Here is a 56,709-nt window from a genome sequence, read left to right as displayed (position 1 = left end):
CGCGAACACGTCGATGGTGCGGCCCGCGGCCGGACCCCAGCGCCTGCCGCCGATCAGGGGGGCGAAGGCCTCGCTGAAGCTGTTGCCGCGGCCCTTGCGGAACGTCGAGTACGCCAGCGCCAGACCGGACACCGCGTAGATCGCCCACGGGTGCAGTCCCCAGTGGAAGTAGCTGTAGACCATCGAGCCCCGCATCAGGTCGTCGTTGTAGAACGGCGAGGCGGGGTCGAGCTCCAGCGGCGGCGGCGCGTTGAGGTAGTGCGTCAGCGGCTCGGTCACTCCGTAGAACATGAGCCCGATGCCCATGCCGGCGGCGAACATCATCGCGATCCACGGCAGCGTCTTGAACTCGGGCTCCTCGTCCGAGCGGCCGAGCCGGATGCTGCCGAAGCGGCTGGCGGCGAGGTAGATCGCCAGCACGAGGAAGACGTTGGCGGCGATGACGAACAGCCATCCGAAGTGGTTGATCACCCAGTCCAGGGCCGTGGTCGAGGCCTCCTCGAACCCGTCGGGGAATATGGCGCCGACGGCGATGACGGCCAGGACGACCACGGCGCTGATGCCGAAGACGATCTTGTCGACCGGGCGCGTCGCCTCCCCGGATTCGGCCTCGGTCTCGGAGGCGCCCGGCATGGGCTGGCCTTCGGCGGCCTCATCGGAGGTGTCACCCGGGGGTGGTGCGGGTTCGGTCATCGTCGACTCCAATCCCTGTGCGAAGGCCTACGCCGATGCGATCACCCTAAGGGATATTTCAGGCATATGATGACGGAAACTCGCGCCGGTACACCATCAATACGATTTGCCCGATCGGACGCGCCTCCACCAGACGCAGCGGGCGCCGCGGCGACTGCGGGAACAGCGCCGGGCGGACGAACCGCGCCCCGCCCCGCTCGCCCAGCAGGAACGGCGCCACCGCCAGATGTGCCTCGTCGACCAGGTCCGAGGACAGGAACGCCGTGTGGACGAGCCCGCCGCCCTCCACCAGCAGCCGCCCCACGCCGCGCCCTGCCAGGTCGGCCAGCGCCCGCGGCAGGTCGACGGCGTCCTCGCCGACCGCCACCACCTCGGCGGCCAGATCGGCACCGCGGCGCGCGCCCGCCTCGCAGGTGTAGACGATCGGAACCGGCTCCCCGCTGTTGAACAGCCGCGCGGAGGGATCGAGCCGCCCCGAAGGGGAGAACACCACCCGCAGCGGCGAGGCCGGCCTCCCCGACGCCGCCCGCGCGGCCCGCCGCCCCTCAGAGCGCACCAGCAGCCGCGGGTCGTCGGCCCGGACGGTCCCGGCCCCCACCGCGATCGCGTCCACCCCGGCGCGCACCTCGTCGACCCGGTCGAGGTCGGCCGCGTTCGAGAGCGTCAGGCGCTTGTCGGAGTCGTCGTCGAGGAAGCCGTCGATGCTCATCGCGGCCGAAACGATCACATACGGACGATTCATGCCCGCAAGAATCCCATGATCCGCCCACATCCGGCCCCGGGTGGCGGGCCCGTCACCGAACAGGTCAGAATCGGTAGACGTGGAAGGCCGACAGACCAGCGAGGACGCCATAGCGGACCTCAAGTTCAACGCCGACGGGCTCGTGCCCGCCATCGCCCAGCAGCACGACACCGGCGAAGTCCTCATGCTCGCGTGGATGGACGCCGAGGCCCTGCGGCGCACCGTCGCCACCCGCAAGGCCACCTACTGGTCGCGCAGCCGCGGCGAGTACTGGGTGAAAGGCGAGACGTCCGGCCACCACCAGGCCGTCAAGTCGGTGTCGATCGACTGCGACGGCGACACCGTCCTGCTCCAAGTGGAGCAGACCGGTCCGGCCTGCCACACCGGCACCCGGACCTGCTTCACTGGAAGGCAGATCGCATGACGCCAGCATCGATGCGGGCCAGGACCGTCCTGGTCGGGCTCGCCGCCACCGGCGCCGCGGCGCTCGCCGTAACTCGCGAATGGGCCTCCAAGACCGTCGAGAACGCCATGGGCATGACCTCCACCGCCTCCGAGACCGGCGGCGACCTGGTCGCCTGGGCGCTGCCGTGCGCGCTGGCCGCGGGGGCGGCGTTCCTCGCGATGCTCGCCGTCGGGCGGCGCGCGCGCCGCGTCGTCGGCGCCCTCGCCGCGCTCGCCGGGCTCGCCGTCGCCCTCGGCGGCGCCCTGCACCTCGACAAGGGCATCGCCCCGATCGGGCTCGCGGCGGCCGGGCTCGTCATCGCCGCCGCCGGGGCCGCCGCGACGGCCTACGCCGGGCGCTGGCCCGCCGCATCGGAGGCGCGCTACGAGCAGCAGCCCGCCGCCCGCTACGATTCGAAGTCCGTCGATGGCGATGCCATAGCAGAGGATCCGGTCAAGCTGTGGAACGCCCTCGACTCCGGCCAGGACCCCTCGTCGCCTAATATCACCGCATCGGCGCAGGAGAAGGGACGATCTTAGGTGAACGTGCTGGAACAGATCATCACCGAAGTCCGCGCCGATCTCGATCGGCGGCAGCGCGAAGTCCCACTCGAGGCGATCCGCGAGGCGGCGGAGCGAGCGGAGGGACCGATCGACGGCTACGCGGCCCTCAACGGCGGCGGCGTGAGCGTCATCGCCGAGGTCAAGCGCGCCTCGCCCTCCAAGGGCGCGCTCGCCGACATCCCCGACCCGGCGGTGCTCGCCGCCGAATACGCCGCGGGCGGCGCCTCGGTCATCAGCGTGCTCACCGAGCCGAACTACTTCAAAGGCAGCCTCGACGACCTCGACGCCGTGCGCGACAAGGTCCAGGTCCCCGTGCTGCGCAAGGACTTCGTCGTCTCCCCCTACCAGGTGCACGAGGCGCGCGCCCACGGCGCCGACCTCGTGCTGCTCATCGTCGCCGCCCTCGACCAGGACACCCTCGTCTCGCTCCACGAGCGCGTCGAGGGGCTCGGCATGACCGCGCTGGTCGAGGTCCACACCGAGGCCGAGGCCGACCGGGCGCTCCAGGCCGGGGCGAAAGTCATTGGCGTCAACGCCCGCGACCTGTCTACGCTCCAAGTGGACCGTTCGGTGTTCGAACGGATCGCCCCCGGCCTGCCTCGCGACGTCGTCAAGGTCGCCGAGTCCGGCGTCCGGGGCACCCGCGACCTGATCCGCTACGCCTCGGCCGGCGCCGACGCCGTGCTCGTCGGCGAGGGCGTGGTCAAGCAGAAGAGCCCGCGCGAGGCCGTCGCCGAACTGGTGACCGCCGGGTCCCACCCGGCCACGCCGCGACCGATCTAGGAGGAGAGAACCGTGCCGCAACCGGATGTGTTCGGTCACTGGGGCGAGTTCGGCGGACGGTTCGTCCCCGAGGCGCTCATCGCCGCGCTTGAAGAGCTCGACATCGCCCACGCCAAGGCGCTGGAGGACCCCGGGTTCCAGGCCGAGTTCGACCGCCTGCTGCGCGAGTACGGGAACCTCCCTTCGCCGCTGTACCGCGCCGACCGGCTCTCCGAGGAGGCCGGCGTCGAGATCTGGCTCAAGCGCGAGGACCTCAACCACACCGGCGCGCACAAGATCCGCAACGTCCTCGGCCAGGCCCTGCTGACCAAGCGGATGGGCAAGACCAGGGTCATCGCCGAGACCGGCGCGGGCCAGCACGGCGTCGCCGCCGCCACCGCCGCGGCCTACTTCGGCTTCGACTGCACCGTCTACATGGGCGAGGAGGACACCCGCCGCCAGGCGCTCAACGTCGCCCGGATGCAGTTGCTCGGCGCCGAGGTCGTGCCCGTCACGACCGGCTCGCGCACCCTCAAGGACGCCATGAACGAGGCGCTGCGCGAATGGGTCGCCACCGTCGACAACACGCACTACCTCATCGGCTCGGTCGGCGGCCCGCACCCGTTCCCCCGGCTCGTGCGCGACTACTGCCGCGGCATCGGCGACGAGGCCCGCGCCCAGCTGCTCGAGCGGGCCGGGCGCCTCCCGGCCGCCGTCGCCGCCTGCGTCGGCGGCGGCTCGAACGCGATGGGCGCCTTCACCGCCTTCCTCGACGACGACGTCAAGCTCTACGGCTTCGAGGCCGGAGGCGAGGGCCTCGACACCGGCCGCACCGCCGCCGCCATCAACTCCGGCGGCATCGGCGTCCTCCACGGCGCCCGCACCTACGTCCTCCAGGACGAGGACGGCCAGACCAAGGAGTCGCACTCGATCTCGGCCGGGCTCGACTACCCGGCGGTCGGCCCCGAGCACGCCCACCTCGCCGCCACCGGCCGCGCCGTGTACGAGGCGGTCACCGACGCCGAGGCCATGGACGCGCTCGAGAAGCTCGCCCGCACCGAGGGCATCATCTGCGCCATCGAATCGGCCCACGCCGTCGCCGGGGCGCTCCGCATCGCGCCGAGCCTCGATCCCGGATCGATCGTCCTGGTCAACCTCTCGGGGCGCGGCGACAAGGACATGGGCACCGTCGTGGACTACTTCGGATTCGGCGATGCCGACAACAAGGGGGACCAGCAGTGAGAACGGCTGAGGCATTCGCCAAGACCAAGGCCGAGGGCCGCGCCGCGCTCGTCGGCTACCTTCCGGCGGGCTTCCCCACCCTGGCCGACTCCATCAAGGCCATCGACATCATGATCGACCACGGCGCCGACATCATCGAGGTCGGCCTGCCCTACTCCGACCCGGTCATGGACGGCCCCGCCATCCAGCGCGCCGCCGACCGGGCCCTGGCCGCCGGGTTCCGCACCAGGCAGGCCTTCGAGGTCGTCGAGGCCGTCGCCGGGCGCGTCCCGATCCTCATCATGACCTACTGGAACCTCGTGGAGCGCTACGGCGTCGACGTCTTCGCCCGGGACTTCGCCGCCGCCGGGGGCGCCGGGCTCATCACGCCCGACCTCATCCCCGACGAGGCCGAGGAGTGGCTGACCGCCTCCGACGCGCACGACCTCGACCGGATCTTCCTGGTCGCGCCCTCGTCCACCGAGGAGCGCATCGCCGCCACCGTCCGGGCCTGCCGCGGCTTCGTGTACGCGCAGTCGGTCATGGGCGTCACCGGCGCCCGCGCCGCCACCTCCACGGCCGCCCCGGCGCTCGTCGAGCGCACCCGCGCCCACACCGATCTGCCGATCGGCGTCGGCCTGGGCGTGCGCGACGGCGACCAGGCCGCCGAGGTCGCCTCCTACGGCGACGCCGTCATCGTCGGCTCGGCCATCGTCGGCTGCTACCTGGAGACCGACGACATCCCGTCGGGCCACCAGCGCCTCGCCGACCTCACCGCCGACCTGGCCGCCGGCGTGCGGCGCTGAGCACCGGCCTGCCGCAAGCCGCACTCGGCCAACCGATAGGTTTAACCGTCGTGGACCTCGCATTCATACCCAGTCCGAGCGAATCCGTCTGGCACCTCGGCCCGATCCCCATCCGCGCCTACGCGCTGGCCCTCATCGCGGGCATCGTCGCCGCCTGCTGGATCACCGAGGCGCGGATGCGCTCGCGCGGCGCCCCGAAGTGGGCCGTGCTCGACATCGCCGTGTGGGCGGTGCCGTTCGGCATCATCGGCGGCCGCCTCTACCACGTGTTCACCAGCCCCGAGGCGTACTTCGGCGCCGACGGCGACCCGTGGAAGATCGTCGCCGTCTGGGAGGGCGGCCTGGGCATCCCCGGCGCGATCGTGCTCGGCGGCGTCGGCGTGTGGCTCGCCAGCCGCCAGATGAAGCTGCCGTTCGCGATGATCGCCGACTCCCTCGCGCCCGGCCTGCCGGTCGCGCAGGCGATCGGGCGGCTCGGCAACTGGTTCAACCAAGAGCTCTACGGCAAGCCGATGGACGCGTTCTGGGCCGTCGAGATCGACCTGGAGAACCGCGTCAACGGCTACCGCGAGTACGCGACGTTCCACCCCACCTTCCTGTACGAGCTGCTGTGGAACCTCGGCGTCGCGCTCGTCGTGTGGGCCGCCGACCGCAAGTGGAAGTTCGGCGCCGGGAGGGCCTTCGCCCTCTACGTCGTCCTCTACGGCATCGGGCGGTTCTGGATCGAGGGGCTGCGCATCGACCCCGCCGAGGCCTTCGCCGGGCTGCGCCTGAACCAGTGGATGAGCGTCATCGTCATCGTCGGCGCGGTCGTCTACCTGCTGCGGGTCCGCGGCAGGAGGCAGGTCTTCGTGCTCGAGGGCGACCGGCCCGTCACCGTCGACTGGGACTCCGAGGAGGCCGAGGAGGCCGGGTACGTGCGCGGGGGACTCCCCAAGGGCACCGAGTCGCCCATTCCGGCGGCCGACGGCACCGGCAAGACCGACGGCGCCGAAGACAGCGCGGCCGAAGACGACGGCAGCGCTGACGACGGCAGTGCCGATGACGACAGTGCCGATGACGGCAGCGGCGCCGAAGCGACCTCAGAGGAATCCACCGAGGCGGGCTCCACCCGCGACGACCGCTGACCTCCACCGCTTCCCCCGGGCAGGTGCAATGTGCATAACCGTAGAGCCGTAGTCGTCGGCGCCGGCGTCGCCGGGCTGGCCAGCGCCATCGTCCTGTCGAAGCTCGGGTGGCGGGTGGCGCTGCTGGAGCGCCGCGAGCGGCTGCGGGGCGACAACCTCGGCATGATCCTGTGGGCCTCGGGCGTCAGGGCCCTGCGCGCCCTCGGCCTCGACGCGACCCTCGACGCCGGAGGCACGCCCGTCGACCGCTTCGAGATCCGCTCCGAGGAGCGCCTCGCCGGGTCCTTCTCCGCCGCCGTCCTCGGCGCCGACGACGGCTCCCCGTCGGTCATGGTCCACAACGCGGTGCTCTACGAGGCGCTCGTCAGCCACCTCGGCCGGGACGTCGAGGTCTACCCGGCCACGCAGGTCTCCCGGATCGACCTGGTCGACCTCGCCGCGGGCGACGCCACGCGCCGCTGGGACGCCGACCTGGTCGTCGCCGCCGACGGCATCGACTCGCCCACGCGGGAGGTCATCGCGAAAGGCGCGCCGACCGTCGACGCCGGCGTGGTGGCCTTCCGCGCCACGATCCCGGCCCACCGCGCGCCCGAGCGCGACTCCGACGCCGTCGAGATCTACGGCCCCGACCGGCGCCGCTTCGGCTACGGCGACCTCGGCCAGGCCGGGGCCTGCTGGTGGGCCACCGTCCCCGGCGGGATGCGGCCCGAGTCCCCGCAGATCCAGCACGAGCTCATCAACCGCTGGTTCGCCGACTGGCCGGCGCCCGTGGGCAAGTTCATCGCCGCCACCAGGCCCTCCGAGCTGACGCAGCAGCCCATCAGGTACGTGTGGCCGCTGCCGTCCAGGCTCCACTACGCCGAGGGCAACCACGGGGTCGTGCTCATGGGCGACGCGGCCCACGGCGTCGCCCCGATCCTCGCCCAAGGGGCGAGCCTCGCCTTGGAGGACGCGGTCACGCTCGGGTGGGCGCTGCGGCGCAGCCCCGAGTCGATCCCCGAGGCGCTCCACGCCTACGAGCGGGCCAGGGCGGCGCGCATCCGCCGCGTCGCGCGGGTGGCCAGGCGCGTCCACACGGTCGCCTCCGGCGGGCCCGGCGTCGCCCGCGGCATCCTGCGGGCCATCCCCGACTCGTGGCTGTCGAACCGGATCTCGTCGCTGTCCGACTGGCAGCCGCCGCGGTGACGGGGAGGCCCTCCCGCCGCCCACCACCGCCCGAACCACTCGCCGCCGCGCGGCAATCCGCCTACCGCGCCGATTCAGGCGGGAATCGAACGAATATGCTGGCAGGCATGCGGATTCGTGACGCCGAAGCGGACGACTGGCCCGCCATCTGGGCCTTCGCGCAGCCCATCATCGCAGCCGGGGCGACCTACCCGTGGCCCCGCGACACGCCCGAGGCGTGGACCAGGTCGTTCTGGATGGACAAGGAGCCGCCCGGCGCCACCCTCGTCGCCGAGATCGACGACCAAGTGGCCGGGACCGTCGAGATCCACCCCAACCACCCCGGCCAGGGCTCGCACGTCGCCAACGCCGGGTTCATGGTCGACCCGGCATTCCGCCGCCGCGGCGTCGGCCGCGCCCTCGGCGAGGCCGCGATCGCCCGCGCCGCCGCAGACGGCTTCCTCGCGATGCAGTTCAACGCCGTCGTCGAGACCAACACGCAGGCCGTGGGGCTCTGGCACTCCCTCGGGTTCACGACGCTCGCGATCGTCCCCGAAGGGTTCCGCCACCCCGTGCACGGCCTGGTCGGCATGCACATCATGCACAGAAAGCTGGGATCATGAGCGAACTGCGCGCCTCAACGGGCGCCCTCGGCATCGACGACGCCGAGGCCGCCATCAGCGTCCACGCCCTCCTCGGCTCCGACCCGGCCCTCCTCGCGCACGCCGGCGAGCTGCCGCGCGCCAGGGCCGACGTCCCCGCCTGGGTCAAGTCGACGTTCCTCAATGCCGACAACCCCCTGTTCGGGCTCTGCGAGCACGCCGTCGAGACCAGGCTGGGGGAGCGGCCCGACGAGCGGGTCGACAAGGTCCTCGCCAACCTCACCGTCCGCCCCCGCGTCCTCGACGACCTCCGCTCCAGGTCCGGCCTGGCCGCCGTCGACGCCGAGGCCGTCCTGGCCCGCCTCGCCGACGCCGGGCTCGTGCGCGCCGATGCGAACCCGCTCGCACCGGAAGACCCCTTCTGGAGCGTGGACGACCGGCTCGCCCGGTTCTACTACGCGATGATGGCCCCGCACCTGGAGCGGTGGCGGCGCGGCCGCATCACCGACAAGCTGTGGCGCATGAACCACGCCCGCTTCGACCGGTACGTCTGCCGCGCCGAATACGCCCGCCTCGCCCGCGAATGGGCCCTCGGCGACCCGGCCGCCGCCGAGGTCACCCGCGTCGTCGTCCCCGACCCGCGCCACCGGCAGCTGCGGACCGTCGAGGTCGCCGCCTGGGACGCCTCCGGGGGCCTCCTCGCCCTCGGCACCATCCGCTGGGCCTTCATCATGCGCTACCAGCAGCTCCAGCGGCTCAGGCACGTCAGGCGCCTGCTCGGCGACCCTCCGGCGCGCCTGTACTGCATCGCCCCGCGCGTCGATCCCGGCATCGCCGCCGACCCCGACCCCGGCCTGTTCAGGGTCGGACCGGCACATCTGCTCAAAGGTGACTGAGACCCCATTTCCCGACTGGTGGGCCCCGAAGTCGCCCGGGTAGGCTGAAGGCTCCCTGATTCCCGTACGAATGCATGAGGAGTGACGATGGCTGCAGGCGTGGACGCGGTAGTGGCGGGAGCCGGTGGGTTCATCGGCGGACATCTGGTGGCCGACCTCCTCGCCGAGGGCAAGACCGTGCGCGCCGTCGACGTCAAGCCGCTCGACGAGTGGTACCAGGTCCACCCCGAGGTCGAGAACCTCCAGCGGGACCTCGCCGACCTCGGCGCGTGCCGCGAGGCCGTCGGCGACGGCGCCGGAGAGGTCTACAACCTCGCCTGCAACATGGGCGGCATGGGCTTCATCGAGAACAACAAGGCCCTGTGCATGCTCTCGGTCCTGCCCTCCACCCACATGCTCATGGCCGCCAAGGACGCCGAGGTCGGGCGCTTCTTCTACTCCTCCTCGGCGTGCGTCTACGCCGGGTACAAGCAGACCGACGCCGACGTCACCGCCCTGAAGGAGGAGGACGCCTACCCCGCCGACGCCGAGGACGGCTACGGCTGGGAGAAGCTCTTCTCCGAGCGCATGACCCGCCACTTCCGCGAGGACTTCGGCCTCCAGACCCGCGTCGCCCGCTACCACAACATCTACGGCCCCGAAGGCACCTGGGACGGCGGCCGCGAGAAGGCCCCCGCCGCCACCTGCCGCAAGATCGCCGTCGCCGCCCTCACCGGCGAGACCGAGGTCGAGATCTGGGGCGACGGCGAGCAGACCCGCTCGTTCACCTACATCGACGACTGCGTCCACGGCACCAAGATGCTCACCCGCGGCGACGTCACCGAGCCGCTCAACCTCGGCTCCTCCGAGCTGACCACCATCAACGACCTCTATTACCTCGTCGCCGACATCGCGGGCATCGACATCAAGCTCAAGCACGTCGACGGGGCCCTGGGCGTGCGGGGCCGCAACTCCGACAACACGCTCATCCAGAAGCACTTCGGCTGGGAGCCCTCGGTCACCCTCCGCGAAGGCATGGCCAAGACCTACGCGTGGGTCTACGACCAGGTCAAGGCCAAGTACAACTTGTAGGACGGGCAACCCGTAATGGCCGACCCCAAGCTCCGCCGCGTCGACGTCCTCGGCGTCGGCGTCTCCACGATCAACCAGGCCATGGCGCTGGCCGAGATCACCCGCTGGATCGACGCCGCCGAACGCCACTACGTGTGCGTCACCGGCGTCCACGGCGTCATGGAGTCCCAGCGCGACCCCGAGCTCAAGGCCATCCACAACGCCTCCGGGCTCACCACGCCCGACGGCATGCCGATGGTGTGGGCCGGGCGCAAGGCCGGGGCCGAGTGGATGGACCGCGTCTACGGGCCCGACCTCATGCTCAACGTGCTCGGTCGCGCCGCCGAGCGCGGCTGGTCGTCCTTCCTGTACGGCGGCAAGGACGGTGTCCCCGAGCTCCTCGCCAGGAAGCTGGCCGAGCGGATCCCCGGCGTCAAGATCGCCGGGTCCTACTCGCCGCCGTTCCGGGCCTTGACCGAGACCGAGGACGCCGAGGTCGTCGCCCGCATCAACGACTCGGGCGCGCAGCTGGTGTGGGTCGGCCTGTCCACGCCGAAGCAGGAGCGCTGGATGGCCGCGCACCGCGAGCGGCTCACCGCCCCGGCCCTGTTCGGCGTCGGCGCCGCCTTCGACTTCCACGCCGGGCTCGTCCCGCAGGCCCCGCCGTGGATGCAGCGCAATGGTCTCGAATGGTGTTACCGGCTCGCCAAGGAGCCGAGGCGGCTGTGGCGCCGGTACCTGGTCAACAACCCGGCATATCTGCGCGCGATGCGGCGCAATCCGCCTTATCTTCGCGACTAGCAGAGGATAATGTGAGGGCCATGGTCGACATTCCCAAGGAGATCACCGAGACCACGCACCACCACCGGGTGGCCGTGGTGTGGTCGGTGCTGTCGGCCGAGATCGAGCGCTTCGCCTGCGGGACCGGCGCGCGCATGCGGATCGTCGACGTCGGCGGCGGCTCCGGCGGCTTCGCCGTCCCGCTCGCCGAGCTCGGGCACGAGGTCACCGTCGTCGAGCCGTCCGCGAACGCGCTCGCCTCGCTGCGGCAGCGCGCCGCCGACGCGGGCGTGACCGACCGGCTCACCGCCGTCCAGGCCGACGCCGACGAACTGCCCGACGTCGTCGAGCCCGGCACGGCCGACCTCGTGCTGTGCCACTCGGTGCTGGAGATGATCGACGAGCCCGAGGCCGCCCTCGACGCCCTTGCGGACGCGTGCGCGCAGGGCGGGGCGGTGAGCGTCCTGGTGGCCAACCGGATCGCCGCCGTCTTCGGCAAGGCCCTCACCGGGAACTTCTCGACCGCCCTCGACCTGCTGGTCGACGTCGACGGCATCCTCGACGGCAAGGACACCATGAAGCGGCGCTTCGAGACCGCGACCCTGACCGCCCTGATCGGCGCGTCGGGCCTGGTCACCGAGCAGGTCCACGGCGTCGGCGTCGTCGGCGACCTCATCTCCGCGTCCATCGCCGGAGCCGAGGCCGGCTCGGGGGAGGAGCTGCGCGAGTTCGAGCTCGCCACGGCCTCACGCATCCCGTTCAGGGACATGGCCGCGCAGATCCACCTGCTCGCGCGCAAGCCCATACGCTGAGGCGCGTACGCCCGCATACGGCTCCGGGCCGAGGGCACCGCCGCCCCGCGGCCGTAGTCTGGAGCCGTGACCACGCAGCGCAATGAGACACGGCCGACACGCCTGGCGATCCTGGGCGACGTCGGCATCGCCGTCGTCCTCGCCGTCCTCGTCTCCGCGGCGACGTTCGGCGCGGGTGGCGGGCACCACCCCGGCGGCGGCGCCCTGGGGCTGATCTGGCTGTGCGCGGCGACGCTGACGGTGCGCCGCGTCTGGCCCGAGGCGGCGCTGTTCGGCTCCATGCTCGCGCTGTGGTACTTCGTGGCCCTGGGCTACCCCGAGGGCCCGATCTACGTGCTGCCCGCGGTGGCGGTGTTCTCCTACGTCATGGCCAGGCCCCTGAAGACGAGCCTGATCCTGCTCGGCGTGCTCCTGGTGGCGTTCCCGGTCTTCTACGAACTCGTGCTCGACGACCCGAACAGCCTCGTCGTGAACATCTCGATCACCCTCATCTACCTCGCGGTCCCCACCGTCGGCGGCGTGATCGCCCGCGAGGCCCGCCACGCCCGCGCCCAGGCCGCCGCGGCCAGGCGCGACCGGCACCGCGCCGACGAGCGCGTGGCGATGGCCAGGGAGATCCACGACGTGGTCGGCCACAGCCTGGCCGTGGTCAGCATGAACGCGGGCGTGGCGCTCCACGTCCTGGAGAAGCGGCCCGACGCCGCGCCCGGCGTCGTCGAGAACCTGAGGGCCATCCGCGACACCTCCACGCGCGCCCTCGACGACCTGCGCGCGACCCTCGTGCCGCTGCGCCAGGGCGAGCAGCCCGAGCTGCGCCCGGCCTTCTCCCTGGTCGACGTCCCGACGCTCGTGGCCGACATCCGCAAGGGCGGCCTCAAGGTCGACTGCGCGATCACCGGCGACGCCGAGGCCGTCCCGCCGCGCATCGCCGCGACGGCCTACCGGGTCGTCCAGGAGGCGCTCACCAACGTCATCCGCCACGCCGAGGCCACCGCGGCGACGGCCAGGATCGACTGCGGCGCCGACCGGCTCGCCATCGACATCGACGACAACGGCCGCGGCGGCGAGGTCGACCCCGACCGCGTCGGCCAGGGCATCACCGGGATGATGGAACGGGTCCAGGCCCACGGCGGCTCGTTCCACGCGGGCCCGGCGAGCGGCGTCGGCTTCGCCGTCCACGCCGAACTTCCTTACGCCCGCAATGGAGGAGGCAGCGCATGATCGAACTCGTCGTCGCCGATGACCAGTCCCTCATCAGGATGGCCCTGCGCACGCTCATCGCCGACGAGTCCGACATGCGGCTCGCCGCCGAGGCCACCGACGGCGAGCACGCGTGGGAGCTCATCCGCGAGATCCAGCCGGACGTGGCGCTGCTCGACATCCGCATGCCCGGCCTCGACGGCCTGGAGGTCCTCAGGCGCATCAGCCGCGACTCCAGCCTGGACGCGACCCGCGTGGTGATGATGACGACCTTCGAGATCGACTCCTACATCTTCGACGCCCTCTCGAACGGCGCGGCCGGGTTCGTCATGAAGGACACCGCGCCCGAGGAGATCCTGCGGGCCGTCCGCCTGGCCGCCGAGGGCGACTCGCTGCTGTCGCCGGACGTGACCCGCAAGGTCATCGACGCCTACGCCGAGGGCCGCAGCGGCCCGTCCAGGCCCCACCCGAGGCTCGGCGAGCTGACCGAGCGCGAACTGGAGATCCTGCGCTGGGTGGCCACCGGCCTGACCAACGACGAGATCGGCCGCCACCTGTTCATCAGCCCGGCCACGGTCCGCACCCACGTGGGCAGGCTCCTGTCGAAACTCGACGCGAGAGACCGCGCCGGCCTCGTGGCGATCGCCTACCGAAGCGGCCTGGAGATCCCCGAACCCTGATCGGGCAGGTCGTGAACGTTGCGCTGACGCAGATCCCCGACCACATCGGCGACGGCCGCATAATCGCTGTCGTCGTGCAGGACGGTGACGCCGTGGTAGGCGGCCGTGGCCGCTACGGTGAGATCGACGACCGAGAGGCCCTTGTGCTTGCCCTTGCCGGCGAGACGGTACTGGGCGGCATCGATCCACCGGTGGGCCGACTTGTGCACCGGCACATCGGGATACAGGCGCTCGAACATCTCGGTCATCTGGTCGAACTCGTCGCGGTCGCGTGCGGAGCGCCGGAACTCGGTTCGCTGGGGATGGCAGGAGCCGACCGCCTCGGCGACGATCACCGTTTCCCAGGCGCGGCGCACGGCCGGATCGCGAAGGATCCGCCACAACGCCGAGGAGTCGATGAGGTACCGGATCACTCCAGACCGGCCTTCTCCCGGTCGTGGAGGGCCTTCCACGACTCGTAATCCCAGTCTTTCCCCATCTCCGAGTAGTACTCCAGGGCGGCGATCCGCTCGTGGCGCTCGGCGTATTCGTGCAGCGCGAGGTTGACGGCGTCCTTCTTGGTGCGCACGCCGGAGAGCGTGAGCACCTTCTGGAGCACCGAGTCGTCGAGATCCAAGGTCGTAACACTCATGACGCCTCCTTTATATAAAGCAATCAAATACTTTATTCATGATACATGAATCAGTCGTGGCCGCCGCCCCTCCGGCCCGAGCCGGTCCCGGCTGCGTGGCGGGGTGCTCACTTGACCGGATAGCCTCAGGGCCATGCGTTCGAGCCCGCACCTTGAGCCGCTTCGGCCCGCCTACGGCACCGGCACTCTCGCCGACGTCATGCCCACCGCGCTTGCGGCCCTCGGGGTTCCAGACGGCGCGAACGGCGTGCTGCTGCGGGACGGCGAGCTCGCGGGAATCCGGCGCGTCGCGGTGCTGCTGCTCGACGGCTTCGGCTACCACCTGCTTCATCAAGCCGGGCAGGCCAGCGCCACCATCGAGGCCATCCGCAACGGTGACATCGGCACCCTGACGCCGATCACCGCCACCGTGCCGTCCTCGACGCCGATCAGCCTCGCCTCGCTCGCCTGCGGGATGCCGCCGGGGCTCCACGGCATCATCGGCTTCACCGTCCGCGCGCCCGAGAGCGGCGACCTCGTCACCCACATCCGCTGGGACGGCAGCCCCGACCCCGAGACGTGGCAGCCCGAGCCGACCTGCTTCGAACGCGCCGAGGCCGACGGCGTCGCCTGCACCGTCGTCTCCGACGGCGCCTTCCGCGACACCGGCCTGACCAGGGCCATCTACCGCGGCGCCGACTGGCTGCCCGCCGCGGCGCCCGACGAGGTCGCCGAGGGGACCGTCGCCGCGCTCCGCCGCGGCCCCCGCAGCCTCGTCTACGCCTACCTGCCCGACATCGACACCGCCGGGCACTTCCACGGCATCGGCTCGCTCAAATGGCTCGAGGCCGTCGCCAGAGTGTCCGAGGCCGTCGACGGGATTCTCACCGACCTGCCGAGGGACGCGGCCCTGTTCGTCACCGCCGACCACGGCATGGTCAACGTGACCGAGCGCCTCCGCGTCGACCGGCGCCCCGACCTCCTCGAAGGCGTCGAGGCGATCGCCGGGGACGGGCGCATGCGCTACCTCTACACCCAAGGCGGCGCCGATGCCGAAGTGGCGGCCGCGTGGAGCGCGGCCGTCCGGGACCGCGCCGAGGTCATCGGCCGCGACGAGGCGGTCGACCGCGGCTGGTTCGGCCCGGTCGTCACCGCCGCGGCCCGCGAGCGCATCGGCGACCTCGTCGTGGCCTGCCGCGACACCTTCGCGGTCGTCGGCGTCGAAGGCGAGCCGCCGCACGTGCCGCGCCTCATCGGCCACCACGGCGGGCTCACCGCCGCCGAGATGGCCGTCCCGCTGTGGACCTACCGCACCGGTTAGGGCCTGGTTGGGAACTCGGGGCGAGGCGGTATCCGAGCTCATTTGTTCGCTCGCAAGGCGGAAGGCCCTCCAGATCCCGGTGTTGGATCTGGAGGGCCGACAACGCAGCGAGCGGGCAAATGGGCCGGATAGCGCCCGTTCGGAGTTCCCAACCAGGCCCTAAGCGCCGCCGAATGTCGGAGCCGCCGACTACGCTGCACAGGTGGACAGTGCGTCGAGCCCGTTCATCGGTCCTGATCTGCCCGATGACAACCTCAGTGTCATGCATGTCGACATGGACGCCTTCTTCGCGTCCGTCGAGATCGCCCGCGACCCCTCCCTGCGCGGCAAGCCCGTGATCATCGCCGGGCTCGGCCCCCGCGGCGTCGTCGCCGCGGCCTCCTACGAGGCCCGCGAGTACGGCGTCCACTCCGCCCTGCCCACCGCCGTCGCCCGCCGCCGCTGCCCCCACGGCGTCTTCATGAAGCCCACCACCTCCTACGGCGAGGTCTCCCGCGCGGTCATGGCGATCTTCCGCGAGTACACCCCGCATGTCCAGCCGATCTCGGTCGACGAGGCCTTCCTCGACGTCGCCGGCGCCCGCCGCCTCATCGGCACGCCCGCCCGGATCGCCCGCGACATCCGCGGCCGCGTCACCGCCGAGCACGGCATCACCTGCACCGTCGGCATCGCCTCCACCAAGTTCCTCGCCAAGCTCGCCTCCGAGGCGTCCAAGCCCGACGGCCTCGGCGTCGTCCCGCGCGAGACCGAGCTCCAGTTCCTCCACCCCCTGCCCATCCGCGCCGTCTGGGGCATCGGCGAGAAGACCGCCCAGAAGCTCGAACGCCTCGGCATGCGCACCGTCGGCGACCTCGCCCGCCTCCCGGTCGACCGCCTCGCCGCCTCCGTCGGCACCTCCTCGGCCGAGCACCTGTACGCCCTCGCCCGCAACATCGACCCCCGAGCGGTCCGCCCCGAACGCGTCGAGAAGTCCATCAGCGGCGAGACCACCTTCGACCGCGACGCCCCCGACGCCGCCGCCTGGGGCCCCACGCTGCTCGAACTCTCGCGCAAGGTCGCCTCCCGCGCCCGCGCCGCGGGCTGGGCCGGGCGCGGCGTGACGGTGAAGATCCGCTTCGGCGACTTCCGCACCATCACCCGCTCGAGGATGCTCGCCGCGCCCACCGACGTCGGCCACGAGATCCACGCCGCCGCCCGCGAACTCGCCGACGCCGCCGCCACCGCGCCCGTCCGCCTCATCGGCGTCCGCCTCGATCACCTGGTCGAGGCCGCCGCCGTCGGCCGCCAGGTCGCCCTCGACGAGCCCGAGCACGGCTGGCGCGACATCGAGACCGCGATCGACGTCGCCACCGCCAAATACGGCAAGGGCGCCGTCGGCTCGGGCGGCCGGCTGCGCCGCCCCGCTCGCGAGTAGACACCCGCCCCGGTCGTCTTACACGCCTGCGAAGGCGGTTAGCTCCTCGGTCGTGCGGGTATCCCCGCTCACGAAGGCGGCAACGGACAGATTCAAGGACGAACTGCCTTCCGACTTGAGCGAAAGCCTCGTAGACTTGAAGCACAAGCACCCAGGCCCGCCGCTCCGCCGACGGGCTGGCCGAGACTAGTGCAGGAGGAGTGTCGTGCCGCTCTCCGACCACGAACAACGGCTGTTCGAAGAGATCGAGCAGTCCTTGTCCGAAGATCCGCAGTTCGCCTCTGCTGTGCGTGCGCACGATCCCGCGCACGTGACCCGCCGCAGGCTCATCCTCGCAGGCATCGTCTCCGTCATCGGCATCGCCGTCGTCATCGTCTCCGTCATCGCCGCGGCCCCCATGTGGGTCGTCCCGATCGGTGCGGTGCTCATGTTCGGCGGCCTGATCTTCGGGCTCTGGGCCCAGCGCCGCGGTGCCAATGGGAAGCTGAAAGCGGTCGACGGCAAGGCCACCCGCACCACCGGGCGCGGCGGCTCCAACAAGGCCCCCAAACCCGGCGGATTCACCTCCCGCATGGAAGAGCGCTGGCGCCGACGCCGCAACGGCGGCGACCTCTTCTGAGCAGGGACCTTCTGACTGCGAACACGGTTGTGCGAACTACAGACGACAAGACGGGCCGCACCGAGGTGCGGCCCGTCTGCTGCTGTTCCGACTAGCGCCCGCGGAGCATCGCCCGCCGCGCGCCCTTGCCGGCGTTCGCGCTGGTCGGGATCGGGCCCTTCGGGATCGCCATGCCCATGCCCAGCGCGTCGAGGCGCTTGGCGACGTGGTTCGCGCCCTTGGAGTCGATGTTGCGGGGGAGCTTCTGGAGCCGCTTGCGCACCTCGGTCACCGAGAAGTCGTCGCCGCCGGTCTCGCCGACCATGAACGTGTAGATCGGCGTCGAGCCGACCACCCGCGAGATCCGCTTCTTCTCCTGCCCCAGGAGCTTGCGCGCCTTGCCGCCGCCCTCGGCCAGCAGCACCACGCCCGGCTTGCCGACCGCGCGGTGCACCATCTGGGTCTCCGAGACGGCCGCGACCCCGGGCGTCACATGCCAGCCGCGCATCCCGTCGATGAGCGCGTAGGCGGCGCCCGGCTTGCCGATCGCCTCCGCGTTCACCACCTTGCTGGTCCGCATGTTCAGCACGATCATGCCGGCGAGCAGTGCGACGAACACCGCACTGACGTACCACAGCATGTGGAAATCGAGGAAGACGATCAGCGCCGTCACGGCGATGAACGGCAGCAGAACGGCGACGGCCTCCAACGGCAGGAACCATTTGTCCCGTTTCGCCGTGAATTTAATCGCCAGGCCGATGGTCTTCAGCCTCGACCCGAATGTCTCTTTTTCCTGCTGCTTTGCCATGCTCTCAAGTCTACGGTGCGATGCGCGGGACCACGGGAGGGGCCGATTCACGGCTCCCGGGCCCCGCTGGACTGGTCTACGGCTCGCGGGCTTCGCCGAGGGTGCTGATTCACGGCCCGTGAGCCATGGACCGGCCTGCCGAGGGGCTGCTTCACCGCTCGCGCGTTCCGGCGGGACCGGCTCACGGCTCGTCAGCTTCGTGAGGCCGACTTACGGCTCGCGAGCTTCGCCCCTGAGCTGAATCAACGGCTCGCGAGCCCCGCCGAGGCCGGAGCCTCGGCGCGCGCTTCGATCGCCTGCCGGTACAGGCGGCCCGCCCGGTACGAGGAGCGCACGAGCGGTCCGCTCATGACGCCCGCGAAGCCGATCTCCTCGGCCTCGGCCGACAGCTCCACGAACTCCTCGGGCTTGACCCACCGGTCCACCGGGTGGTGGCGCTTGGTCGGGCGCAGGTACTGGGTGATCGTGATCAGCTCGCACCCGGCCGCGTGCAGGTCGCGCAGCGCCTGCGAGATCTCCTCGCGGGTCTCGCCCATGCCGAGGATGAGGTTCGACTTGGTGACCAGGCCGTCCTCGCGGGCGGCGGTGATGACCCGGAGCGAGCGCTCGTACGTGAACGCCGGGCGGATCCGCTTGAAGATCCGCGGCACGGTCTCGACGTTGTGCGCCAGCACCTCCGGGCGCGAGGAGAACACCTCGGCGAGCTGCTCGGGCTCGGCGTTGAAGTCGGGGATGAGGAGCTCGACGCCGCAGCCGGGGATCGCCTTGTGGATCTGGCGGACGGTCTCGGCGTACAGCCACGCCCCGCCGTCGTCGAGGTCGTCGCGCGCGACGCCGGTGACGGTGGCGTACTTCAGGCCCATCGTCTTGACCGAGTCGGCGACCTTCATCGGCTCGAGCCGGTCGAGCGGGGAGGGCCTGCCGGTGTCGATCTGGCAGAAGTCGCAGCGCCTGGTGCACTGCGAGCCGCCGATGAGGAAGGTCGCCTCGCGGTCCTCCCAGCACTCGTAGATGTTGGGGCAGCCCGCTTCCTGGCAGACGGTGTGCAGCCCTTCGCTTTTGACGAGGCTGCGCAGTTCGGTGTATTCCGGGCCGGTCTTGGCCTTGACCTTGATCCAGGAGGGTTTCTTCTCGATCGGGGTCTCGGCGTTGCGCGCTTCGAGGCGCAGCATCCGGCGTCCCTTGGGCTGTTCGGAAGTCACGGCCCCAGCCTACGCCGCGGCCCGCTCGGACGGCAGGTGTCGCTGGGCACAGCCGGGCCGCGACACCGCCGCCGCGGGCGCCGCCCGCTGCTCTAATAGGCTGGAAGTCCAGCGACAGGGGAGCAGCAGTGGAACTCATTCACCGAGGCAAGGTCCGCGACGTCTACGCCGACGGGGACGACCTCGTCCTCGTCGCCTCCAACCGCGTCAGCGTCTACGACGTCGTCCTGCCCACCGAGATCCCCGACAAGGGCGCATTGCTGACCGCGCTCAGCCTGTGGTGGTTCGAGGCCCTCGGCGACCTCGTCCCCAACCACGTCGTCTCCGTCGACGACGTGCCGGGCGAGTTCGCCGGGCGCGCCGTCCGCGTCATGCGCCTCGACATGGTGCCCGTCGAGGCCATCGCCCGCGGCTACCTCACCGGCTCCGGCCTGACCGAATACCAGAAGTCCGGCACCGTCTGCGGCATCGCGCTCCCCGGCGGCCTCGTCGACGGCTCGCGGCTGCCCGAGCCGATCTTCACCCCCAGCACCAAGGCGGCCGTGGGCGACCACGACGAGCCGATCACGTTCGAGCAGACGGCCGCCGCGCTCGGCGCCGAACAGGCCGACCGGATCCGCGACCTGACGCTGTCCGTCTACAAGACGGCCGCTCTGGTCGCCGCCGAGCGCGGCATCATCATCGCCGACACGAAGTTCGAGTTCGGCACCGACGCCGAAGGCACGCTGCGCCTGGCCGACGAGGTCCTCACCTCCGACTCCTCCCGCTTCTGGGACGCCGCCGGATGGGAGCCGGGCCGCTCGCAGCCCTCGTTCGACAAGCAGTACGTCCGCGACTGGGCCCGCTCCACCGGCTGGAAGCCCGACGCCGGAGACGCCCCCGAGATCCCCGCCGACGTCGTCGAGGCCACCCGCGGCCGCTACGTCGAGGCCTACGAGCGCCTCACCGGGCGCCGCTGGTGACCGCGAGCGGCACCCGCAGCCGGAGCCACCAGCCGCCGTCGTCGCTCGGGCTGTAGTCGAGCCGGCCGCCCAGCAGCTCGGCCCGCTGCCGCAGCCCCATGAGCCCGTACTGCGAGCTCGGCAGGTCGACCACCGGCCGCCGCGCGGCGGTGTTGGACACCTCGACTTCGACGCGGTCGCCGTCGGTGTCGACGCGCACCGACGCCGTCGCGCCCGGGGCGTGCTTGCGCACGTTGGTCAGCGCCTCCTGCACGGTCCGGTAGACCGCCCGCTGCAACGGCGGTTCGAGCTCGGGCAGCTCCCCGATCTCCAGGGACGCGTCGATGCCGCTGTCGCCCACGAGTGTTTCGAGCTGCGCGATCGTCGGCTGCGGCGCGAGCTCGGTGGCCTTGACGCCCGAGGCCCGCAGCACCCGCACCATGTGGCGCAGCTCTTCGAGCGTGGTGACGCTGAGCCGGCGGATCGTCGAGGCCGCCTCCTTCGCCTCGCGGTCCTTCGTCTGCATCCGCAGCGCCCCGGCCTGCACGGCGATCAGGCTGACCTGGTGCGAGACGACGTCGTGCATCTCGCGCGCCAGCTGGGCGCGCTCGGCGGCCAGCACCTGCTGGGTGAGCAGCCGCTGCTCGTGCTCGCGGGCCTCGGTGATCTCCTCAAGCCGCCGGGACAGCTCGTGGCGGGTCCGCTGGAGATAGCCCAGCATCATCGAGACCGACGCCATGAGCAGGTAGTACAGGACCTGGCGCAGCGCCTCGACCTGGAAGGAGTCGAGGCCGAGCAGGATCGGATCGCCGTAGCCGTTCATGAGGTTGGCCTGCAGCTCCTGGTCCGCGTTCACGAAGCAGCAGGTGGTGAGCAGCACCGCCGCGCCCGGGAGCAGCGGACTGCGGTACCGGTAGGCCACCGCGTACAGCGCGAACAGCGTGGCCAGTTTCTCGTTCACCATCGCGGCGGCCGGGATCGTCACCGCGAACACCGTGAGCGGAAACCGGTGGCGGAAGGCCAGGGCGGCGACGCCGAGGATCGCGAACGTCGCCGCCGGCTGGTTGTCGATCCGCAGGACCTGAAGCAGGTGGGCGGTGGCGAACACCAGCACCGCCGCGTCATACGTCCACTGCGGCAGCGCCGGGAGCCTCATCGCTCCGGCTCCGCCCTGAGCAGCCCCGCCCGCTCGGCGATGAGCGCGGCCTGGACGCGGTTGGCGACCTCCAGCTTCGTCAGGATCGAGCTCACGTGGTCCTTGACGGTGCCGATGCCGAGGAAGACCTCGGCCGAGATCTCCCCGTTCGACTTCCCCTCGGCGAGGAGGACGAGGATGCGGCGCTCGCGCTCGGTGAGCCGCTCGACGAGCGGATCGGCCTCGGCGTCCGGCGCGCTGGACAGGTACCCGGCGATGATCGTCCGCGCGACCTTCGCCGACAGCGCCGACCCTTCGGTCATGAGCGAGCGCACCTGGTAGATGAGGTGTTCGGGGTCGGTGTCCTTGAGCAGGAACCCGGCGGCGCCCAGCCGGAGCGCGGCGTCGACGTACTCGTCGGTGTCGAACGTGGTCAGCACCGACGTGATCGGCGGCCGGGACAGATCGCGCAGCCGCTTGAGGATGGTGAGCCCGTCGACGTCGGGCATGCGGATGTCGAGCAGCACCACGTCCGGGCGCAGCGCGATGATCTTGTCGATCGCCTCGCCGCCGGTGACGGCCGCGACCACCTCGATGTCGTCGGCGGTGTTGAGGATGTGGGTGAAGCCCGAGCGTATGAGGGCTTCGTCGTCGACGATGAGCACGCGGATCACGGGCGGGCCGCTCCTGTTCTACCGGGGGATTTTCGAAGCGTACTCAATACGTCCCGGTTCGCCCATCCGTTGCCCGGCGATCACCGCCGCCACCCGGCGGTTCGATTCCAGCCGATCGGACGGCGGCCGCCGCCGACAGGAGGGGAGCGGCCCACATCGGGCGGCGGCGTTGCCGGATGCCGCCGACAGGCCGATTCACGACCGCCGAGGGGCGTCACCGGGCACGGCGCGGACCAGCATGAGAACTCCCACTCATACACGGTTTTCATAGGAGCGCCCATGTGCGGATTCGTCGTCCGAATCGGAGCCGGCCCCCGCCCCGGCGAACCCGAGCTCGCCGACCTGCTCGAGCTGCTCGACCACCGCGGCCCCGACGAGACGGCCGTCGACCCGGCCGGACCCGGGGTCCGCATGGGCTTCAAGCGCCTGTCGATCATCGACGTCGCCGGCTCGCACCAGCCGATGCGCATCGAGGACGGCCGCCTCGCCATCGTCTTCAACGGCGAGATCTACAACTACCTGGAACTGCGCGACGAGCTCGTCCGCGAGTGCGGCGCGGCCTTCGACACCCGCGGCGACACCGAGGTCGTCCTGGCGGGCTACCGCCACTGGGGGCCCGACGTCGTCCACCGCCTGCGAGGCATGTTCGCCTTCGTCGTCCACGACCGCGACGCCGACCTCCTCTTCGCCGCCCGCGACCCCTTCGGCGTCAAGCCGCTGTACTGGACCCGCCACGGTTCGGCGCTGTGGCTGGCCAGCGAGAAGAAGGCCCTGCCCGGTGCGGGCGAGGCCGACCCGATCGACACCGACGCGCTGGGCCACTACGTCACCTTCCAGTACCCGCCCGAGCCCGCGACGCTCCACCGGGGCATCCACCGGCTCGAGGCCGGGCACTACGCGCTGTTCGGGCCCGGGGCCGATCCCAGGCCGCAGCGCTACTTCCAGCCGATGTTCCGCCCCAGGAGGACCGACGACGCCGAACGCCTCTACGGCGAGATCACCGAGGCGCTGCGCGAGTCGGTGCGGCTCCACATGCGGTCCGACGTGCCGGTCGGCGCGCTGCTCTCCAGCGGCATCGACTCGACCGCGCTGGTCGCCCTCGCGCGCGAGACCAACCCCGGCATCCTCACCTTCACCGCGCAGTTCGAGGGCGCGGGCGACGAGCTCGGCGTCGCCGCGGCCACGGCGGCCGAACTCGGCGTGGCGAACATCGCCGCGCCGGTCTCGGTCGACGAGGTGATGGCCGAACTGCCGAGGATCGTATGGCACCTGGACGACCCGGTCGCCGATCCCGCGCTGGTGCCGCTGTACTTCGTGGCGAAGAAGGCCGCCGAGCACGTCACGGTCGCCCTCGGCGGCGAAGGCGCCGACGAGCTGTTCGGCGGCTACGCGATCTACCGCGAGCCGCGCTCGCTGCGCTCGGTCACCGCGCTGCCCGAACCGGCCAGGCACCTGCTGCGCCGCGCCTCCCGGGCGCTGCCCGACGGCGTGAAGGGCAAGAGCTTCCTCGAGCGCGGCACCGCCGAGCTCGAGGAGCGGTTCGTCGGCAACGCCAAGATCTTCACCGACGAGGCCAAGGAGGCGCTGCTGCGGGGCCCCGTGCCGGACCACCGCGAGGTCACCGCCCGCGTCTGGAGGGAGTCGGCGCACCTCGACCCCGCCACCCGGATGCAGTACCTCGACCTGCACACCTGGATGCGCGGCGACATCCTCGTCAAGGCCGACCGGATGTCCATGGCCCACAGCCTGGAGCTGCGCGTGCCGTTCCTCGACCGGGGCGTGTGGGAGACGGCCTCGCGCATCCCCGTCGAGCACCGCCTCGCCGGGACCCAGACGAAGGTGGCGCTGCGCCGCGCGGTCGAGAAGCTCGTCCCGCCCGCGATCGTCGAGCGCCCCAAGATGGGCTTCCCGACCCCGTACCGGCAGTGGCTGGCAGGACCCATGTTCGAGTGGACCGACGAGCTGCTCGCGGGCGCCGCCTGCGGCCACCTGATCGACCTGGAGTACGCGCGGCGGCTCCTGCGCGAGCACCGCGAGGGCGCCGACCGCGCCCGCAAGGTCTGGACGGTCATGGTCTTCTGCCTCTGGTACGCCCAGCTGGGCGGCGGCGCGTCAACGGCCGCTGCCGACGCGGCTCGCGGCCGAAATTCATTGCTCAAATGAGATATATCGACATCGAGGTTTTCCGGATCGGTGCCCAACCGCCGCCGATCGACATCGTCCTTCGCGCCCGCCGATACATCAGCGGCGGACCGAGCCTGTTTCGAGGCGGCCCGCCGTGAACGCGGCCTGCTCGCGGGGAGGCGGCAACGCGCCCACCGGCCGAACGCGCGAACACGGCAGGGGCCCCATCGCGAAACGATGGGGCCCCTGCCGTTTACGTCGAACTACGCGGTTTGGCGCTGTGCTTCACGGTTCACTCCGCCTACGGCTTCGTGAACAGAACCGCCGCGTTGTGACCGCCGAAACCGAAGCCGGTGTTCATCGCGGCGTCGAGGTCCTTCTTGCGCGCCTCGTTCGCCGCCACGTCCAAGTCGAGCTCCGGGTCCGGGTTGTCGAGGTTGATCGTCGGCGGGATGACCCCGTCGCGGATCGCCAGGATCGTCGCGATCGACTCGACCGCTCCGGCCCCGCCGAGCAGGTGCCCGGTCATCGACTTGGTCCCGGTCAGGACCACGTGCTCGCCGATCTCACGCTTGACGCCCTTGACCTCGGCCATGTCGCCGACCGGCGTCGACGTCGCGTGGGCGTTGACGTGCCCGATGCTCTTCGGGTCGATCCCGGCCTGCTTGATGGCGGCGCGCATGGCGCGCCCGCCGCCGTTGCACTCGGGATCGGGCTGCACGATGTCGTAGCCGTCCGAGGTCAGGCCCGAGCCGGCCACGACCGCGTAGATCTGCGCCCCGCGGGCCTCGGCGTGCTCGCGGCGCTCCAGCACCAGAGCGCCGGCGCCCTCGCCCATGACGAAGCCGTCGCGGTCCCGGTCCCAGGGACGCGAGGCCCGCTCGGGGTCGTCGTTGCGGGTCGACATCGCCTTCATGGACGCGAACCCGGCCATCGGCAGGCCGCCGATGACCGCCTCCGCGCCGCCGGCGATGGCGACGTCGGCGCGGCCGACGCGGATCATGTCGGCCGCCCACGAGATGGCCTCGGCCGACGTGGCGCAGGCGCTGGTCGGGGCGTGCACCCCGGCCTTCGCGCGGTACTCCAGGCCGACCACGGCCGCGGGGCCGTTGGGCATGAGCATCGGGACGGTGTACGGGGAGACCCGCCGCGGTCCCGTGCCCTCCAGGATGTCGTCCTGTTCGAGCAGCGTCAGCGCACCGCCGATGCCCGAGCCGAACACCACGCCTAGACGTTCCCTGTCGAGGTCGTCGCTCAGACCCGCGTCGTCCCACGCCTGCTGGGAGGCGATGAGCGCGATCTGCTCGGAGCGGTCGAGGCGACGCAGCCTGATCCGAGGCAGCACCTCGGAGGGCTCGACGGCGAGTTGGGCCGCGATGCGCACCGGAAGTTGCTGCGCCCACTCCTCTTCGAGAGCGTTGACGCCCGATTTCCCGGCGACGAGAGCTTCCCAGGTCGACGGCACGTCCCCGCCGAGCGGGGTAGTCGCGCCGAGCCCGGTGACGACTACCTCAGTCACTTCAACCCTTCTCGATGTAGGAGACGGCGTCGCCGACGGTCTTCAGGTTGGCGACCTCGTCATCGGGGATCTTGACGCCGAACTTCTCCTCGGCGGCCACCACGACCTCGACCATCGCCAGCGAGTCGACGTCAAGGTCGTCGGTGAAGGACTTGTTGTCGGCGACGTCGTCGGGGTTCACGCCCGCGACCTCTTCGAGAATGTCGGACAGCCCTTCGCGGATCTCGTCACGAGACATGTGTTTGTTCCTCTCGATAATTACGGGCAGCGGATGACTTGCCCGGCATAGGTGAGCCCGCCGCCGAACCCGAACAGGAGAATCGGGGCGCCGGAGGCGACCTTGCCACTTTGTACCAATTTCGACAACGCCAGCGGCACTGATGCCGCGGAGGTGTTGCCCGAATAGACGATGTCGTCGGCGATGACGCAGTCCTCGCTGAAGTCGAGCCGTTTGGCGATGCCCTGGATGATCCGCAGGTTCGCCTGGTGCGGCACGAACGCCGCCAGCTCGGAGACCTTGAGGCCCGCCCGCTCGGCGACCTGCTCGACCAGCGGCGCGAGCTGCGTGGTGGCCCAGCGGAAGACGGTCTGCCCGGCCTGCTTGATGAACGGTATGTCCTCCTCGATGCGGATGACGTCCTTCATCTTGGGGTCCGAACCCCACACGACCGGGCTGATGGCCAGGTTCGGGTCGTCGGTGCCCTCGACCACGACGGCTCCGGCGCCGTCGCCGAAGAGCACGCAGGTGGTGCGGTCCTCCCAGTCGGTGATCGCCGTCAGCTTCTCGACGCCGATGACGAGGGCCCGCTTGGTGGTGCCGGTCTTGACGGCCATGTCGGCCTGCGCGAGGGCGTACTCGAAGCCCGAGCAGGCGGTGTTGACGTCGATCGTGGCGGGCGCGCCGATGTCGAGGGCGTCGGAGACGCGGCATGCGGTGTTCGGGCAGCGGTCGGCGGCCGAGACGGTGGCGACGATGACCATGTCGATGTCGGCGGGGCCGTACCCCGAGTTGGCGAGGGCCTGCCCGGCGGCCTTGATCGCCATGTCGGCGACGGTCTCGTCCTTCGCGGCGATCCGGCGCTCCTTGATGCCCACGCGGCTGACGATCCACTCGTCGGTCGTCTCGACCATCTCGGCGAGATCCGCGTTGGTGAGGACCCTCTCGGGCTGGTAGTGGCCTGCGCTGATGACGCGCGATCCGATGACGCTCACTGGACTCCTTCACTGGCGGCGAGTTCGGCGGCGGCCGCCAGGTCCTCGGGGGTGTTGACGTTGAGCCGTTCCACGCCCTTGAGTGCCCGTTTGGCCAGGCCCGTGAGCGTCCCGGCCGGAGGCAGTTCGATGACGGCGGTGACGCCCAGCTCTCCAAGCGTACTCATGCAGGCGTCCCATCGGACCGGAGAGGTGACCTGGTCCACCAGCTGCCGCAGCGCCTGGGCGCCGGTCGGGACGGGCTTGCCGTCGCGGTTCGACAGGAAGGTGCGCAGCGGGTCGGCGGTGGCGACCTTGTCGGCGACGGCTTCGAGGGCCGCGTGGGCGGGGGCCATGTGCGGGGTGTGGAAGGCCCCGGCGACCTTGAGCGGGATGATGCGGGCGCGCTCGGGGGCGTTCCGGGTGAGCTTCTCGATGGCGGCGACGGGCCCGGCGGCGACGATCTGGCCGGCGCCGTTGCGGTTGGCGGGCCAGGCTCCGGCGGCCTCGATGGCCGCGAGGACGTCGTCCTCGACGCCGCCGAGGACGGCGGCCATGGTGGTGGGCTCGATGTCGCAGGCGGCGGCCATCTCGCGGCCGCGGACGGCGGCGAGCTCGACGGCGGCCTCTGGGGTGAGGATCCCGGCCAGGGCGGCGGCGGTCAGCTCGCCGACGGAGTGCCCGGCGACGACGCCCGCGCGTTCGACCGGCAGCTTCTCGGCGGCGAGGAGCCCGGCGGCGACCAGCAGCGGCTGCGTGTTGGCGGTGTCGGTGATCTCGGCCTGGTCGGCCTCGGTGCCGAGGCGGACGAGGTCGAGGCCGATCAGGTCCGACCAGTCGCGAAGCTTCGCGGCCGCGTCGGGGTCGGCGTCGATCCATGGCGTGAGGAACCCGGGCTTCTGCGAACCCTGCCCGGGAGCGAGAATGGCAAGCACATTTAGACTTTCGCTCAGTGAACACCCGAAACGGGAGCAGCTGGAAGACTGAAAGCCCGTTCGGTTCTTGTAGGAAATCTACAATACTCGTTGTTAACTGCGGGAACGCCTCGATGTCGGCGAGCTCTCCAGGCGCCCTATGGTCAACCCCACACGCAGCACGAAGGCCTCATGCGGATCGGTGGGGGAGAAACCGGTCACCTCTTGGATGCGCCTGAGGCGGTAGCGCACCGTGTTGGGGTGGACGTACAGCTCGCGCGCGGTGCCCTCCAGGACGCCGCCGGAGGCGATGAACGCGTCCATGGTCTCCAGCAGCTCGCCCCCGGCTCGCCGCAGCGTCACGTGGACGCCCTCGCGCAGCTCCAGGCGGGCGGCCTCGTCACCGGCGATGGCCCGTTCGGGCAGCAGCTGGGTGGCCGTCACCGGGCGCGGCGCGTCGGGCCAGGCGGGCGCGGCGCGGTGCCCGGCCACGGCCGCCAGTGCGGAGGTCGAGGCCTCGGCCAGGCCGGTGACGGTCGGCCCGACCACGATCGGGCCCTCGCCGAACTGGCCGGTGAGCTGCTGGACGATCTCCAGCGGCTCGGCGACGCCGCCGAGGAGGATGACCAGGCGGGCGCCGTGGACGCCGGCGAGGACGTCCAGGCCCAGGCGCCGGGCGGCCCGCTGGACGCTGTGGAGGACCAGGGTGGCCTCGCCGCCGGGCGTGTTGCCGCAGACGACGGTGATGGACTGCGTCTCGGACCACCCCAGGGCCGCGGCGCGCCCGATCAGCTCGTCGGAGGAGTCGCCGCGCAGCAGCGAGTCGACGAGCATGGCCTGGAGGCGGGCGTCCCAGGCGCCGCGGGTCTCGGCGGCGCGGGCGTAGACGCGGGCGGCGGCGAAGGCGATCTCGCGGGAGAACCGCAGGACCGACTCGCGCAGCTGCTCCTCCTCGCCCTCGGCGGCGAGCGCCGGGACCTGCTCCTCGACGACGTCGATGACGACCTGGATGAGCGCCACGGTGTGCTGGAGGCTGATGGCGCGGGCCAGCTCGACCGGGGCGGCCTCGAAGACCATGTCGGAGCTGCCCAGGTCCTCGCCGCTGGCGCGCAACCACTCGAGGAACTGCCGCACGCCGGCCTGAGCCACCAGGGTCACCATCGAGCGCTGCTCGGCGGGCAGATCGCGGAACCAGGGGAGTCGTTCATCCATTCGGGTGAGCGACTGGGTCGTGAGCGCTGACGAGGAGCGCTCGATGTTCTGAATGGTGGTGGCCAGATCCATGCCCTACAGCCTGCCAGACGTGGCCCGCGCCTCGCGCCGACGTCGGGCGGAATACCGCACTTGCCACTATCGTTGCCCGAATAGCACCAGAAAAAGCCACGACAGAGAGGCGGCCTGATCTATGGCCACGGTTGCACTGAACAAGGACACCTTCGAGGACACCGTCACCGAGAACGACATCGTGCTGGTCGACTGGTGGGCGGATTGGTGCGGTCCCTGCAAGCAGTTCGCGCCGACCTACGACGCCTCGAGCGAGGAGCACGGCGACATCGTGTTCGGCAAGATCGACACCGAGGACCAGCGGGAGCTGGCATCGGCGGCGGGCATCCAGTCGATCCCGACGCTGATGGCGTTCCGCGACGGCATCCTCCTGTTCAACCAGCCGGGCGCGCTGCCCGGCGAGGCGCTGGAGGAGGTCATCCGCCAGGTGAAGGCGCTCGACATGGACGAGGTCCGCGAGCAGATCGCCAAGGAGGAGGGCGCCGAGGACACTCCCCAGTCCTGAGGCGATCGCATACGACGTGACAGGGGCGGGCGCGGACGGCGCGCCCGCCCCTGCTGCTCCTCTTCGGAACGTGTTACGTTGTCACCTAGGTCAGCGAAGCGAAGCCGAACTCGTCGAGGAGATTCGCAACGTTGCCCGAACTCGCCCCCGAACCGCGCCGCCCCTCCGGCCGCCGGTTCGAACTCCCCCTCACCGCCAAGCGCGCCCTGACCGCCTGCCACGTCGTCGGCGGCTGCGTATGGCTCGCCTACATGGTGTTCGCCCTCGTCCTGTGCGTCTGGGTCAGGGCCTCCGACGACCCGTCCTCGGCCGAGGCCGCCTGGAAGGTCCTGTCGTTCTTCAACGGCCTCGGCGTGGGGGCGGTGTCCTTCCTCGTGCTCGGCTCCGGGATCGTCCTCGGCGCGACCGGCCGCTGGGGCGTGGTCCACCACTGGTGGACGGCCGCCAAGTTCGCCGCCACCTGCGCGGTCATCGTCGGCGGCCTCCTGGTCCTGCGGCCCAGCGTCATCGCCTTGGGCGAGGGCAGCGGCGGCGACGGGACGCAGTGGGCCCTCACCGCCGGGACCGTCTTCGGCGCCGCGCTGCTGGGCTTCGCCGTCGTCGTCTCCTACGTCCGGCCCTGGGGGCCGATCCGCGCCGGGGCCGTCCAGCCCATGGACGACGGCCGCTTCGACGTCCGCGTCCGCCGCGCCGTCCCCATCGCCGAGCGCGTCCACTCCATCGAACTCGTCGGCCTCCGCGGCCGCCTCCTGCCGCCGTTCGAGGCCGGCGCGCACGTCGAGATCGAGCTGCCCTCCGGGCTGGTGCGGCAGTACTCGCTGGCCTCCGACGCCGCCGACCGCCTCGCCTACCGGATCGCGGTCCTGCGCGAGGACGCGGGCAGGGGCGGCTCCCGCGAGGCCCACCGGCTGCGGCCCGGCGACATGGTCCGCATCTCCAAGCCGCGCAACATGTTCGCCCTCGGCCTGCACCCGGGCTACCTGTTCGTCGCCGGGGGCATCGGCATCACGCCGATCAGGTCCATGATCGCCCAGGTCGAGCGCGCCCGCATGCCGTGGCGGCTGGTCTACACCGGCCGCGACCGCGCCGCGATGGCCTTCGCCGACCAGCTCGCCACCACCTGGCCGGGCAACGTCGTGCTCTACCCCACCGCCACCCACGGGCGGGTCAACCTCGTCGCCGAGGTCGCCGGGCTGCCCAGCGGCACCGGCGTCTACGCCTGCGGCCCCGACTCGCTCATCGGCGCCCTGGCCGCCACCATCGCCACCGCCGCGCCCCACCTGGAGCTGCACACCGAGCGGTTCACCGCGGGCTCGGGCCCGCGCGAGCCGTTCGAGATCGTCGCCAAGCGCACCGGCGCGATCGTGGCCGTCGGCGCCGAGCAGAACGCCCTGACCGCACTCGCCGCCGCCGGGGTCGAGGTCGACTTCTCGTGCGAGATCGGGGTGTGCGGCACGTGCCGCCTCGACGTGATCGAGGGCCGCCCCGACAACCCCGCGCAGGTCCCCGCCGAGTTCGGCCCCGACGGCACCCCGCGGTTCTTCCCGTGCGTGGCCCGGGCCAAGGGCCGCCTCGTCGTCGACGCCTGAACACCGACACCTGAAACGCCGTGTCCCTGAAACACCATGCCTCTGAACACAAATGGGGGCCGGGAAGCGATCGCTTCCCGGCCCCGCTCTGTTCGGTGTGGGTCTATCGGCTGGGGTCTAGGAGTCCCCGCCGGCCTCGCCCGCCTCGGCGGCGGTCGGGTCGGTGATCTGGTACTTCGCCGCGGCCTGGGAGGCCAGCTCCGGCTTGACCTGGCCGAGCGCGGCCAGTTGCTGGAGCGCCGCCACCGCGACCGACTCGCCGTCGACGTTGAAGTAGCGCCGCAGCGCCCCGCGCGTGTCCGAGTGGCCGAAGCCGTCGGTGCCCAGCGAGGTGTATTCCCCGGGTACCCAGCGGCTGATGAGATCCGGCACCGACCGCATGTAGTCGCTCACGGCCACGAACGGCCCCTCGGCGCCCGACAGCTTCCGCGTCACGTACGGGACGCGCTTCTCGGCCTCGGGGTGGCGCAGGTTGTGCTTCTCGGCCGCGACCGCGTCGCGGTTGAGCTCCGACCACGAGGTGACCGACCAGACGTCCGCGGCCACGCCCCAGTCCGAGGCGAGCAGTTCGGCGGCCTTCTGCGCCCACGGCATGCCCGAGCCCGACGCGAGCAGCTGCACGCGCGGTCCCGAGACCGAGGCGGTCGACACCCGGTGCAGGCCCTTGAGGATGCCCTCGACGTCGACGCCCTCGGGCTCGGCCGGCTGCACGATCGGCTCGTTGTAGACGGTCAGGTAGTAGAAGACGTGCTCGCCCTCGCCGTACATGCGGCGCAGGCCGTCCTGCACGATGTGCCCGATCTCGTAGCCGAACGACGGGTCGTAGGACAGGACCGCCGGGTTGGTGTGGGCCATGAGGATCGAGTGGCCGTCCTCGTGCTGGAGGCCCTCGCCGTTGAGCGTGGTGCGCCCGGCCGTCGCGCCGACCAGGAAGCCGTTCGACAGCTGGTCGGCCGCCGCCCAGATCGCGTCGGCGGTGCGCTGGAAGCCGAACATCGAGTAGAAGATGTAGAACGGGATCATCGGCTCGCCGAGCGTGTCGTACGCGGTGCCCGCGGCGGTGAACGCGGCCACCGACCCGGCCTCGTTGATCCCCAGGTGCAGCAGCTGCCCCTGCTCGGACTCCTTGTACGACAGGAACAGGTCACGGTCGACCGAGAGGTACTGCTGCCCGTGCGGGGAGTAGATCTTCGCGGTCGGGAACATGGCGTCCATGCCGAAGGTGCGGGCCTCGTCCGGGATGATCGGCACCCAGCGCTTGCCGATCTCCTTGTCGCGCATGAGGTCCTTGAGCAGGCGGACGAGCGCCATCGTCGTGGCGACCTTCTGCTTGCCCGAGCCGCGCTTGGCGGACTTGTAGGCGTCGTCGCCCGGCAGGTTCAGCGGGATGACCGTGTTCTTGCGCGCCGGAAGCGAGCCGCCCCGCTCGGCCAGGCGCGCGGCCAGGTACTCGGCCTCCGGGCTGCCCTCCTCGGGGCGCAGGTACGGCGGCAGGTACGGGTCGGCCTCCAGCTGGGAGTCCGGGATCGGCATGTCCAGCGAGTCGCGGAAGCCCTTGAGGTCCTCCAGCGACAGCTTCTTCATCTGGTGCGTGGCGTTGCGGCCCTCGAAGGTCGAGCCGAGCTTGTAGCCCTTGACCGTGTGGGCCAGGATGACCGTCGGCTGGCCCTGGTGCTCCATCGCGGCCTTGTAGGCGGCGTAGACCTTGCGGTCGTCGTGGCCGCCGCGGCGCAGGTCCCAGATCTCGTCGTCCGAGAGGTGCTGGGCCATGGCCTTGGTGCGCGTGTCGCGCCCGAAGAAGTGCTCGCGGACGAACGCGCCGGACTCGGCCTTGAACGTCTGGTAATCGCCGTCGGGCGTGGTGTTCATGAGGTTCACCAGCGCGCGGTCGGCGTCGGCGGCGAGCAGCGGGTCCCACTCGCGGCCCCACATGACCTTGATGACGTTCCAGCCCGCGCCGCGGAAGTAGGCCTCGAGCTCCTGGACGATCTTGCCGTTGCCGCGGACCGGGCCGTCGAGGCGCTGGAGGTTGCAGTTGATGACGAAGGTGAGGTTGTCCAGCTCGGCGCCCGCGGCGAACTGGAGCGCTCCCCTCGACTCCACCTCGTCCATCTCGCCGTCGCCGAGGAAGGCCCACACCTGCTGCTGCGAGGTGTCCTTGATGCCGCGGTCGTGGGCGTAGCGGTTGAACATCGCCTGGTAGATCGCGTTGATCGGTCCCAGGCCCATCGACACGGTCGGGAACTGCCAGTAGTCGGGCATCAGTCGCGGGTGCGGGTAGGACGGCAGGCCGCCCTGCGGGCGCGAGACCTCCTGGCGGAAGCCGTCGAGCTGGTCGGCCGTCAGGCGTCCTTCGATGAAGGATCGGGCGTACATGCCGGGCGAGGCGTGCCCCTGGAAGAACACCTGGTCGCCGCCGCCGGGGTGGCTGCGCCCACGGAAGAAGTGGTTGTAGCCGACCTCGTAGAGGTTCGCGGCCGAGGCGTAAGTGGAGATGTGGCCGCCGACGCCGATGCCCGGGCGCTGCGCCCGGTGGACGGTCATGGCGGCGTTCCAGCGCACGAACGCGCGGATGCGTCGCTCGACCTCCTCGTCGCCGGGGTAGTGCGGCTCGTCTTCGACCGGGATGGTGTTGACGTAGTCGGTGGTCGTAGCCGCGGGAACGGCGATCTGCCGTTGGCGCGCGTGCTCGATCAGCCGCTGCACGACGTAGCGGGCGCGGTTGTGCCCGCCGGCGTCAAGGAGGCCGTCCAGGGATTCCAGCCATTCGCTGGTCTCCTCGGGGTCAGTGTCCGGTACTTGGGTCGGCAATCCGTCACTGATGGGCGGCCGGTTCTGTTCCGTGGTCACGGGCGATCCCTCGTTCTTAGACTGCACTGTCGATAGGGCAGAGTGTCATCGATTTCTACCATCCTCCCCCGAATCTACCGCGACCATCGCCCGCCCACCCGGCTTGATGCGACCGCGCCCACACTCCCGGCCACCTCGAACGTCGCTCACCTGCGCTATCGCGGGGAGGGGTCCGCATCGAAGATCACAACTCCGTGAACGTGTGCTCACCTTCGCGGCAACCGGTGTTGCGTCCGGCTTCATCTCGGGGTGGCACCATTCGGGCCGCGCGGGCGGGCGCCAAGCCGCGCAAGCGCCCCATATGCTGCACCTCATATGCTCTACTTCATATGCTGTGCACAAGCTCAGATGGAAACACGGATGGAGGCGACGACGTGAACGCTCCGGGCAGCCCGGTGGATGGAAGCAGCGTGACGCAGAGACTGGGACTCGACGGCGTCGAGGCCGTCATGGAGATCGGCTTCGACACCGACGTCGACGCGACCCTGCGGGCCGCTGTGATCGAGGCGGTCGGCGAACTGCTCGGCGAGGACTCCGACGAGATCGTCGAGGCGGTCCTGCTGTGGTGCCGGGAGGAGGACGGCGACCTGGTCGACCTCCTGCTGGACGCGCGCGACCCGCTCGCCGACGGGGGCACGGTGTGGCTGCTGACTCCCAAGGCCGGGCGGGACGGGCACATCGACCCGGTCACGATCGAGGAGTCGGCGGCCCTGGCGGGCCTCCAGTCGACCAAGACGCTCAACGCCTCCCCGGACTGGGTGGCCTCGCGGATGGTCGTCGCCCGAAGGTAGAGGACGCGCCGGGCATGCTCCGCCTGAGCCATCGCTCTCAGGCGGTCTCGCGCATGGCCGCGCTTCGAGCGCCCGCCCGCGGCCGCTCGGCGGCATTCAGGGCTGGAGAGCCCGGTACCCCGCACTCACGTGCGCGGCGGCGGCACCGCGCCTTGGAGCCGTAGCGCCGCGACCGCCCTGCACCCCCCGGCGGCTGGACCGAAGTGGTGCGGCGGCGGCGGCTCGACGTCCGCGTCCGTGCGCGCCCGGCGCCGCCCGAGGAGTCCCTCGACGGGATCCCGCCCTCGGCGTCGCCGAGTTGTTCGACGTCGCAACTCGATCGGGCCGCTTCGTTCGCGAAGGCGGCTCGGCTAACGTCGAGCCGTCAGACCACCGACGGCCCTCCTCGCGGGGGCCGGCATCGCGTAAGGAGCACCCATGCCGATCGAACCCGGAACCGCCGCCCCGGACTTCACGCTCAAGGACCAGAACAACCAGGACGTGACGCTCGCGGACTTCCGCGGCGACAAGCACGTCCTGCTGGTGTTCTACCCGTTCGCGTTCACCGGCGTCTGCGAGGGCGAGCTGTGCGGGATCCGCGACAACCTGGACGCGTACCAGTCCGAGGAGGTCCAGGTGCTCAGCGTCTCGGTCGACTCCCCGTTCGCCCACAAGGTGTGGGCGCAGCGGGAGGGCTTCGAGTTCCCGCTGCTGAGCGACTTCTGGCCGCACGGCGCGGTGGCGCAGGCCTACGGGGTCTTCAACGAGGACAAGGGCATGGCCAACCGCGGCACGTTCGTCATCGACAAGGCGGGCGTCGTCCGCTTCAGTGAGATGAACATGCCCGGCGAGCCCCGCGACCAGGGCGCCTGGCAGAAGGCCCTGGCCGAACTCCAGGGTTAACGGCGAACCGAGCCGCCGGGTCGGTCCCGGCGGCTTTTTCGCGCCCTGCCGAAGCCCCGGAAACGCGGTCCCCGAGCCGCCGAACCGCTCGTTCGGCGACGCCGTCCCCGCTCGCTCACTCCATAGACGCCTCCTCGAACGCGCGATGACGCTGGTCGGCGTTGTCCGACCCGCCCGTCACCCGAACCGGGCGCTACCGCCGCGGCCGGAGGCACGGCTCACGATTCGTCGAGACGGGGAGCCGGGAGGCTGAGGCGGAAGCGGCAGCCGTCTCCGGCCGGGCCGGGGACCTCCACCGTCAGGTCGCCGCCGTGGGCCTGGGCGATCTGGCGGGCTATCGGCAGCCCCAACCCCGTCCCCGGCGCGTCCTCGCCGTGCCAGAACCGCTCGAAGACCCGCTCCCGCTCGACTTCGGGGATGCCCGGCCCGTGATCGGTCACCGTCACCGCCACCGCCTCCCGCGAGCGCTCCACGCCCACCTCCACCGCCGAGCCCTCCGGCGCGTGCTTCACGGCGTTGTCCACCAGGTTCGCTATCGCCCGCCGCACCGTCGCCTCGTCCGCCGCGCACTCCACCGGCCCGCCGCCCGGCCCCGCCAGCTCCACCGACCCGGCTGCCGCCGGGGCGGCGAAGTCGCCCAGCACCGCCCGCGCCAGCGCCACCAGGTCGACCGGCCGCCGGTCGATCCGGCGCGCCCGCCCCCTCGCGTCGGTCAGCAGCTCACTGATCGTCTCCCGCAGCCGCCCGGCCGAGGACCGCGTCCGCTCCAGCCCCTCCCGGTACAGATCGAGGTCCGGCGACGGATGCTGGAGCAGCACCTCCGCATTGGTGATGAGGACCGACAGCGGCGTGCGCAGCTCGTGGCTGGTCTCCTCGATGAGCCGCCGCTGCACCCCCGCGGCGTGCTCCAGCCGGTCCAGCATGGCGTCGAAGCTCGCCGCCAGTGCCACCGTCTCGCTCGGGCCGCTCGCCAGGCCGATGCGCAGGCTCAGGTCCGAGGCCTCGATGTGCTCGGCGGCCGAGCGGATCCGCTCCAGCGGCCGCACCGCCCGCCCCGACCACCACCACGCCAGTGCCACCGCGACCGGCCCGAGCGCCACCACCGTCAGCACCGCCCAGCCTGAGGGCGCCATCGAGGAGTCGGTGACCGCGTAGCTCTCGCCGTTCGGGTCGAGCTCGGTGATCTCGCTTTCGGTCACCGAGGTGATCACGAACACCAGCAGCACCGGCAGGTAGATCGCGAGCGCGCCCGCGAACGTCAGGCGGGCCCGCAGCGAGCGCATGGCGCGGATCATGCCGCAGCGCCGACGTGCTCGGGGCGCTCCTGCGCGAGGGCCGCCTCTTCGAGGGAACAGCCCCCGCTGGGGCTTGACAACATCATGGCGACTCCTTCAGTTGGTAGCCGACGCCGGTGATCGTCACGATCGGGGCCGGCGCGCCGAGCTTGCGCCGCAGGCGGCTGAGGATGACCCGCACTGAGCCGGTGAACGGGTCGGCCTGGGAGTCCCAGACGTGCTCGAGCAGGTCCTCGGCGGAGACCGCCTGGCCCGGATGGTGCATGAAGTAGCGCAGCATCGAGAACTCGCGCGGCGTCAGCGACAGCTCCGCCCCGCCCCGCCAGGCCCGGTGCCCGGCCAGGTCGAGCCGCAGCGCGCCGACGGTGAGGACGGCGCTGCGGGTGTCGGCCCGCCGGGCCAGCGCCCGCAGCCGCGCGGCGAGCTCCTCGAAGCTGAACGGCTTGACCAGGTAGTCGTCGGCGCCCGCGTCGAGGCCCGCCACGCGGTCGTCCACCGCGTCCCGCGCCGTCAGCACCAGGATCCGCCGCGGGCGCCGCAGGTGCGGGTCGTCGGCGAGCCTGCGCACCAGCTCCATGCCGTCCCCGTCGGGCAGGCCCAGATCGAGGCAGGCCACATCGAAATCGTTGCAGCACAGCAGCTCCTCGGCCTCGGCGCAAGTCGAGGCGAGATCGACGGCGTAGCGCTCGTTGCGGAGCCCCAGGGCGACGACCGCCCCCAGGTCCGGGTCGTCTTCGACCAACAGGATGCGCATGGTCAGGCCTTTCAGTCGTGCACGGTGTCAAGACGCGCGGTGTTGCGAAGCGCGGCGTCAGGAGTTCCGGTGGGCCTCGACCGTGCCCTCCGGGCCGGTGACGGTCATCAGATCGCCGTCGAAGACCGCCCGCACCCCGAGCCCGGCGCCGTCGAGGCGCTCCTGCCGGTATTCGCCATCGCCCACGGGCACCAGCGTAAACACCGGAGGCCCGGGGTCGAGCAGGACCGCGGCGACCGCGCCGTGCTCGTCGAGGGCGTACCAGGCGAGCGTCGTCTCGTCGGCGGTGATGCTCACATAGGTCCGCAGTTCGCCGTCCTCGACCACGGTGCCCACGGCCGCGACGTCCCGGACGTCGCCGATGTCGGCCTCCAGAGTTTCGAGCTCCGCCCTGCCCGCCTCGGTCTCGCCGCCCAGGAGCGCCAGGACCGCCTGCTCGTGCCGTTCGAAGTCCTCGGCGGTGAAGCCGCCGGTCGGCACGGACAGCGCCGCGACCGCGTCCGCGCCGTCCGCCGCGACCGCGAGGCGGCCGTCCTCGGCCTCGACGGTGAACACCGAGCCCGACTCCAGGCTGTACGTGCCCTCGGCCGCCGCGAGCTCGGCGGGATCGGCCTCGACGCCCTCGTCGGGGACCGGAATCGGCTCGCCCGCCGCCAGCGCCGGGCCGATCGCGTCCAGCAGCTCGGAGGCGATGACCGCCGAGGTGTTCGACGTGATCGCCAGCGCGGTGTGCGTCTCGGGCAGCCACGCGACGACCGCGTTGTGGCCGGTGTCGCCCCCGCCTCCGGCCACCGTGTAGACCGGTGTGCCGTAGACCGACGCGTCGAAGGCGACCCAGCCGGGCGCCTCGACCGAGCCGTCGCCGTGCTCGAACACGGTGCCGGTGAGTTGCTCGACCGCCTCGGGGGCGATCACCTCGCCGTCGAACATGGCCTCGGTCCACGAGGCCAGGTCCGCCGCGGTCATGGCGAGGTCCCCGTTGCCGGACATCGCCCAGTGCGGGCCCGCGAAGTCGCCGAGGGACTCGGCCCGCTCGCCGTCGACGTAGCCGATCGCCTTCGGGCCCGCGGGCGCGGGCTCGCCGTCCCAGAACCCTCCGGCCGCCTCGTCCCGGCCGGGCAGGCGCAGGATCGCATCGGCCATGTAGTCCCGATAGGACTCGCCGGAGACCTCGTCGATGATGAGGGCCAGCAGTGTGTAGCCGCTGTTGGAGTACCCGAAGTCGGTGCCCGGCTCGAAGGCCGTGTCCAGTTCGCTCAGGGCGGCGACGGCCTCCTCGCGCCCGAGCGGCACGTGGTCGTCCCCGTGGGTGCCGGTCAGGCCGCTGGTGTGCAGCAGCAGCTGCTCGACCGTCGCGTCGGCGGCGGGCCCGGCGAGTCCCGCCACCAGGTCGCCGGCGCGGTCGTCGAGCGCCAGCTCGCCCGCGTCGATCAGGTCGAAGATCGCCGCGGCGGTGAACGCCTTGCTGACCGAGCCGATCGCGAACACGGTCTCGGCGGTGTTCGGCGTCCCCGACTCGGCGTCGGCCAGTCCGAACGCGGCCGTGCAACCGAGGCCCGCGTCGCTCGCGAACGCGATCGAGCCGCTGAACCCGGCCTCGGCCCAGCTGCTCAAGTCGCGCACCAGAGCGGCGTCGCAGCCCGGCGGCTCCTCCGTGCCCGTATCGCCGGGATCGGCGGCGTCGGCGGTGCAGGCGGCCAGTGCCATGGCCGCCAGGATCGGAATGATTCGTCTCATGCGGAGCACCGTACGGGCCGTCCTGTGAACCGGATGTGAACGAAAGAGGGAACACCGAATTGCTCGAGTCGCGAAGGACGGTGCGCAACAATGGGAGCTGACCGTCACGAAGCAACACGGATGCGGGGACGCCCATGGCTGAGGCACCGTTCGTCATCGTCGGAGGCGGCCTCGCCGCCGCCCACGCCGCCAAGACGCTGCGTGAGGAGGGATACGAGCGCGACCTGGTCGTCGTCGCGGCCGAACCGCACCGGCCCTACGAACGACCGCCGCTGTCAAAGGACTACCTGCGCGCCGAGGCGGACAGGACCGTGCTGTTCCCGGTGGACGAGGCCTGGTACGCCGACCACGCCGTCGAGCTGCGCACCGGGACCGGCGCCGTCGGGCTCGACGCCGCGGCGCACCGGCTCGCGCTCGCCGACGGCACCGCCCTGGACTACGCGAGGCTGCTGCTCGCCACCGGCTCCGAGCCGCGCCCGCCGCGCCTGCCCGGGGCCGACCTGCAGGGCGTGCTGGTGCTGCGCACCGTCAAGGACGCCGACCTGCTCGCCGCCTCCCTGCGCGGCGCGAAGCGCGAGGGCACGGGCCGCGTCGCGATCGTCGGCGACGGGTGGATCGGCATGGAGGTCGCCGCCTCCGCCCGCAGCCTCGGCCTGGAGGTCACCCTCTTCGGCAGCGGCGAGCGGCCGCTGCGGGTCCTCGGCCCGCGCATGGGCGAGTTCTTCGCGCGCGTGCACGCCGATCACGGCGTCGACCTGCGCCGCGGTGCCGAGGTCACGGCTTTCACAGGTGCCGACGGGCGCGTCACGGGCGTGCGGACCGCCGACGGGGAGACCACCGAGGCCGACATGGTGCTCGTCGCCATCGGCGCGGCGCCGAACCTCGGCCTGGCCGCTTCGGCCGGGCTCAAGCTGCGGGGCGCCGAGCTCGGCGGCGGGATCGCCGTCGACGGCGCGCTGCGCACCAGCGACCCCGACGTGTTCGCCGCGGGCGACATCGCCAGCGTCCCCTCGCCGCACTACGGCAGGCCGCTGCGGATCGAGCACTGGGACATCGCGCTCCACACCGGACCGCACGCGGCCCGGGCGATGCTCGGCTCCGAGGAACCGTACGACCGCCTGCCCTACTTCTTCACCGACCAGTACGACGTCGGCATGGAGTACCTCGGGTTCGCCGCCGACCCCGGCGGCGACCTGGTAGTCAGCGGTTCGACCGACGACCTCGAGTTCGTCGCGTTCTGGACCGGCGACGGGCACGTCCTGGCCGCCATGGCCGTCAACACGTGGGACCGCATGGGCGAGGTCGAGGACCTCATCCGCTCCCGCCGCCGGGTGAGCGACGACGAACTCGAGGCGTTCCGCGGCTAGCGGGGCATGTCCTGGAGGACGACCTCGCACGCGTAGTGCTGGGAGGCGGTCATCGAGCCGCGGAACCACAGCAGCGGGATGCGGGCGGGGTCGCCCGGCGCCACGATCGGCCGCAGGTTGTCGGCCTCGGACTCCTCGGTGACCGGGGTCCACTCCCAGCTCGCGCCCGCGTCGGCGGTGCGGGCGTGGAAGATCTCGCGGTGCGCCAGCGCGCCGCCGTCCCGCGGGTCGACCGGCGTGGAGACGTAGACCGAGTCCAGGTCGTAGGGGTCGATCGCCGCCAGGCCGGTGTAGTCCTCCTCGTGCGGCATCAGGCCCGGGCCCGCCAGGGCGAGCCGGTGCACGGTCCACTTCCCGCCGGGGGCCATGCGCGCGTAGAAGAAGCGCAGGTCCGGCACGGGCCGCTCGCGGAAGAAGCTCGTTTCCGGGTCGACCCCGGCGCGGGCGGTGAGGACGGCGGCGACCGTCCCGTCCTCGCCGCGGCGGATGTCGGTGGTCCAGCAGTGGGAGATGCGCAGGCCGTCCCATTCGGATCCGGCCGCGAGCACGGTCGTCAGGTGCTCCTGCGAGAACGCCTCGCCGTCGAGCGCGGCGGGGTCGAGGACGCCGCCGTCGCTGCGGTGGAGCGCGCCGCCCTCCAGGTAGCCGTGGTAGATGGAGTTGTCGAAGTCGCGCGGGTGGTGGTCGGTGGTGACCAGGTCGATGCGGGTCCCGCTGGAGGCGTAGCGGGTGTAGCCGTTGACGTAGCCGACCTTCGGCCTGGTGAAGAGCTTGCCCGCGTAGGCCCACGACTCGCCCTCGTCGTCGGAGACCAGGGCGCACTGGTCGTCGTTGACGGCCCTGGCGAAGCAGTAGAGCCGCCCGTCCAGGACGTGCAGGTTGGAGTAGGTGACGCCGCGGCCGCCGGTCAGGGCGCTCCAGTCGAAGGTGCGCTCCTCGCCCCACCGCGTGGGGTCGCCCGGCTCGCTGATGCGCCAGCGCGTCAGGTCGTCGCTCTTGTGCCTGGTGTAGACGGCCAGCCAGCGGCCGTCCGAGCGCCGGTGCAGCGCCGGGACGTCGTGGTCGTCGTTCTCGAGGCGCTCGTGCAGCACGACGATCTCGCTCGTCCCGGTCCGCAGGTCGACCACCGCCAGTTCGACGTTGCCCGAGCGGGCCTCGCCGCCGGGGCCTTCGGGGGCGGCGATCGAGCCGACGACGAGCGTCCGCGCCTTCGGGTCGACGAGCGCCCGCTCGTCCTGGAACCAGCACCACGCGCCGTTGTCGTTGACGACGCGCGGCCCGGCGGCTCGTTCATCCGGTCGGTTCATGGGGGTGGTCCCTTCATCGTCGGCGTGCTCGCGAAGCGCGGCCCGCGGGCCTTGCCCACAAGCGCTTGGTAAACGCTTGCAATTCTGCTCTCGGAGCTTGACGCTACCCGAGCACCGGCGCGCCCGCGAACGCGACGGCCGCCGGAAACGGCACCGGGAGGCGCCCTTTCCCCGCCGCACCGGCTTTCCCCACCCCACTAGGATCGAGCCGTCGCCCTCCTTCGATCCCCTAGGACCACCGTGATGAAAACGGCCGAAACCGAAGCCCCGCCCCGCAAGCGCCGCCGCTGGCTCCGCGTCTCCGTCATCGCCCTCGCCTCGGTCCTCGTGCTGGCCCTCGGCGCGCTCGGCGGCGCGGGCTGGTACTTCTCCGGCGAGGTCGTCAACGTCGACCACGGGCCCGACGAATACTCGCTCACCGCCCTCGCCGTCGACGAGAAGACCGTGACCCTCCCACTCGGCAAGGACACCGAGAAGCCCGGCACCTGGGGCCTGGCCTGGGAGGACGGCCAGGCCGTCATCGGCGACATCGTCGAGGCCGACGACGAGACCGTCACCCGCTCGATCGAGAGCGTGCTCTTCGGCGAGCTCACCGAGGGCACCGCCGTCCGCATCGACACCTACGCCTACCGCGGCGACCCCGCCACCGCGCTCGGGCTCGACTACGAGAACGTCGACATCCCCACCGAACTGGGCGACGCGCCCGCCTGGTACCTCCCCGGCGAGAAGGCCACCTGGGTCATCACCGTCCACGGCCACAACGCCGAGCGCGCCGAGACCCTCCGCGCCGACGAGATCTACAACGTCCTCGGCTACCCCGTCCTCGCCGTCACCCACCGCAACGACGAAGGCGCGCCCGCCTCGCCGAGCGGGCTCCTCAGCCTCGGCGAGGACGAGAGCGACGACATCGTCGACGCCGTCGACTACGCGCTCGCCAACGGCGCCGAGGACGTCATCCTGCACGGCATCTCCATGGGCGGCGCGATCGTCGCCACCGCCGCCCGCAAGCTCGCGGGCACCGGCGAGGTCGCCGGCCTCGTGCTCGACTCGCCGGTCGTGGACTGGAACTCGACACTGGACATGCAGGCCGAGGACCGGAACGTCATCGCCCCGATCACCTGGACCGCCAAGCGCATCGTCGAGTTCCGCGCCGACATCGACCTCGACGACCTGGACCAGCGCAACTTCGCCGACGAGTTCGACATGCCCGTGATGCTGTTCGTCGACACCGACGACCACACCGTCGACCACACCGCCACGCTCGACTTCGCCGAGATGCTCCCGCCCGACCAGGTCACGGTCTTCACCACCGCCTCGGGCCACACCGCCTCCTGGAACGAGGACCCCGTCGCCTACGCCGGAGCCCTGGAGGACTATCTGGCCGCCCTCTAGCCCCTCGCCGCGCCTTTCACGGCGAGTGAGCCGGGCATGTGGGCACTGAGGGGCGCCGGCGCCGACCGCCGAGTCCCGCGGGAGCGGCGAGCCGGGTGGAACTTCTTTCACGTCTTGGCTTTTCAACCCTTTATCTATGGGTTAGATTTATGACCGTCGCAAACGAGAGTCGGCGTCCCCGCCGACGCCCGATCGCGGAGAGGTGGATCCGGCGTCCGCGGCCGCATCATCCCGCCGGTGATGCGGCCGGCACCCACCGCGACCGCGAACTGCTACCTCGGCCGGAAACACCTCTACGAGATGAACCTCCAAGGCGGAAGCGCTGGTGTCACGTGACTGATCTGTCCACTACGGATGTCGAAAGCGGCTCGGTTGGAAAAGCCTCGGCCGAACGCGGTTCGGTCGAGCTGGGGCCCGCGGGGCTCGTGCTCGACGGCCGGGAGGAGGCGCTGCTGTGCGCGTCGCTGTTCTACTTCCGCCTCCCGCGCGAGGTCTGGGAGTCGCGGCTCGCGCGGGTCCGCGCCACCGGCTACCGCGCGATCGACGTCTACCTGCCGTGGAACTTCCACGAGACGTCGCCGGGCGTGTGGGACTTCGAGGGGCGCAGGGACGTCGGGGCGTTCCTCGACCTCGCGCACGAGGCGGGCCTGGCGGTGATCGCGCGGCCCGGGCCGTACATCTGCTCCGAATGGGACGGCGGCGCCCTGCCCGCGTGGCTCCCGCTCGAAGCGGGGCTCGAACTGCGCCAGGCGGAACCGCGCTTCCTCGCGCACGTGCGGACCTGGTTCGACCGCGCCATGCCCCTCATCGCCGCGCGCCAGTGGGGCCGCGGCGGCAGCGTCGTCGCCGTCCAGCTCGAGAACGAGCTCGACTTCTTCGACACCCGCGACCGAGGCGCGTACATCACCGCGCTGCGCGACATGGCGATCGAGCACGGCATCGACGTGCCGCTCATCGCGTGCGCGGGCCAAGGCGACCTGGTCGGCGCGACCGGCGGCGTCGAGGGCGTCACCCCGGCGTTCAACTTCTACCCCGACGACCGCTCGCCGTTCGTCGAACCCGAGGTCCGCCGGTACGCGGACCTGATGGCCGATCGCGGCGAGCCGCTGCTGATCACCGAGACCAACCGGCGGCACGCGACGCTGCGGCGGCTGCTCGCCAGCGGGGCGACGCTGCTCGCGCCCTACCTCCAGGCCTCGGGCTTCGACCTCGGGTACACGCCGTCGGTCGGCAACTGGGGCGGCCCGGGCGGGTTCATGACCCACGACTACGACTTCAACGGCTACCTGTCACCGGTGGGCGAGGTGCGCCCGGAGGCGGCGGAAGCCCGCGTCCTGACCGCGTTCGCCCGAACCCTCGGCCCGGCGCTCACCCGGGCCACGGCCCGTGCCGCGGACGACATCGCACACGTGACCGTCCCGACCAGCGCGTCCGCCTCGCAGCTCGTCCTCGACGGCGGCGGCACCGTCACCGGCGTCCCGAACCTCGGCGGGGAACCCGGGACGGCGACGATCGCCGCCTCGGGGGACCTGCCCGAGATCGCCGTCGAACTGGAGCCCTCCTCGTGCGCGCTCATCGTCCGCGACCTGCCGCTGGCGCGCTTCGGCCTGCCGGGCACGCTGCGGTTCGCCTCGGCCGACCTCGTGGGCGCGGGCCCCGACGGGCTCGAACTGGCCGCCCGCACGCGCGGCGCGGTCGCACTCGATGGCGGCGACGGCGCTCAGCTCGTCGAACTCGACGCGCCCGCCCCGGGCGAGCCCGTGCGGGCGACCGTGCGCTCCGGCGACACCGAGTGGAACGTCGTGGTCCGCCATCCTGACGACGTGGACGCACCTGCGAGCGCCCCAGCCGCGACCGGTGAAGCGGAAGCCCTCACCGGCGCGGTCCGCCTCGACCTGGAGACCCGCTCAGGGCGGACGTCGGCGCACGAGTCGGCCCCCGCGTCCGAGACCGTGGGCGTCCACCGCGGACGCACCCACTACGCCGCGTCGCTCGCCGGGGTGCGGGAATTGCTCATCGAGGGAGCGGGCGACATCGTCGACCTCGCGCTCGACGGGCGTGCGCTGCCGAGCCGCGCGCCCTACGGCGCCGCCTTCCTGGTCCCGGCAGGCGGCGCCGACCGGCTCGACGCCGTCGTCGAGACCTGGGGCCACTCGAACTTCGACGACGCGCGCCTCCCCGGCCTCGCGCTCGGATCGCTGCGCGGCCTCGGACGCGTCCGATCGGTGGCCGCGCGCGAGGACGTCGGCGCGCTCTGGACCGTCGACGGCGGCGAGCAGTGGGCCGCCGAACCGGCGCCGCTGCGCGGGCTCGGCGGCTGGAGCAGCACCCGGATCGGGCGTCCGGCGACCTACCGGCGCGCGCTGCCGGTGGACGGATCGAGCCATCACGCGCTGCACCTGAAGGGCCTCACCGCGGCCTGCACCGTCGTAGTCGACGGCGAGACCCGCGCGGTGAGCCCGGACGACCCGTGGGTGCACCTGGCTCCTGGCGAAGGACGGGAACTCGCGGTCACTTTGGCGCACTGGCCGGGGTCGGTGGACGGCGCGGAACTACTCCGCCTGGCGCCGGTGGGGGAGTGGCGGGTCGAACCGCAGTCCGACGAGGCCCTCCTCGCCCTCGCCGGGCAGGAGGCCACCGGCCGGGACCTGGAGCTGCCGCTCGAACTCGCCCCCGGCGAGGAGACCTGGCTCGACCTCGCCGTGCCGCCGGGAGGCCGCTCCCTGCGGTTCGCGGGCGCGCAGGTGCGCATCAGCGCCTTCGCCCGCAACGAACTGCTCGGCCGCGTCTGGTTGGACGACGCGGCCCGCCCCGAGTTCACCGGCGGCGACCCGGGCCGGCTGTGGATCCCGGGTGCGTGGAACTCCGGCACGGTCCGGCTGCTGGTCCGAGGGACCGCCGGAGGGGAACCTCCGCGGCTCGAACGCGTGACCGCCGCCCCCGCACCGGAATGAGCCGAGCGGAGGCGCCCGCGGCCGCGGGCGCCTCGCACGTTACGCCGGGGGAGGATTCAAGGGAAGCCAGTCCTCGAGCCGCGTCTCGGAGATCTGCGCGCCCTCGACCGGGATCAGCGTCTTCTCATCGATCGGCGCACCGTAGTAGAAGGCGTCGTCGTCCCGGACGACGGTGCGGGCGTCGCCGCGGAACCGCAGGCCGCGGCGGACGAACTCGTCCAGCCCGAACCGCTCGGGACCGGCGACCTCGACGTCGCCGACCGGCGAGCCCTCCGCGGTGCGGGCCACCGCGGCGGCGACGTCCTCGGCGGCCATGGGCTGCACGAGGCCGCCGGGGAGCCGCACCGTGTCCCCCTCGGTGGAGATGTCGGCGATGCCGCCGAGGAACTCGAAGAACTGCGTGGCGTGCACGAGCGAGTACGGAATCCCCGAATCGCGGACGAGCTGCTCCTGGGCGCTCTTCGCCGCGAAGTACGGGATGTCCTGCGGGCGGTTCGTCCCCACGATCGTGAGCGCGACGTGGTGCCGCACGCCGGCCTCGCGCTCGGCGGCGAGCAGGTTGCCCGTCGAGGTCGTGAAGAACTCGAGTACCGCCTCGGCCTCGAACGAGGGCGAGTTGGAGACGTCGACGACGACGTCCGCGCCGGTGAGCGCCTCCGCGAGGCCCTCGCCGGTGATCGTGTTGACTCCGGTGCCCGGCGCGGCGGCGACGGCTTCGTGCCCGTCCGCGGAGAGCTTGGCGACCACCTTCGACCCGATGAGCCCGGTGCCGCCGATGACGACTGTCTTTGCCATTTCCTTGCCTTTCCGATTCGCGGAACGTCCTCATTGACGCTCGCAGGTCTGCGGGGGTGGTGCGCCGGTTCGCGGCGACGGGGGTTTCGTCGGGCGTTCAGCCGCCGGTGCGGCGGAGCCAGTCGTCGAGCCGCGTCTCGAAGAGCCGGGCGCCCTCGACCGGCAGCAGCGTCCCCTCCTCGATCACCGCTCCGAAGTACGGGGCGTCGTCGTCCCGGACGACGGTGCGGGGATCGTGCCGGGCCGCCAGCACGCGGCGGACGAACTCGTCCAGCCCGAACCGCTCGGGACCGGCGATCTCGATGTCGCCGTCGAGCGGCGGACCGACCGCGACCCGCGCGACCGCCTTCGCGACGTCCGAGGCCGCGATCGGCCGGGTGAGCGCGCCCGGCAGGCGCACCTGCGAATCCACAGTGGAGACCTCGGCGATCGTCCCGGCGAACTCGAAGAACTGCGTGGCGTGCACGAGCGAATAGGGCAGGCCCGACTCCCGCACGAGCGATTCCTGCGCGGTCTTCGCCTCGTAGTACGGGATGCCGTGCCTGCGGGTCGTCCCGACCGTCGTGACGGTCACGTGGTGCCCGACGCCCTCCGCGGTCCCGGCGGCCAGCAGGTTGGCGGTCGAGGTGGTGAAGAACTCGAACACCTCGTCGTCTCCATAGGACGACGGCGGCCGGGCCGAGTCGATGACGACGTCCGCGCCCGCGAGTGCCCGCGCCAGGCCCTCGCCGGTGACCGTGTCGACGCCCGTCCGCCGCGAGGCGGCCGAGACGTCGTGGCCGCCCGCCGACAGTTCCCGCACGATCCCGCTGCCGATGCGGCCGCTGCCGCCGATCACCACGAATCTCGCCATAGAGCCACCTTTCCACGCGCGCGTGCCGGTCGCCGTCCGTTTGTGACAGACGGATCCCCCAGCCGCACTGGCCCGCCCGGTCAGGTGGCGGCGACGATGACGCGGACGACAGCGCCTCCATCGCGTGCAGCGCCGCGGTGGCCACGGTGAGGGGGCCGCGCTCGCGGATGGCGTAGGCGAGCTGGAGGACGGTGGACCCGCCGTCAAAGAGCAGCACCTCGCCGTCGCCGATGCGCTCGGCCGCCCGCGCGCTGATGGCGGTCTTCTGGGCGGTGGACTCCCGCAACCGCTCGCCCAGCGACGACTCGGAGTGCGCGGCGGTGGGGATGGCGCCGCCGTAGGTGCGCGCGAGGCGCCCGTCGGCGTGCAGGCGCGCCAGTGGATTCGGCCGGTCAACCGATCGGTGGATGCCGTCCCTATGCGGCCGGCAGGTTCGCCTCGAAGCCGTCGAGCAGGTAGGCGAGCCCCGTCTCGAACGTCTCGGCGGCGTCGAGGTGCCTCGCCTCCTGCACGGCTTCGGCCAGCGTCTCGTAGCGGCCGGTCGCCAGCATCCGCTCAAGGTACGGTCCCGAGGCGGCCTGCCATTGGGACACGTTCTGGCCCGTGGCCCGTTCGGCGCGGCGCTCGGCGACCTCTTTGCGGACGGCGCCGTTGAGGAACAGCGACAAGGTCTCGGCGATCCGCATCGCCGTGTCGATGTCGGGGACGCCCGGGGCGGCCCGGATCGCCGCGAGCAGGGCGTCGCCGTGCGCCATGGAGGCCGGTCCGAGCCGGGGGCGGCCGCCGAGCAGGTCGGCGAACCACTCATGGGCCAGCGCCGCCTCGCGCATGCCCTGGGCGGCCGATCGCACGGCCTCGCGCCAGGTCCGCCCCGCGGGGGCCGGGATCTCGGCATAGACGGCGTCGACCATGAGCTCCAGCAGCTCCTCCTTGGTGTCGACGTACCGGTAGAGCCGCATCGGCCCCGCGTCCAGCTCGGCGGCGACCTTGCGGATCGAGACCGCCCCCAGCCCCTCGGCGTCGGCCAGGGCCACCGCCGCGGCCACGATCCGGGCCCGGCTCAGCGGGCTCGGGGCCGGACGCTCGGGCGGTTCGGGCCGCTCCCACACCGGTGTGCTGCTCGACAACTCGCACCTCCTCGGCCTTGTACCGTACACCGCCTCGAATGATACGGTGTATTTTTCAATACGATGTATCAAGGAGTGGTCATGATCGCCGTCATCGGCGCCGGCCCCGGCGGCCTCACCCTCGCGCGCGTGCTCCATGTCCACGGCATCGAAGCCGTCGTCTTCGAGCGGGACGCCTCCCGCGCCGCCCGCCCCCAGGGCGGCATGCTCGACATCCGCGCCGACAGCGGCCAGATCGCGATCCGCGAGGCCGGACTCGAAGCCCCCTTCCGCGCCGCGGCCCGGCCCGAAGGCCAGGACATGGTGCTGCTCGACCACACCGGGACCGTGCTGCTGCGCGAGGACACCCCCGACGACGCCCCGCTGCTCATGCCCGAGATCGACCGCACCGACCTGCGCGGCCTCCTGCTCGACTCACTGCCGGAGGGCGCCGTGCGGTGGGGCAAGGCCCTCACGGCGGCGGAGCCGCTCGGCGGCGGCGGGCACCTGCTGCGCTTCGCCGACGGCACCACGGCCGAAAGCGACCTGCTCGTCGGCGCCGACGGCGCGAACTCCCGCGTCCGCCCGCTCCTGTGCGGCGACCGCCCCGCCTATTCCGGACTCACCCACGTCGAGGGCGCCATCCGCGACGCCGACCGGACGCGGCCCGAGCTCGCGGCGCAGGTCGGCCGCGGCAACTACTGGGCGCTCGGCCCCGGCCTGCATCTCGCGGCCCAGCGCAACGGCGACGGCACCGTCAGGGTCGGCATCGGCGCCCGCTGCCCCGAAGGCGCCCTCGACGGCGTCGACGGCCCCGAAGCCGCGGCCGCGCTCCTCGACGGCTGGCACCCCGACATCGTGCGGCTCATCCGCGCCTGCGAACCGCCGTACGCGATCCGCTCGGTGAAGGTGCTGCCGATCGGCCTGACCTGGACCCCGCAGCCGGGCGTCACGCTCCTCGGCGACGCGGCGCACCTCATGCCGCCCACCGGGTTCGGCGCGAACCTCGCCATGCTCGACGCCGCCGAACTGGCGCTCGCCATCGCCGCCCGCCCCGGCGACCTCGGCGGCGCCGTGGCCGAATTCGAACCGGCCATGAGGGACCGCGCGACGGCCAGGGCGAAGCTGTCGACGTCCCTCATGGAGATGATGACGGCCGACGACGCGGCGCAGAACATGCTGCGGTTCTTCAGCGGCAGAGGATGAGACCCGGCGAACACCCTCGCGCCGTCCCCGACCGGTTCGTCAGCGTGCGGCGAAGATGCGGGCGGCTGGGCCCGCGGGGACTTCGATCGCCGGTACGCCGTCGGTGGTGCGGATCGTCCAGGCCGGTAGGGCGGACGGATAGATCTGTTCGAAGGTCCGGTCGCGCAGTCCCGGCAGGGTGGCCGTCGTGGCCGCGCCGCGGGACCACAGGGCGAGCAGTGATTCGGTGCCGGCGTCCAGTTGCAGTGCGATCAGGTCGTCCTCCCAGCCCGGGAGGCCGAATGGCCATACCGGATGGGCCCGGGCGATGCGGTGGCGCCAGTCTTTGTGGAGGGCGACGGCCTCGCGCACGAGCGCGAACCGCTCGGCGCCGAGTTCACCCAGGAACCCGGAGAGGTAGAGCCGGCCCATGACGCCCGCGGTCATCGCGAACGCCGTCTCCTCGATGCTCATCGACACGGCCGGATAGGCCCAGTTGCCGGCCTGTTCGGGGAGGACGCTGGCGGGTGCGGCGGCGGCGATCGGCGCGTACCGCCGGAAGTCCTGCTGGTCGCTGGTGGACTGGAGATGCGCGACGGACAGCAGGTGGTAGTCCATGCGCATCCCGCCGGAGGAGCAGCTCTCGAACAGGACCCCGGGGTGCCGCGCCTGGGCGTCGACCAGCCAGTCGCGGAAGGCGCGGGTGTGGCCCAGGAGGCCGGCGCCGGGCCCGTCGGCGTCCGCGTCCGTTCCGACTCCGGAGTTGATGTTGTAGTCGAGTTTGAAGAACGAGAGCCCGAATTCGTCCACGAGCCGGTCCACGGCCTCGTCCAGGTGCGCGCGCGCCGCCGGGTGGCGGAAGTCGAGCTGGAGGTGTCCGTTCACGCTGACGGGGCGTCCGAACCGCTGGAAGAACGCCTCCTCGGGCAGTTGCCGCGCCACCGGCGAGTCGATGCCGACCGCCTCGGGTTCGAGCCAGAGTCCCGGCCGCATCCCGCGGGCGCGGATCGCGTCGAAGACCGAGCTCAGGCCGCCGGTGAACCGCCCGGGGGCCTCGTGCCAGTCGCCGGCGTCCGTCCACCAGTTGCCCCCGCCGAACCAGCCGGCGTCGACGCAGTAGTACTCGGCGCCCGCTTCCGCCGCCGCCTCGATGAGCGGCAGTTCCTTCTCCGTCGACGGACCGGCCATGAGCGTGTTCATGAAGTCGTTGTAGACCACCGGAAGTCCCGCCTCGACCGGACGCGTCTGGCGGATGGCGCGCCGGTAGCCGGTGAGCGCCGCGAAGGCCGCGTCCCGTCCGCCGTCCGCGACGCAGAACCCGGCGGGCACCGTCGTGAACGACGCCCCGGGCGCCAGTCGCTCGGTGAACTGGTGGTGCAGGTCGGTCGGGCCGTAGACGCCGATGAGGACCGTGCCCTCGATCTGCGTCGTCTCCCAATGCCACCCGGCGCTGGTCTCGACCTGCCAGGCGAGCGAGGGCCCGCCGTCGGCCGCGAGGATTCCGGTCGGCAGGAACTCGCCGGTCGAGAAGGACCCGCGGCTGGTCACCGCGAAGTTCCCGCGCGGGCGCCGGCCGTGGAACTCCGCGTTGACATCCGGCATCAGCTCCGCGAGCGGACGCTGATGCCAGCGCCCTTCGGCGAGCCATTCGCTCTCGCCCCAGAGCAGGTCGCGCGCCCCGTCAGGGACCGCCACGAGCGCGGAGCTCACCGCGAGGACGACGAGGTCGTCCGCGGCGCCGTTGCGCACGGTGTGGCGGATCTGGACGCCCGGCCCGGCCGCTCGGAAGACGCTGGTCACCTCGAGGCCGCTCCGCGGATCGCGTTGGTGGATCCGCAGCTCCTCGCCGAGCGCTTCGTGACCGGTGTGGCGAAGCCGCTGGCCGGCCCCCCAGTGCAGATGGCTCTGGTCGTAGCGGGAGCGGCGCTCCCCGGCGGTGTCCACGTCGACGATCGCCGAGGGCGCGACCGCGGACGCCGCGTCCGGGTCGGCCGCCCAGTGGAGGAGACGGACCGGGTGGTCGTCGCCGTGGTCGAACCGCAGGTGCAGTCCGGGCTTGGCCCATTCGATGACGGGTCGGGCGGTCGCTGCCATTGTCTACTCCACTTCGGATTGTCGGTACAGACGGAGGCGGATCGGCCGTTTTCGCCGATCGGGCCCTAGCGCCCGAGCCAGCCGCCGTCGACGGGGACGACCGCGCCCGAGACGTAGTCGGCGGCGGCGCTGGCGAGGAACACGGTCGCACCGGCGAGGTCGCCGGGCCGGCCCCAGCGACCGGCTGGAATCCGCTCGAGGATGGCCCTGGACCGGTCGGGGTCGTCTTGCAGGGCTTGGGTGTTGTCGGTGGCGATGTAGCCGGGGGCGATCGCGTTCACCGTGACGCCGCGGGCGGTCCACTCGTTGGCGAGCGCCCGCGTGAGTCCCGCGATGCCCGACTTCGCCGCGGCGTAGCCGGGCACGTTGACACCGCCCTGGAAGCTCAGGAGCGAGGCGGTGAAGATGATCTTACCCCGGCCGCGCTCGAGCATGGACCGGCCGACGGCCCTGGCGAGGGCGAACTGGCTGGTGAGGTTGACCTGGAGCACTTCGTCCCAGTAGGCGTCCGAGTGCTCGGCGGCCGGCGCTCGGCGGATGGTCCCGGCATTGTTGACGAGGATGTCGACCGGTTCGGCGGCGAGCCCCGCGGCGAGGGCGGCGACGGCCTCGGGGTCGTTGAGGTCGGTCGGCAGGGCCCGGAAGGAGCGGCCGAGGGCGGACACCCGCCGCTCGATCGCCGAGCCCTCGGGTTCGAGGGTGGCGCTGACGCCGATGACGTCGGCTCCGGCCGCGGCGAGGGCTTCGGCCATGGCGAATCCGATGCCGCGCTTGGCGCCGGTGACGACGGCCAGGCGGCCGGTGAGGTCGAAGGGGTTCATGCGGGCTCCTGTCCGGCCTGGACGTCGACGAGGATCTTCATGGCCTCGCCGCGGGCGAGGGCGTCGAAGGCCGACTGGATCTCGCCCAGGGGCACGGTCCCGGTGATGAGGTCGTCGGCCGGGATGTCCCCGGCGTCGAGCAGCGCGACGGCCTTCTCGAAGTCCTCGCGCCGGTAGACGCGGGCGCCGAGGAGGCGCAGCTCGCGCCAGAAGACCCGCTGGAGGTTCACCGGGCGGGGCTCGGGGTGGATGGCGACGACCACGACGGTGCCCCGCACCTTCGCGTGGTCGACCGCGCCGAGCACGGCGGCGGGTGCGCCCGAGACCTCGAAGACCGCGTCGGCGCCTGCCCCTCCGGTCCACTCTTCGACATGGGCGACGGTGTCCTCTGCGGGGTCGAGGACGGTGAAGCCGAGCCGGGCGATGCGTTCGCGGCGCCCTGAATCCAGTTCGATCACGACGACGTCGCCGCCGAAGGCCCGGGCGACGGTCGCGATGAGGACGCCGATGGGACCGCCGCCGATGACGACGGCTTTCTGGCCGGGTGCGAGTTCGGAGCGGCGCACGTCGTGGACGGCGACGGCGGTGGGTTCGACCAGAGCCGCGTGCCGGAGCGAGAGCGAGGCCGGCAGCGGCACCAGGAGACCGGCGTCGACGTTCCAGCGGCCTTGGAGCGCGCCGGGCGAGTCGATGCCCACGAAGTCGAGGTTCTGGCAGATGTGGCCGTGCCCCGCGAGGCAGGCGGGGCAGGTCCCGTCCCAGGCCAGCGGCATGACGGTGACCGGGTCGCCGATCGCGTGGCCGTCGACGCCTTCGCCGAGCGCGGCTATCGTGCCGCTCATCTCGTGGCCGATGACCGCGGGGACGTCGACCCGCGCGTCCATGTGTCCGCTGAGAATGTGCAGGTCGGTGCCGCAGATCCCGTTGTAGGCCACGGCGATCTGCACCTGGCCGGGAGCCGGCGGGACCGGGTCGGCGGCGGCCACGGCCATCGTGCGGTTTCCGGTGTAGTACGCGGTGAGCACGGCGTCCTCCTCGGAACATGAGTTGAGCAATCGTTTGATCCGAGGATGTCACACGTCCCTCGAATGCGCAATCGTTTGTTCGCGACCGATCGGCATAGGCGATACTTGGCGGATGGCGAAACTCAGTGACGTGGCCGCTCGGGCCGGCGTGTCGGTGTCGGCGGCCTCCAGGGTCCTCTCCGGCGACCCCGCCGCGCGCCTGAGCGAGGAGACGCGGGAGCGGGTCCGCCAGGCGGCCTTGGAGATCGGCTACCAGCCGAACTTCGCCGGGCGCGCGCTCAAACTCGCGCGGACCGACGTCATCGCACTCGTCGTGCCCGACGTGACCAACGCGCTGTTCACCGAGCTCACCCGTGGCGTGGAGGACGAGGCCGTCGCCCGCGGCTGCGTCATGCTCCTGGCCCGCAGCGAGGACATGCAGCCGGGCGGCGAGATGTTCGGCCGCCTGGTCGGCGAGGGCCGGGTCGACGGCCTCGTCCTCCAGCCCCGGGACGGCGCGGACCCCAAGGCGCTCGCCGCGGCGCTCGGGAAGCGGTCGCCGGTGGTGACGATCCACCAGGCCCTCCCCGACGCCAGCTCGGTCGTCGTGCCGGACGCGCTCGCCGCCCGGCGGGCGGTCGAGCACCTGATCGCCTTGGGGCACGAGCGGATAGGTTTCGCGGGAGGGCTGACATCCTCGCCCACCGCGCAGCGGCGCGCCGAGGGCTACCGCGAGGCGCTCCGCGCGGCGGGCCTGCCGTACGACCCGGCACTGGTGACCTGGCGCGGCTACCAGGAAGCGGACGGGCGCGCGGCGGCGGCCGAACTGCTCACCAGGCGCGAACCGCCCTCGGCCCTGATCGCCGCGAACGTCAACGCGGCGGTGGGTGTCCTCGCGCAGTCCCGGGCCCAGGGCCTGGCCGTGCCCGAGGACCTGTCCGTGGTCGCGGTCCACGACGCGTGGACCGCCGAGCACACCTGGCCGCCGCTCACCTGCGTGCGCCTGCCGCTCTACGAACTCGGGCGGACCGCGGTCGAGGCGCTGGCGAACGCGATCGCGGGCGGCCCGGTCGCGCACCGCTCGGTCGACTCGCCCGGGCCGGTCCTCGTCGAACGCTCGTCCACGGCCCGTCCGCACCGCTGACCGGAACGCGGCGGCCCGGGTCTTGCGGCGCCGGGCACGAAGGGCTATCGTCGCCATGGTCAATCGTTTGCGCATCGAGAGGCCGCGGCACGAGCCCGTCACCTCGACCCCGTGGAGACGGTCGTCCGGCCGCCCCGCCTCCGCCGCGCCCCGACACGACCTCGCCGACGTCGGCTCCCCGAGACCGGCACCGGCGACAAGGAGCACGCATGCCCTTCATCGAAGCCGTTGAAGCCCACGACATCCGTTTCCCCACTTCGCTGAGCATGGACGGCTCGGACGCGATGAACGGGGACGGCGACTACTCCGCCGCCTACATCGTGCTGCGCACCGGGGACCCCGAGCTGTCCGGATACGGCTTCACCTTCACCATCGGCCGCGGCAACGACATCGTCACCGCCGCCGCCCTCCAGCGCGCCACGCACCTCGTCGCACGCGACGTGGAGACGATCGTGAGCGACCCGGGCGCGCTCTACCGGGAGTTCCAATCCGACTCGCAGATGCGCTGGCTCGGACCGGAGAAGGGCGTCGTCCACATCGCCCTCGCCGCGGTCATGAACGCCGTATGGGACCTCGCCGCCCGTGCCGCGGGCAAGCCGCTGTGGCGGCTGCTGTGCGAGATGACCCCCGAACAACTCGTGGACGCCGCCGACCTGCGCTACCTCTCCGACGCCCTCACCCGCGACGAGGCGCTGGCGATCCTGCGCGGCCGGGAGGCCGGGCGCGCGGCCCGCGTCGCCGAGCTCGAAGCGCGCGGCGGGTACCCGTGCTACACCACCAGCGCCGGATGGCTCGGCTACAGCGACGACAAGCTGCGCCGCCTCCTCCAGGAGGCCGTGGACTCCGGCTACCGGCACGTCAAGCTCAAAGTCGGCGCCGACCTGGACGACGACCGGCGGCGCCTGACGATCGCCAGGGAGATCATCGGTTGGGACGCCAAGCTCATGATCGACGCCAACCAGGTCTGGGACGTCCCCGAGGCCATCGAGTGGGTGCGGGCGCTCGC

General features: G+C 71.8%; 53 protein-coding genes and 2 pseudogenes (1 of these 55 only partly in view). 30 read left to right on the top strand and 25 right to left on the bottom strand.

Going from position 1 to position 56,709, the window contains the following annotated elements:
• A protein-coding gene (locus H613_RS27560) for a BCCT family transporter (RefSeq protein ID WP_084546757.1) crosses the window boundary here: on the bottom strand, nt 1–633 show its 5' portion. It extends 1,077 nt beyond the left edge of the window; only the first 633 of its 1,710 coding nucleotides appear in the window; it begins with the start codon at nt 631–633; its stop codon lies off the left edge, out of view.
• A 118-nt stretch (nt 634–751) separates the two neighbouring features.
• Entirely contained in the window at nt 752–1,435 is a 684-nt protein-coding gene (locus H613_RS0118305; protein ID WP_026924936.1) for a dihydrofolate reductase family protein, read from the bottom strand.
• Nucleotides 1,436–1,514: 79 nt separating this feature from the next.
• Here H613_RS0118305 and hisI point away from each other — a divergent pair, with 79 nt between their 5' ends.
• The 14 genes from hisI to H613_RS0118235 all read left to right on the top strand — a co-directional run bounded on the left by hisI (nt 1,515) and on the right by H613_RS0118235 (nt 13,543).
• Nucleotides 1,515–1,859, top strand: coding sequence for a phosphoribosyl-AMP cyclohydrolase (hisI, locus tag H613_RS0118300; protein WP_026924935.1), 345 nt, complete (start codon nt 1,515–1,517; stop codon nt 1,857–1,859).
• On the top strand, nt 1,856–2,419 hold the full coding sequence (locus H613_RS29470; RefSeq protein ID WP_084546751.1) for a Trp biosynthesis-associated membrane protein: 564 nt from the start codon (nt 1,856–1,858) through the stop codon (nt 2,417–2,419). Before hisI ends, H613_RS29470 begins: the two co-directional genes overlap by 4 nt.
• Before the next feature lie 6 nt (nt 2,420–2,425).
• Entirely contained in the window at nt 2,426–3,226 is an 801-nt protein-coding gene (trpC, locus tag H613_RS0118290) for an indole-3-glycerol phosphate synthase TrpC (RefSeq protein WP_084546756.1), read from the top strand.
• 12 nt (nt 3,227–3,238) lie between these two features.
• A complete protein-coding gene (gene trpB, locus H613_RS31045) occupies nt 3,239–4,447 on the top strand; it encodes a tryptophan synthase subunit beta (RefSeq protein ID WP_026924933.1) in 1,209 nt (402 codons plus the stop codon).
• Complete coding sequence (gene trpA, locus H613_RS31040; protein WP_026924932.1) at nt 4,444–5,232, top strand: tryptophan synthase subunit alpha; 789 nt, start codon at nt 4,444–4,446, stop codon at nt 5,230–5,232. The genes trpB and trpA overlap by 4 nt, the downstream gene beginning before the upstream one ends.
• A 50-nt stretch (nt 5,233–5,282) precedes the next feature.
• The gene (lgt, locus tag H613_RS27550) at nt 5,283–6,359 is read left to right on the top strand and encodes a prolipoprotein diacylglyceryl transferase (RefSeq protein ID WP_084546750.1); all 1,077 of its coding nucleotides are present in this window, start codon (nt 5,283–5,285) and stop codon (nt 6,357–6,359) included.
• A 30-nt stretch (nt 6,360–6,389) separates the two neighbouring features.
• Complete coding sequence (locus H613_RS27545) at nt 6,390–7,544, top strand: FAD-dependent oxidoreductase (protein ID WP_084546749.1); 1,155 nt, start codon at nt 6,390–6,392, stop codon at nt 7,542–7,544.
• Between the two features lie 107 nt (nt 7,545–7,651).
• Entirely contained in the window at nt 7,652–8,146 is a 495-nt protein-coding gene (locus tag H613_RS0118265; RefSeq protein ID WP_026924931.1) for a GNAT family N-acetyltransferase, read from the top strand.
• On the top strand, nt 8,143–9,021 hold the full coding sequence (locus H613_RS0118260) for a hypothetical protein (protein ID WP_026924930.1): 879 nt from the start codon (nt 8,143–8,145) through the stop codon (nt 9,019–9,021). The genes H613_RS0118265 and H613_RS0118260 overlap by 4 nt, the downstream gene beginning before the upstream one ends.
• Before the next feature lie 87 nt (nt 9,022–9,108).
• Entirely contained in the window at nt 9,109–10,092 is a 984-nt protein-coding gene (locus H613_RS0118255) for an NAD-dependent epimerase/dehydratase family protein (protein ID WP_026924929.1), read from the top strand.
• 15 nt (nt 10,093–10,107) lie between these two features.
• A complete protein-coding gene (locus tag H613_RS27540) occupies nt 10,108–10,872 on the top strand; it encodes a WecB/TagA/CpsF family glycosyltransferase (RefSeq protein ID WP_035738520.1) in 765 nt (254 codons plus the stop codon).
• A gap of 20 nt (nt 10,873–10,892) precedes the next feature.
• Nucleotides 10,893–11,663 (top strand): methyltransferase domain-containing protein, encoded by a 771-nt coding sequence (locus tag H613_RS0118245; protein WP_035738519.1) that lies wholly within the window; start codon nt 10,893–10,895, stop codon nt 11,661–11,663.
• 66 nt (nt 11,664–11,729) lie between these two features.
• Nucleotides 11,730–12,884 carry a sensor histidine kinase gene (locus H613_RS27535; protein WP_051393531.1) on the top strand — a complete coding sequence of 385 codons (1,155 nt, stop codon included), beginning with the start codon at nt 11,730–11,732 and terminating at the stop codon, nt 12,882–12,884.
• On the top strand, nt 12,881–13,543 hold the full coding sequence (locus tag H613_RS0118235) for a response regulator (protein ID WP_026924927.1): 663 nt from the start codon (nt 12,881–12,883) through the stop codon (nt 13,541–13,543). Before H613_RS27535 ends, H613_RS0118235 begins: the two co-directional genes overlap by 4 nt.
• Here H613_RS0118235 and H613_RS27530 read toward each other — a convergent pair.
• Nucleotides 13,510–13,956: a PIN domain-containing protein gene (locus tag H613_RS27530; RefSeq protein ID WP_051393530.1), complete on the bottom strand. Its 447-nt coding sequence runs from the start codon at nt 13,954–13,956 to the stop codon at nt 13,510–13,512. The two genes, H613_RS0118235 and H613_RS27530, sit on opposite strands and share 34 nt — an antisense overlap.
• A complete protein-coding gene (locus H613_RS0118225) occupies nt 13,953–14,174 on the bottom strand; it encodes a type II toxin-antitoxin system VapB family antitoxin (protein WP_026924926.1) in 222 nt (73 codons plus the stop codon). Before H613_RS0118225 ends, H613_RS27530 begins: the two co-directional genes overlap by 4 nt.
• Nucleotides 14,175–14,307: 133 nt before the next feature.
• Between H613_RS0118225 and H613_RS0118220 the strand changes: the two genes are divergently transcribed.
• The 3 genes from H613_RS0118220 (at nt 14,308) to H613_RS0118210 (ending at nt 17,507) form a co-directional block, all read left to right on the top strand.
• Nucleotides 14,308–15,474: an alkaline phosphatase family protein gene (locus H613_RS0118220; protein ID WP_051393529.1), complete on the top strand. Its 1,167-nt coding sequence runs from the start codon at nt 14,308–14,310 to the stop codon at nt 15,472–15,474.
• A gap of 262 nt (nt 15,475–15,736) precedes the next feature.
• Nucleotides 15,737–16,888, top strand: coding sequence for a DNA polymerase IV (dinB, locus tag H613_RS27525; protein ID WP_084546754.1), 1,152 nt, complete (start codon nt 15,737–15,739; stop codon nt 16,886–16,888).
• A gap of 205 nt (nt 16,889–17,093) precedes the next feature.
• Nucleotides 17,094–17,507: an SCO2097 family morphological protein gene (locus tag H613_RS0118210; protein WP_026924924.1), complete on the top strand. Its 414-nt coding sequence runs from the start codon at nt 17,094–17,096 to the stop codon at nt 17,505–17,507.
• A gap of 91 nt (nt 17,508–17,598) precedes the next feature.
• Here H613_RS0118210 and H613_RS0118205 read toward each other — a convergent pair whose 3' ends face one another.
• Both H613_RS0118205 and lipA read right to left on the bottom strand, forming a co-directional pair.
• Nucleotides 17,599–18,294: a DUF4191 domain-containing protein gene (locus H613_RS0118205; protein WP_026924923.1), complete on the bottom strand. Its 696-nt coding sequence runs from the start codon at nt 18,292–18,294 to the stop codon at nt 17,599–17,601.
• A 242-nt stretch (nt 18,295–18,536) separates the two neighbouring features.
• Complete coding sequence (gene lipA / locus H613_RS0118200; protein WP_035738517.1) at nt 18,537–19,466, bottom strand: lipoyl synthase; 930 nt, start codon at nt 19,464–19,466, stop codon at nt 18,537–18,539.
• A gap of 158 nt (nt 19,467–19,624) precedes the next feature.
• Between lipA and H613_RS0118195 the strand changes: the two genes are divergently transcribed.
• Nucleotides 19,625–20,458, top strand: coding sequence for a phosphoribosylaminoimidazolesuccinocarboxamide synthase (locus tag H613_RS0118195; protein ID WP_026924921.1), 834 nt, complete (start codon nt 19,625–19,627; stop codon nt 20,456–20,458).
• On the opposite strand, the gene H613_RS0118190 is transcribed toward H613_RS0118195, so the two are convergent.
• Together H613_RS0118190 and H613_RS0118185 are read right to left on the bottom strand one after the other, a co-directional pair.
• Nucleotides 20,439–21,593, bottom strand: a complete 1,155-nt coding sequence (locus H613_RS0118190) for a sensor histidine kinase (protein ID WP_026924920.1) — start codon at nt 21,591–21,593, stop codon at nt 20,439–20,441. The genes H613_RS0118195 and H613_RS0118190 overlap by 20 nt on opposite strands.
• The gene (locus H613_RS0118185) at nt 21,590–22,246 is read right to left on the bottom strand and encodes a response regulator (protein WP_026924919.1); all 657 of its coding nucleotides are present in this window, start codon (nt 22,244–22,246) and stop codon (nt 21,590–21,592) included. Before H613_RS0118185 ends, H613_RS0118190 begins: the two co-directional genes overlap by 4 nt.
• 279 nt (nt 22,247–22,525) lie before the next feature.
• Here H613_RS0118185 and asnB point away from each other — a divergent pair, with 279 nt between their 5' ends.
• Entirely contained in the window at nt 22,526–24,409 is a 1,884-nt protein-coding gene (gene asnB, locus H613_RS27520) for an asparagine synthase (glutamine-hydrolyzing) (RefSeq protein WP_051393527.1), read from the top strand.
• Nucleotides 24,410–24,671: 262 nt separating this feature from the next.
• Here asnB and fabF read toward each other — a convergent pair whose 3' ends face one another.
• The 5 genes and pseudogenes from fabF to H613_RS0118155 all read right to left on the bottom strand — a co-directional run bounded on the left by fabF (nt 24,672) and on the right by H613_RS0118155 (nt 29,278).
• Nucleotides 24,672–25,889: a beta-ketoacyl-ACP synthase II gene (gene fabF, locus H613_RS0118175; protein ID WP_026924918.1), complete on the bottom strand. Its 1,218-nt coding sequence runs from the start codon at nt 25,887–25,889 to the stop codon at nt 24,672–24,674.
• A gap of 1 nt (nt 25,890) precedes the next feature.
• On the bottom strand, nt 25,891–26,127 hold the full coding sequence (locus tag H613_RS0118170; RefSeq protein WP_026924917.1) for an acyl carrier protein: 237 nt from the start codon (nt 26,125–26,127) through the stop codon (nt 25,891–25,893).
• A gap of 20 nt (nt 26,128–26,147) precedes the next feature.
• The gene (locus H613_RS0118165) at nt 26,148–27,101 is read right to left on the bottom strand and encodes a beta-ketoacyl-ACP synthase III (protein WP_026924916.1); all 954 of its coding nucleotides are present in this window, start codon (nt 27,099–27,101) and stop codon (nt 26,148–26,150) included.
• A 14-nt stretch (nt 27,102–27,115) separates the two neighbouring features.
• Nucleotides 27,116–28,015: pseudogene (locus H613_RS0118160) on the bottom strand (ACP S-malonyltransferase); the annotation flags it as partial.
• Nucleotides 28,016–28,108: 93 nt separating this feature from the next.
• Entirely contained in the window at nt 28,109–29,278 is a 1,170-nt protein-coding gene (locus tag H613_RS0118155) for a PucR family transcriptional regulator (RefSeq protein ID WP_026924914.1), read from the bottom strand.
• Between the two features lie 121 nt (nt 29,279–29,399).
• Between H613_RS0118155 and trxA the strand changes: the two genes are divergently transcribed.
• Together trxA and H613_RS29465 are read left to right on the top strand one after the other, a co-directional pair.
• A complete protein-coding gene (gene trxA / locus H613_RS0118150; RefSeq protein WP_026924913.1) occupies nt 29,400–29,783 on the top strand; it encodes a thioredoxin in 384 nt (127 codons plus the stop codon).
• Nucleotides 29,784–29,914: 131 nt separating this feature from the next.
• The gene (locus H613_RS29465) at nt 29,915–31,372 is read left to right on the top strand and encodes a PDR/VanB family oxidoreductase (protein ID WP_051393526.1); all 1,458 of its coding nucleotides are present in this window, start codon (nt 29,915–29,917) and stop codon (nt 31,370–31,372) included.
• 117 nt (nt 31,373–31,489) lie between these two features.
• Here the strand turns inward: H613_RS29465 and aceE are convergent, their stop codons facing one another.
• Complete coding sequence (gene aceE / locus H613_RS0118140; protein WP_026924912.1) at nt 31,490–34,222, bottom strand: pyruvate dehydrogenase (acetyl-transferring), homodimeric type; 2,733 nt, start codon at nt 34,220–34,222, stop codon at nt 31,490–31,492.
• A 329-nt stretch (nt 34,223–34,551) separates the two neighbouring features.
• Between aceE and H613_RS0118135 the strand changes: the two genes are divergently transcribed.
• Together H613_RS0118135 and H613_RS0118130 are read left to right on the top strand one after the other, a co-directional pair.
• Complete coding sequence (locus H613_RS0118135) at nt 34,552–35,013, top strand: DUF3052 family protein (RefSeq protein WP_084546748.1); 462 nt, start codon at nt 34,552–34,554, stop codon at nt 35,011–35,013.
• A 417-nt stretch (nt 35,014–35,430) separates the two neighbouring features.
• Complete coding sequence (locus H613_RS0118130) at nt 35,431–35,895, top strand: peroxiredoxin (protein ID WP_026924910.1); 465 nt, start codon at nt 35,431–35,433, stop codon at nt 35,893–35,895.
• Nucleotides 35,896–36,113: 218 nt separating this feature from the next.
• On the opposite strand, the gene H613_RS27510 is transcribed toward H613_RS0118130, so the two are convergent.
• The 3 genes from H613_RS27510 to H613_RS0118110 all read right to left on the bottom strand — a co-directional run bounded on the left by H613_RS27510 (nt 36,114) and on the right by H613_RS0118110 (nt 39,681).
• Nucleotides 36,114–37,178: a HAMP domain-containing sensor histidine kinase gene (locus H613_RS27510; protein ID WP_169732020.1), complete on the bottom strand. Its 1,065-nt coding sequence runs from the start codon at nt 37,176–37,178 to the stop codon at nt 36,114–36,116.
• Nucleotides 37,179–37,272: 94 nt separating this feature from the next.
• Nucleotides 37,273–37,944, bottom strand: a complete 672-nt coding sequence (locus tag H613_RS0118115; RefSeq protein ID WP_026924909.1) for a response regulator transcription factor — start codon at nt 37,942–37,944, stop codon at nt 37,273–37,275.
• 57 nt (nt 37,945–38,001) lie between these two features.
• Complete coding sequence (locus H613_RS0118110) at nt 38,002–39,681, bottom strand: serine hydrolase domain-containing protein (RefSeq protein ID WP_084546747.1); 1,680 nt, start codon at nt 39,679–39,681, stop codon at nt 38,002–38,004.
• 134 nt (nt 39,682–39,815) lie between these two features.
• Here H613_RS0118110 and H613_RS0118105 point away from each other — a divergent pair, with 134 nt between their 5' ends.
• A complete protein-coding gene (locus H613_RS0118105) occupies nt 39,816–41,048 on the top strand; it encodes an NAD(P)/FAD-dependent oxidoreductase (protein ID WP_026924907.1) in 1,233 nt (410 codons plus the stop codon).
• Here the strand turns inward: H613_RS0118105 and H613_RS0118100 are convergent.
• Complete coding sequence (locus H613_RS0118100) at nt 41,045–42,355, bottom strand: BNR-4 repeat-containing protein (RefSeq protein WP_026924906.1); 1,311 nt, start codon at nt 42,353–42,355, stop codon at nt 41,045–41,047. The two genes, H613_RS0118105 and H613_RS0118100, sit on opposite strands and share 4 nt — an antisense overlap.
• A gap of 243 nt (nt 42,356–42,598) precedes the next feature.
• Here H613_RS0118100 and H613_RS27505 point away from each other — a divergent pair, with 243 nt between their 5' ends.
• Nucleotides 42,599–43,747 (top strand): alpha/beta hydrolase family protein, encoded by a 1,149-nt coding sequence (locus H613_RS27505; protein ID WP_156926115.1) that lies wholly within the window; start codon nt 42,599–42,601, stop codon nt 43,745–43,747.
• A gap of 332 nt (nt 43,748–44,079) precedes the next feature.
• Nucleotides 44,080–46,701 carry a beta-galactosidase gene (locus H613_RS0118090; protein WP_211234877.1) on the top strand — a complete coding sequence of 874 codons (2,622 nt, stop codon included), beginning with the start codon at nt 44,080–44,082 and terminating at the stop codon, nt 46,699–46,701.
• A 39-nt stretch (nt 46,702–46,740) separates the two neighbouring features.
• On the opposite strand, the gene H613_RS0118085 is transcribed toward H613_RS0118090, so the two are convergent.
• The 3 genes and pseudogenes from H613_RS0118085 to H613_RS32810 form a co-directional block, all read right to left on the bottom strand.
• Nucleotides 46,741–47,496: an SDR family oxidoreductase gene (locus H613_RS0118085; RefSeq protein WP_026924903.1), complete on the bottom strand. Its 756-nt coding sequence runs from the start codon at nt 47,494–47,496 to the stop codon at nt 46,741–46,743.
• 97 nt (nt 47,497–47,593) lie between these two features.
• Nucleotides 47,594–48,349 (bottom strand): SDR family oxidoreductase, encoded by a 756-nt coding sequence (locus H613_RS0118080; RefSeq protein ID WP_026924902.1) that lies wholly within the window; start codon nt 48,347–48,349, stop codon nt 47,594–47,596.
• A 160-nt stretch (nt 48,350–48,509) separates the two neighbouring features.
• A pseudogene (locus tag H613_RS32810) lies at nt 48,510–48,566 on the bottom strand (hypothetical protein); the annotation flags it as partial.
• Here H613_RS32810 and H613_RS32220 point away from each other — a divergent pair.
• Complete coding sequence (locus H613_RS32220; protein ID WP_245598601.1) at nt 48,541–48,690, top strand: hypothetical protein; 150 nt, start codon at nt 48,541–48,543, stop codon at nt 48,688–48,690. The pseudogene H613_RS32810 and the gene H613_RS32220 sit on opposite strands and share 26 nt — an antisense overlap.
• A 75-nt stretch (nt 48,691–48,765) precedes the next feature.
• Here the strand turns inward: H613_RS32220 and H613_RS0118070 are convergent, their stop codons facing one another.
• Nucleotides 48,766–49,476 (bottom strand): TetR/AcrR family transcriptional regulator C-terminal domain-containing protein, encoded by a 711-nt coding sequence (locus tag H613_RS0118070; RefSeq protein WP_026924901.1) that lies wholly within the window; start codon nt 49,474–49,476, stop codon nt 48,766–48,768.
• Nucleotides 49,477–49,557: 81 nt separating this feature from the next.
• Here H613_RS0118070 and H613_RS0118065 point away from each other — a divergent pair, with 81 nt between their 5' ends.
• Entirely contained in the window at nt 49,558–50,661 is a 1,104-nt protein-coding gene (locus tag H613_RS0118065; RefSeq protein WP_211234876.1) for an FAD-dependent oxidoreductase, read from the top strand.
• A gap of 39 nt (nt 50,662–50,700) precedes the next feature.
• On the opposite strand, the gene H613_RS27500 is transcribed toward H613_RS0118065, so the two are convergent.
• The 3 genes from H613_RS27500 to H613_RS0118050 form a co-directional block, all read right to left on the bottom strand.
• The gene (locus H613_RS27500) at nt 50,701–52,734 is read right to left on the bottom strand and encodes a glycoside hydrolase family 36 protein (protein WP_084546745.1); all 2,034 of its coding nucleotides are present in this window, start codon (nt 52,732–52,734) and stop codon (nt 50,701–50,703) included.
• A gap of 65 nt (nt 52,735–52,799) precedes the next feature.
• Nucleotides 52,800–53,555, bottom strand: coding sequence for an SDR family oxidoreductase (locus H613_RS0118055; protein ID WP_026924899.1), 756 nt, complete (start codon nt 53,553–53,555; stop codon nt 52,800–52,802).
• Nucleotides 53,552–54,580: a (R,R)-butanediol dehydrogenase gene (locus H613_RS0118050; RefSeq protein WP_026924898.1), complete on the bottom strand. Its 1,029-nt coding sequence runs from the start codon at nt 54,578–54,580 to the stop codon at nt 53,552–53,554. Before H613_RS0118050 ends, H613_RS0118055 begins: the two co-directional genes overlap by 4 nt.
• A 112-nt stretch (nt 54,581–54,692) precedes the next feature.
• Between H613_RS0118050 and H613_RS0118045 the strand changes: the two genes are divergently transcribed.
• Nucleotides 54,693–55,703: a LacI family DNA-binding transcriptional regulator gene (locus H613_RS0118045; RefSeq protein ID WP_026924897.1), complete on the top strand. Its 1,011-nt coding sequence runs from the start codon at nt 54,693–54,695 to the stop codon at nt 55,701–55,703.
• Nucleotides 55,704–55,912: 209 nt separating this feature from the next.
• A partial coding sequence (locus H613_RS0118040) for an enolase C-terminal domain-like protein (RefSeq protein ID WP_026924896.1) occupies nt 55,913–56,709 on the top strand: 797 nt, incomplete at its 3' end.

This window comes from Glycomyces arizonensis DSM 44726 (genome assembly GCF_000482705.1).
GTDB lineage: Bacteria > Actinomycetota > Actinomycetes > Mycobacteriales > Micromonosporaceae > Glycomyces > Glycomyces arizonensis.
Note: the sequence above shows the minus strand (reverse complement) of the source record. Positions and strands in the feature narration are given on the sequence as shown.

Coding starts and splice junctions, on each gene's coding strand:
- H613_RS0118305 (WP_026924936.1), bottom strand. CDS start 1,435: ATGAATCGTCCGTATGTGATCGTTTCGGCCGCGATGAGCATCGACGGC.
- H613_RS29470 (WP_084546751.1), top strand. CDS start 1,856: ATGACGCCAGCATCGATGCGGGCCAGGACCGTCCTGGTCGGGCTCGCC.
- H613_RS0118265 (WP_026924931.1), top strand. CDS start 7,652: ATGCGGATTCGTGACGCCGAAGCGGACGACTGGCCCGCCATCTGGGCC.
- H613_RS0118260 (WP_026924930.1), top strand. CDS start 8,143: ATGAGCGAACTGCGCGCCTCAACGGGCGCCCTCGGCATCGACGACGCC.
- H613_RS0118255 (WP_026924929.1), top strand. CDS start 9,109: ATGGCTGCAGGCGTGGACGCGGTAGTGGCGGGAGCCGGTGGGTTCATC.
- H613_RS27540 (WP_035738520.1), top strand. CDS start 10,108: ATGGCCGACCCCAAGCTCCGCCGCGTCGACGTCCTCGGCGTCGGCGTC.
- H613_RS0118245 (WP_035738519.1), top strand. CDS start 10,893: ATGGTCGACATTCCCAAGGAGATCACCGAGACCACGCACCACCACCGG.
- H613_RS0118235 (WP_026924927.1), top strand. CDS start 12,881: ATGATCGAACTCGTCGTCGCCGATGACCAGTCCCTCATCAGGATGGCC.
- H613_RS0118225 (WP_026924926.1), bottom strand. CDS start 14,174: ATGAGTGTTACGACCTTGGATCTCGACGACTCGGTGCTCCAGAAGGTG.
- H613_RS0118220 (WP_051393529.1), top strand. CDS start 14,308: ATGCGTTCGAGCCCGCACCTTGAGCCGCTTCGGCCCGCCTACGGCACC.
- dinB (WP_084546754.1), top strand. CDS start 15,737: ATGCATGTCGACATGGACGCCTTCTTCGCGTCCGTCGAGATCGCCCGC.
- H613_RS0118205 (WP_026924923.1), bottom strand. CDS start 18,294: ATGGCAAAGCAGCAGGAAAAAGAGACATTCGGGTCGAGGCTGAAGACC.
- lipA (WP_035738517.1), bottom strand. CDS start 19,466: ATGCTGCGCCTCGAAGCGCGCAACGCCGAGACCCCGATCGAGAAGAAA.
- H613_RS0118190 (WP_026924920.1), bottom strand. CDS start 21,593: ATGAGGCTCCCGGCGCTGCCGCAGTGGACGTATGACGCGGCGGTGCTG.
- asnB (WP_051393527.1), top strand. CDS start 22,526: ATGTGCGGATTCGTCGTCCGAATCGGAGCCGGCCCCCGCCCCGGCGAA.
- H613_RS0118170 (WP_026924917.1), bottom strand. CDS start 26,127: ATGTCTCGTGACGAGATCCGCGAAGGGCTGTCCGACATTCTCGAAGAG.
- H613_RS0118155 (WP_026924914.1), bottom strand. CDS start 29,278: ATGGATCTGGCCACCACCATTCAGAACATCGAGCGCTCCTCGTCAGCG.
- trxA (WP_026924913.1), top strand. CDS start 29,400: ATGGCCACGGTTGCACTGAACAAGGACACCTTCGAGGACACCGTCACC.
- H613_RS0118135 (WP_084546748.1), top strand. CDS start 34,552: ATGCTGTGCACAAGCTCAGATGGAAACACGGATGGAGGCGACGACGTG.
- H613_RS0118130 (WP_026924910.1), top strand. CDS start 35,431: ATGCCGATCGAACCCGGAACCGCCGCCCCGGACTTCACGCTCAAGGAC.
- H613_RS27510 (WP_169732020.1), bottom strand. CDS start 37,178: ATGCGCTCGCTGCGGGCCCGCCTGACGTTCGCGGGCGCGCTCGCGATC.
- H613_RS0118115 (WP_026924909.1), bottom strand. CDS start 37,944: ATGCGCATCCTGTTGGTCGAAGACGACCCGGACCTGGGGGCGGTCGTC.
- H613_RS0118110 (WP_084546747.1), bottom strand. CDS start 39,681: ATGAGACGAATCATTCCGATCCTGGCGGCCATGGCACTGGCCGCCTGC.
- H613_RS0118105 (WP_026924907.1), top strand. CDS start 39,816: ATGGCTGAGGCACCGTTCGTCATCGTCGGAGGCGGCCTCGCCGCCGCC.
- H613_RS0118100 (WP_026924906.1), bottom strand. CDS start 42,355: ATGAACCGACCGGATGAACGAGCCGCCGGGCCGCGCGTCGTCAACGAC.
- H613_RS27505 (WP_156926115.1), top strand. CDS start 42,599: ATGAAAACGGCCGAAACCGAAGCCCCGCCCCGCAAGCGCCGCCGCTGG.
- H613_RS0118085 (WP_026924903.1), bottom strand. CDS start 47,496: ATGGCAAAGACAGTCGTCATCGGCGGCACCGGGCTCATCGGGTCGAAG.
- H613_RS0118080 (WP_026924902.1), bottom strand. CDS start 48,349: ATGGCGAGATTCGTGGTGATCGGCGGCAGCGGCCGCATCGGCAGCGGG.
- H613_RS0118065 (WP_211234876.1), top strand. CDS start 49,558: ATGATCGCCGTCATCGGCGCCGGCCCCGGCGGCCTCACCCTCGCGCGC.
- H613_RS27500 (WP_084546745.1), bottom strand. CDS start 52,734: ATGGCAGCGACCGCCCGACCCGTCATCGAATGGGCCAAGCCCGGACTG.
- H613_RS0118055 (WP_026924899.1), bottom strand. CDS start 53,555: ATGAACCCCTTCGACCTCACCGGCCGCCTGGCCGTCGTCACCGGCGCC.
- H613_RS0118045 (WP_026924897.1), top strand. CDS start 54,693: ATGGCGAAACTCAGTGACGTGGCCGCTCGGGCCGGCGTGTCGGTGTCG.